The sequence below is a fragment of the Cytobacillus sp. Hm23 genome, assembly GCF_051842895.1.
Classification (GTDB): Bacteria; Bacillota; Bacilli; order Bacillales; family SM2101; genus Nanhaiella.
Genome location: NZ_JBPXRQ010000004.1, coordinates 115,343 through 173,013, shown reverse-complemented (window position 1 = coordinate 173,013; position 57,671 = coordinate 115,343). Strand labels below are relative to the sequence as shown.

48 protein-coding genes, 1 pseudogene and 1 riboswitch (1 of these 50 cut by a window edge) are annotated in these 57,671 nt (G+C 31.8%); of the genes and pseudogenes, 32 read left to right on the top strand and 17 right to left on the bottom strand.

What is annotated here, in order from left to right:
- Positions 1–121: 121 nt before the first annotated feature.
- The gene (locus tag ACSVDA_RS04330; protein WP_485881141.1) at positions 122–544 is read left to right on the top strand and encodes a hypothetical protein; all 423 of its coding nucleotides are present in this window, start codon (positions 122–124) and stop codon (positions 542–544) included.
- 453 nt (positions 545–997) lie between these two features.
- Here ACSVDA_RS04330 and ACSVDA_RS04325 read toward each other — a convergent pair whose 3' ends face one another.
- The gene (locus tag ACSVDA_RS04325; protein ID WP_485881139.1) at positions 998–1,636 is read right to left on the bottom strand and encodes a hypothetical protein; all 639 of its coding nucleotides are present in this window, start codon (positions 1,634–1,636) and stop codon (positions 998–1,000) included.
- Between the two features lie 1,842 nt (positions 1,637–3,478).
- Here ACSVDA_RS04325 and ACSVDA_RS04320 point away from each other — a divergent pair.
- The 4 genes from ACSVDA_RS04320 to ACSVDA_RS04305 all read left to right on the top strand — a co-directional run bounded on the left by ACSVDA_RS04320 (position 3,479) and on the right by ACSVDA_RS04305 (position 8,054).
- Positions 3,479–4,351, top strand: coding sequence for an ABC transporter ATP-binding protein (locus ACSVDA_RS04320; protein WP_485881137.1), 873 nt, complete (start codon positions 3,479–3,481; stop codon positions 4,349–4,351).
- Positions 4,348–5,565, top strand: coding sequence for an ABC transporter permease (locus ACSVDA_RS04315; protein WP_485881136.1), 1,218 nt, complete (start codon positions 4,348–4,350; stop codon positions 5,563–5,565). Before ACSVDA_RS04320 ends, ACSVDA_RS04315 begins: the two co-directional genes overlap by 4 nt.
- 386 nt (positions 5,566–5,951) lie before the next feature.
- Positions 5,952–6,482, top strand: a complete 531-nt coding sequence (locus ACSVDA_RS04310) for a GNAT family N-acetyltransferase (RefSeq protein ID WP_485881134.1) — start codon at positions 5,952–5,954, stop codon at positions 6,480–6,482.
- 750 nt (positions 6,483–7,232) lie between these two features.
- Positions 7,233–8,054 carry an aminoglycoside phosphotransferase family protein gene (locus ACSVDA_RS04305; RefSeq protein ID WP_485881132.1) on the top strand — a complete coding sequence of 274 codons (822 nt, stop codon included), beginning with the start codon at positions 7,233–7,235 and terminating at the stop codon, positions 8,052–8,054.
- Between the two features lie 471 nt (positions 8,055–8,525).
- Here the strand turns inward: ACSVDA_RS04305 and ACSVDA_RS04300 are convergent, their stop codons facing one another.
- From ACSVDA_RS04300 to ACSVDA_RS04290, 3 genes are all read right to left on the bottom strand, one after another.
- The gene (locus ACSVDA_RS04300; protein WP_485881130.1) at positions 8,526–11,561 is read right to left on the bottom strand and encodes an efflux RND transporter permease subunit; all 3,036 of its coding nucleotides are present in this window, start codon (positions 11,559–11,561) and stop codon (positions 8,526–8,528) included.
- 340 nt (positions 11,562–11,901) lie between these two features.
- A complete protein-coding gene (locus ACSVDA_RS04295) occupies positions 11,902–12,606 on the bottom strand; it encodes a hypothetical protein (RefSeq protein WP_485881128.1) in 705 nt (234 codons plus the stop codon).
- On the bottom strand, positions 12,603–12,929 hold the full coding sequence (locus ACSVDA_RS04290) for a PadR family transcriptional regulator (protein WP_320209182.1): 327 nt from the start codon (positions 12,927–12,929) through the stop codon (positions 12,603–12,605). Before ACSVDA_RS04290 ends, ACSVDA_RS04295 begins: the two co-directional genes overlap by 4 nt.
- A 349-nt stretch (positions 12,930–13,278) precedes the next feature.
- Between ACSVDA_RS04290 and ACSVDA_RS04285 the strand changes: the two are divergent.
- Both ACSVDA_RS04285 and ACSVDA_RS04280 read left to right on the top strand, forming a co-directional pair.
- Positions 13,279–13,634: pseudogene (locus tag ACSVDA_RS04285) on the top strand (YunG family protein).
- A gap of 621 nt (positions 13,635–14,255) precedes the next feature.
- The gene (locus tag ACSVDA_RS04280; protein ID WP_485881126.1) at positions 14,256–14,813 is read left to right on the top strand and encodes a nucleoside/nucleotide kinase family protein; all 558 of its coding nucleotides are present in this window, start codon (positions 14,256–14,258) and stop codon (positions 14,811–14,813) included.
- 471 nt (positions 14,814–15,284) lie between these two features.
- Here the strand turns inward: ACSVDA_RS04280 and ACSVDA_RS04275 are convergent, their stop codons facing one another.
- Positions 15,285–15,623, bottom strand: coding sequence for a hypothetical protein (locus ACSVDA_RS04275; RefSeq protein ID WP_485881124.1), 339 nt, complete (start codon positions 15,621–15,623; stop codon positions 15,285–15,287).
- 538 nt (positions 15,624–16,161) lie between these two features.
- On the opposite strand from ACSVDA_RS04275, the gene ACSVDA_RS04270 reads away from it, so the two are divergent.
- Positions 16,162–16,629, top strand: a complete 468-nt coding sequence (locus ACSVDA_RS04270) for a DinB family protein (RefSeq protein ID WP_485881122.1) — start codon at positions 16,162–16,164, stop codon at positions 16,627–16,629.
- Positions 16,630–17,073: 444 nt separating this feature from the next.
- Here the strand turns inward: ACSVDA_RS04270 and ACSVDA_RS04265 are convergent, their stop codons facing one another.
- The 3 genes from ACSVDA_RS04265 to ACSVDA_RS04255 form a co-directional block, all read right to left on the bottom strand.
- Positions 17,074–18,108, bottom strand: coding sequence for an acyltransferase family protein (locus ACSVDA_RS04265; RefSeq protein WP_485881120.1), 1,035 nt, complete (start codon positions 18,106–18,108; stop codon positions 17,074–17,076).
- A gap of 646 nt (positions 18,109–18,754) precedes the next feature.
- Positions 18,755–19,429 (bottom strand): SOS response-associated peptidase, encoded by a 675-nt coding sequence (locus ACSVDA_RS04260; RefSeq protein WP_485881118.1) that lies wholly within the window; start codon positions 19,427–19,429, stop codon positions 18,755–18,757.
- Between the two features lie 224 nt (positions 19,430–19,653).
- Positions 19,654–19,836 carry an aspartyl-phosphate phosphatase Spo0E family protein gene (locus ACSVDA_RS04255; protein WP_485881116.1) on the bottom strand — a complete coding sequence of 61 codons (183 nt, stop codon included), beginning with the start codon at positions 19,834–19,836 and terminating at the stop codon, positions 19,654–19,656.
- A gap of 295 nt (positions 19,837–20,131) precedes the next feature.
- On the opposite strand from ACSVDA_RS04255, the gene ACSVDA_RS04250 reads away from it, so the two are divergent.
- From ACSVDA_RS04250 to ACSVDA_RS04195, 12 genes are all read left to right on the top strand, one after another.
- The gene (locus tag ACSVDA_RS04250) at positions 20,132–21,163 is read left to right on the top strand and encodes a cytochrome D1 domain-containing protein (protein WP_485881114.1); all 1,032 of its coding nucleotides are present in this window, start codon (positions 20,132–20,134) and stop codon (positions 21,161–21,163) included.
- A 395-nt stretch (positions 21,164–21,558) separates the two neighbouring features.
- Complete coding sequence (locus ACSVDA_RS04245; protein WP_485881113.1) at positions 21,559–22,080, top strand: hypothetical protein; 522 nt, start codon at positions 21,559–21,561, stop codon at positions 22,078–22,080.
- 823 nt (positions 22,081–22,903) lie between these two features.
- Positions 22,904–23,554 carry a type A chloramphenicol O-acetyltransferase gene (catA, locus tag ACSVDA_RS04240; RefSeq protein ID WP_485881111.1) on the top strand — a complete coding sequence of 217 codons (651 nt, stop codon included), beginning with the start codon at positions 22,904–22,906 and terminating at the stop codon, positions 23,552–23,554.
- Between the two features lie 467 nt (positions 23,555–24,021).
- Positions 24,022–24,213: a hypothetical protein gene (locus tag ACSVDA_RS04235; protein ID WP_485881109.1), complete on the top strand. Its 192-nt coding sequence runs from the start codon at positions 24,022–24,024 to the stop codon at positions 24,211–24,213.
- A gap of 288 nt (positions 24,214–24,501) precedes the next feature.
- Positions 24,502–25,314, top strand: a complete 813-nt coding sequence (locus ACSVDA_RS04230) for a hypothetical protein (RefSeq protein ID WP_485881107.1) — start codon at positions 24,502–24,504, stop codon at positions 25,312–25,314.
- 764 nt (positions 25,315–26,078) lie between these two features.
- Positions 26,079–27,245 (top strand): HesA/MoeB/ThiF family protein, encoded by a 1,167-nt coding sequence (locus ACSVDA_RS04225; RefSeq protein ID WP_485881105.1) that lies wholly within the window; start codon positions 26,079–26,081, stop codon positions 27,243–27,245.
- A 12-nt stretch (positions 27,246–27,257) separates the two neighbouring features.
- Entirely contained in the window at positions 27,258–28,511 is a 1,254-nt protein-coding gene (locus ACSVDA_RS04220) for a PqqD family protein (protein ID WP_485881103.1), read from the top strand.
- Positions 28,512–29,441: 930 nt separating this feature from the next.
- A complete protein-coding gene (locus tag ACSVDA_RS04215; protein WP_485881101.1) occupies positions 29,442–31,391 on the top strand; it encodes a phospholipase D-like domain-containing protein in 1,950 nt (649 codons plus the stop codon).
- A 424-nt stretch (positions 31,392–31,815) separates the two neighbouring features.
- Entirely contained in the window at positions 31,816–32,508 is a 693-nt protein-coding gene (locus tag ACSVDA_RS04210) for an aspartate/glutamate racemase family protein (protein ID WP_485881100.1), read from the top strand.
- A gap of 294 nt (positions 32,509–32,802) precedes the next feature.
- A complete protein-coding gene (locus tag ACSVDA_RS04205) occupies positions 32,803–33,348 on the top strand; it encodes a GNAT family N-acetyltransferase (RefSeq protein ID WP_485881098.1) in 546 nt (181 codons plus the stop codon).
- A 426-nt stretch (positions 33,349–33,774) separates the two neighbouring features.
- Positions 33,775–34,287, top strand: coding sequence for a sigma-70 family RNA polymerase sigma factor (locus tag ACSVDA_RS04200; RefSeq protein ID WP_485881096.1), 513 nt, complete (start codon positions 33,775–33,777; stop codon positions 34,285–34,287).
- A gap of 5 nt (positions 34,288–34,292) precedes the next feature.
- Entirely contained in the window at positions 34,293–35,225 is a 933-nt protein-coding gene (locus ACSVDA_RS04195) for a DUF4179 domain-containing protein (protein ID WP_485881094.1), read from the top strand.
- Between the two features lie 464 nt (positions 35,226–35,689).
- Here the strand turns inward: ACSVDA_RS04195 and ACSVDA_RS04190 are convergent, their stop codons facing one another.
- From ACSVDA_RS04190 to ACSVDA_RS04175, 4 genes are all read right to left on the bottom strand, one after another.
- Entirely contained in the window at positions 35,690–36,067 is a 378-nt protein-coding gene (locus ACSVDA_RS04190; RefSeq protein ID WP_485881092.1) for a hypothetical protein, read from the bottom strand.
- 687 nt (positions 36,068–36,754) lie between these two features.
- A complete protein-coding gene (locus ACSVDA_RS04185) occupies positions 36,755–37,600 on the bottom strand; it encodes an alpha/beta fold hydrolase (protein ID WP_485881090.1) in 846 nt (281 codons plus the stop codon).
- Positions 37,601–38,175: 575 nt separating this feature from the next.
- The gene (locus tag ACSVDA_RS04180; protein WP_485881088.1) at positions 38,176–38,688 is read right to left on the bottom strand and encodes a hypothetical protein; all 513 of its coding nucleotides are present in this window, start codon (positions 38,686–38,688) and stop codon (positions 38,176–38,178) included.
- Positions 38,689–39,026: 338 nt separating this feature from the next.
- Positions 39,027–39,338, bottom strand: a complete 312-nt coding sequence (locus ACSVDA_RS04175; RefSeq protein WP_214483169.1) for a winged helix-turn-helix transcriptional regulator — start codon at positions 39,336–39,338, stop codon at positions 39,027–39,029.
- Positions 39,339–39,604: 266 nt separating this feature from the next.
- Between ACSVDA_RS04175 and ACSVDA_RS04170 the strand changes: the two genes are divergently transcribed.
- From ACSVDA_RS04170 to ACSVDA_RS04155, 4 genes are all read left to right on the top strand, one after another.
- Positions 39,605–40,216: an NAD(P)H-dependent oxidoreductase gene (locus tag ACSVDA_RS04170; protein ID WP_485881086.1), complete on the top strand. Its 612-nt coding sequence runs from the start codon at positions 39,605–39,607 to the stop codon at positions 40,214–40,216.
- An 845-nt stretch (positions 40,217–41,061) separates the two neighbouring features.
- Complete coding sequence (locus ACSVDA_RS04165) at positions 41,062–41,250, top strand: hypothetical protein (RefSeq protein ID WP_214483171.1); 189 nt, start codon at positions 41,062–41,064, stop codon at positions 41,248–41,250.
- A gap of 767 nt (positions 41,251–42,017) precedes the next feature.
- Positions 42,018–42,971: a sphingomyelin phosphodiesterase gene (gene sph / locus ACSVDA_RS04160; RefSeq protein ID WP_485881084.1), complete on the top strand. Its 954-nt coding sequence runs from the start codon at positions 42,018–42,020 to the stop codon at positions 42,969–42,971.
- A gap of 458 nt (positions 42,972–43,429) precedes the next feature.
- Positions 43,430–43,840: a GNAT family N-acetyltransferase gene (locus ACSVDA_RS04155; protein ID WP_485881083.1), complete on the top strand. Its 411-nt coding sequence runs from the start codon at positions 43,430–43,432 to the stop codon at positions 43,838–43,840.
- Between the two features lie 334 nt (positions 43,841–44,174).
- Here ACSVDA_RS04155 and ACSVDA_RS04150 read toward each other — a convergent pair whose 3' ends face one another.
- The gene (locus tag ACSVDA_RS04150; protein WP_485881081.1) at positions 44,175–45,080 is read right to left on the bottom strand and encodes a hypothetical protein; all 906 of its coding nucleotides are present in this window, start codon (positions 45,078–45,080) and stop codon (positions 44,175–44,177) included.
- Positions 45,073–45,579 (bottom strand): RNA polymerase sigma factor, encoded by a 507-nt coding sequence (locus tag ACSVDA_RS04145; protein ID WP_485881200.1) that lies wholly within the window; start codon positions 45,577–45,579, stop codon positions 45,073–45,075. The genes ACSVDA_RS04150 and ACSVDA_RS04145 overlap by 8 nt, the downstream gene beginning before the upstream one ends.
- 624 nt (positions 45,580–46,203) lie before the next feature.
- Here ACSVDA_RS04145 and ACSVDA_RS04140 point away from each other — a divergent pair.
- From ACSVDA_RS04140 to ACSVDA_RS04125, 4 genes are all read left to right on the top strand, one after another.
- A complete protein-coding gene (locus ACSVDA_RS04140) occupies positions 46,204–46,677 on the top strand; it encodes a hypothetical protein (protein WP_485881079.1) in 474 nt (157 codons plus the stop codon).
- Between the two features lie 63 nt (positions 46,678–46,740).
- On the top strand, positions 46,741–47,079 hold the full coding sequence (locus ACSVDA_RS04135) for a hypothetical protein (RefSeq protein WP_485881078.1): 339 nt from the start codon (positions 46,741–46,743) through the stop codon (positions 47,077–47,079).
- A gap of 329 nt (positions 47,080–47,408) precedes the next feature.
- Positions 47,409–47,954 carry a GNAT family N-acetyltransferase gene (locus tag ACSVDA_RS04130; RefSeq protein ID WP_485881076.1) on the top strand — a complete coding sequence of 182 codons (546 nt, stop codon included), beginning with the start codon at positions 47,409–47,411 and terminating at the stop codon, positions 47,952–47,954.
- A gap of 319 nt (positions 47,955–48,273) precedes the next feature.
- A complete protein-coding gene (locus ACSVDA_RS04125) occupies positions 48,274–48,828 on the top strand; it encodes a GNAT family N-acetyltransferase (protein ID WP_485881074.1) in 555 nt (184 codons plus the stop codon).
- A gap of 366 nt (positions 48,829–49,194) precedes the next feature.
- On the opposite strand, the gene ACSVDA_RS04120 is transcribed toward ACSVDA_RS04125, so the two are convergent.
- Positions 49,195–49,716, bottom strand: a complete 522-nt coding sequence (locus ACSVDA_RS04120) for a DinB family protein (RefSeq protein ID WP_485881072.1) — start codon at positions 49,714–49,716, stop codon at positions 49,195–49,197.
- 437 nt (positions 49,717–50,153) lie between these two features.
- On the opposite strand from ACSVDA_RS04120, the gene ACSVDA_RS04115 reads away from it, so the two are divergent.
- Both ACSVDA_RS04115 and ACSVDA_RS04110 read left to right on the top strand, forming a co-directional pair.
- Positions 50,154–50,861: a nitroreductase family protein gene (locus ACSVDA_RS04115; protein WP_485881070.1), complete on the top strand. Its 708-nt coding sequence runs from the start codon at positions 50,154–50,156 to the stop codon at positions 50,859–50,861.
- Between the two features lie 190 nt (positions 50,862–51,051).
- Positions 51,052–53,592, top strand: coding sequence for a beta-1,3-glucanase family protein (locus ACSVDA_RS04110; protein ID WP_485881068.1), 2,541 nt, complete (start codon positions 51,052–51,054; stop codon positions 53,590–53,592).
- 50 nt (positions 53,593–53,642) lie between these two features.
- Here ACSVDA_RS04110 and mtnA read toward each other — a convergent pair whose 3' ends face one another.
- Complete coding sequence (gene mtnA, locus ACSVDA_RS04105) at positions 53,643–54,650, bottom strand: S-methyl-5-thioribose-1-phosphate isomerase (RefSeq protein ID WP_485881066.1); 1,008 nt, start codon at positions 54,648–54,650, stop codon at positions 53,643–53,645.
- A complete protein-coding gene (mtnK, locus tag ACSVDA_RS04100; protein ID WP_485881064.1) occupies positions 54,647–55,846 on the bottom strand; it encodes an S-methyl-5-thioribose kinase in 1,200 nt (399 codons plus the stop codon). Before mtnK ends, mtnA begins: the two co-directional genes overlap by 4 nt.
- 92 nt (positions 55,847–55,938) lie before the next feature.
- A riboswitch (SAM riboswitch) is annotated at positions 55,939–56,101 on the bottom strand.
- A gap of 294 nt (positions 56,102–56,395) precedes the next feature.
- On the opposite strand from mtnK, the gene ACSVDA_RS04095 reads away from it, so the two are divergent.
- A complete protein-coding gene (locus ACSVDA_RS04095; RefSeq protein WP_485881062.1) occupies positions 56,396–57,028 on the top strand; it encodes a methylthioribulose 1-phosphate dehydratase in 633 nt (210 codons plus the stop codon).
- 523 nt (positions 57,029–57,551) lie between these two features.
- Positions 57,552–57,671: the beginning of a hemolysin family protein gene (locus tag ACSVDA_RS04090; protein ID WP_485881198.1), read on the top strand. The gene runs 1,173 nt beyond the window's last position; the window shows 120 of its 1,293 coding nt (coding positions 1–120); it begins with the start codon at positions 57,552–57,554; the stop codon falls past the right edge of the window.

The window sequence follows — 57,671 nt, the reverse complement described above, 5'->3', positions numbered from 1 at the left end:
TAAAGCCTAGTCCTTTTATGGTAACAATTGCAACTAATCTGACGAAAAGAGCTTCGTTTTTTATTCGATAAGAGTTTAACATGAAACAACCTCTTTCGAAAATTCTAATGGAGGAATGAGCATGTTACATAAAACCTTAGTATCAGTTATTTCTGCGATTGTAATAAGTTTAATTCTAGCAATCTATAGTTATACTCCACAATTAGAACGGTTTTCAAATTCAAGTTACACTTCTTTTTCAGGTTTAGTGAGTCTTTACCTGATTGTCGTAACTCCGGTGTTGGTAGTCATTGGAGTTCCAGTATCTATCTTTATTGAAAAAATGGCTGAAATAAAATTAATTAGGTCTACAGTAGATAATTACCTTTATAATATGGGGCTATATACGTTAGCGGGAGGTTTAGTTGGGAATATAATCTTTTTATTTATTTCAGTTACCGACATGATAAACTATGTGCCATTTATTTTCTTCTGCGTTGTTTCATCAATTGTCTTTTATCACATCTCTTTGTTTATACGTAAATTACTTAGTCCAAAATACTAATTAGTATGGTTTTTTCTATCTTCAAATATAGGTTAATAAATACCAAGGTCTATATAGTTTTAAAACTCTCAGAATATGTATGTCTATATTTTGCATTATTCTTTACAATTAATAAGTTAGTTAAATCATGTAATAACTTTATTTTCCTGTTGAATATAGAGTAGAACAATTAATAACGTTACAAAGCCAAATCTATAGAATTTTCCAATTCCCACATGATAAACATATCCTTCAATACCATTATTAAACAAGTATGCTATTTAACTCTTAGATGTAGCTCGTGTCCAGTGAAGGCTTGATTTATTAGAAATGGGGATATAAATATGTCTGTATAGTAGAAACGTTTGTTAGTAGAGGAAAGCTAGGAGAAGAAGGGAGTTAACAACAGAATTTTAATCATGTCGATTAAAAGAGATCGAGAAAACAATAACTCGATCTCTATTTAACATTTAATTATTTCGAGTCATATTGAAACCCAAGTATTTGATAGGTGAAGCTGAAGTCTTCTACAGCTCGAAGGTCATCAAATTCCATCATCCAAGAGCCATTACTTGTATGCTTCATGTATTCATCATATTGTTGACCATTTATTGTATAGTGAATGATTACATAATCAGAAATAAACTCTTGATTTAACCATATAGCTCCAGCATTCGGGTTAGTTCTACTCCAACGAATATCTTCATATCCGTAATCAGTATAATCATCAGCAATAATTGATTCCATATTTGATAATGACAATTCATTTCCATATTCATCTACTGCTGTCACATAATAATATTTAGTTTCATTAGCATAAATGCCATTTGAGTCAATGAAATCAGTTGCTGACGAAACTTCTGCGAGGAGTGTGCCATCGTCACCTGGTTTGAAGTCCGAGTTAGCACTTGAATATATATTGTAGTGATCAATATCTAACGTATTACTTTCCCAGCTTAGTACGATTTCTGATGGGTCTTCTTTTAAAGAGGTTGATAAGTCAATATGAGTTTCACGTGTTGTTGATTCTGCAAAGGAATGGTGTATTACAAGATTAGAAAATAAAAGAATTACTGCTGCTAGAATACTTGTTTTCTTAATATTAGATTTCAACATAAGCCCTCCTAAAGTTTTTAACTACTACCGGTATTGTAGTTTACATATTTTAACTTAGATTATTTTGGAATAAATGTAAAATTACATAAAACATTATATTTTTTGGATGAAACGTTTACATCACCTATTTGCTCAATCGTTCTATTATTATCTTAGAATTGCATTTTAATTGTAAATATAGAGGGCTAGATAAGATCTCAGAATGTTTTAGTAGTCGAAGGGTGCATGAGCAAATGCTTGACTCTTAGGAGTATGTGAGTGTGACGTGAGGTAATTCTATAACATAAAGAGTGGCCCTACAGAGATATCTATTATTAGTGTATTTTGATTCTTCACATAGCAACACTAGGTTAATGGTGTAGAGTTTTAGAACTGGACTTGATATTAAACCATACATTTTATAAAACTAACCATTTAAGTAGATCATTTATAAAAAGTAATAGTAGAGTGGTCTATTTCTATTCCATTCAGATTATTATATGAGCCTCTTTTTGTGTTAAAAAATCCACAGTTAGATCAAACCTTTTTAATAGTAAAGGATTTAGTATAAGAAATGAGCTCCTATCATGCCAAATGTCCTTCTAGTTAGTTATTCCATTAAATAAATATATTTATATATAATGTTAAAATAGGGAGTATTCAACAGAATTTAGTATGGTAATCTCTTAAAGCCGCTTCAGAAGCTGAAATCACAATAATCATTATTTTGGTACAATGATATCAGGAATTCAATTCCTAGAGTTGGATCTCATATACATCTCTTTTTGGAAAACGCTCTTGGCGAATAGCGTTTTCCTTTTTTTTTTGATACATAAGAATGAGGTAGCCCTTAATCATCTCTCAAGCCAACATCATACTTCATATTATTTTCTCATAAGCATCCAAATTGCTTTGTTATATTTTGAGATATGAAATCTTTCATAAGAAAGACATCTCTTTCTTGTAGCGTTTTTTTATTCCTTCGAGACAGTGATGGTAATACGATTGGCAATGAAATGTAACGCCACTCCTTTTATGAGGGAAGGAAAATCGAAAGAATTATAATGTTTATCAAGTATGTAGCTAGTTCTTAATAAAAAAATATAACTTACACGAAAACCACAAATTATCTCAAGTCATTTTAATAGATAAAACCCTGTACATAGAAACAAACAGTGTATAAAGATCAAATATATAACACCTTATTAAACTTCAACGTTTTTTCATGTATTTTAGTAAAGGCTTAACGGATCAAATAATCTCGCTCGGTTAAGCTTTTTTGTAATGGTGTGCTTTATTACTAACTTGATGATGTTATCAGCAAACTCCTGTTCCTTCTATGGTTTTTTCTTCATTTAGTCATCCGTCCCGTCTCCTATTTTAACAATTATTGAAAAACATTATCAGTTGTTACATGTCAAATAATTTTATTGAATCATCCTAAATGACTAAATCATTATAACTAATCCCAGGGAGATCCTTATTTAAAGTGTGGAAATAGAACGCAACTGATTAAGTTTAGCTAACAAATTGTAAAACCATGTTAGCTTATATGACTAAATTGTCATTTTAGAGTCACTGGAAAGTCATTTTAGATAAGTATATTTAAGTTGTACCACATGTTAAGAGTAATTTTGTAAAAGGACTAAATATAGCAAAGGTGAAAGGGTGGTTGAGACGATTACAAAAGATGTGAGGAGATATGGAGTCCAAAAATCAACAACCTTTTGATTAAATACGATATTGATTCTTGCATGAGTTATAGATATAAATTAGCCTACCATTTTTTATATACTTGCTATTTTTATAATAAATTCTTTGTTTATTAAACAAATTGAAAAAATAAAAGAGGTGGTTTTGTTGAATTTAATAATTGAAAATGTGACGAAACAGTTTGGAGATAAACTGGCAGTAAATGATGTATCATTCGAATTAACAGCAGGTGTTTACGGATTTTTAGGTGCAAATGGTGCGGGTAAAACGACATTAATGAGGATGCTCGTAACATTGATAAATCCAACTTCTGGGCGTATTTTATTTGATGGAAAAGATGTTGAAGATTTGGGTGATGAGTATCGAGATATTCTCGGTTATTTACCACAAGACATTGGCTTATATAAAAACTTCTCTGCTGAAAAATATTTAATGTATATCTCAGCAATTAAAGGAATTGAACAACAAGCTGCAAAGAAAAAAATTGATGAATTGTTAGAGGTTGTAAACTTATCTGAACATAAGAAGAGAAAAATCGGGAAGTTTTCTGGCGGGATGAAGCAAAGGCTAGGAATTGCCCAAGCATTATTAAATGATCCAAAGGTGTTAGTCGTTGATGAACCAACGGCTGGACTCGATCCGAAGGAACGTATTAGATTTCGCAATCTATTGTCTTCTATTTCAAAAGAGCGAATCGTTCTGTTATCTACACACATCGTTTCAGATATTGAATTTATCGCTAAAGAAATTATAGTGTTTAAAGCTGGTCAGCTCATTCAAAAGGATAAGCCTGAAGAACTGCTAGAGAACATAAGAGGATTTATTTGGACGGTTAATGTATCAGAGCAAGAAGTAATAGGTTTTCAAAATAAGTATAAGGTGAGCAATATAATTAGTAATCAAAATAAAGTAGCCCTTAGAATTATTTCTGAAAGCAAGCCTGATGAAAGAGCCATTGAAGCATCACCTAACTTAGAGGATCTATATTTATACTATTTTGATCAGGAGGTCGCACAATGAAGCAATTAGTGAAATTAGAGTTATTTAAAATATTTAGGCAAAAGAGTGTATGGTTCGCACTGTTACTTGTAACAGCTCTTCTAACTGCTAGAATCGTAATAAGCGAAGTTATTATCCCTTTTCCAGCGCAAGGGTATCAAGTAGCTGACCTCCAAGGTGAAATGGATCCTGTTTTAGAAAAATGGGAGGGAGAGTTAACGGAAGAAAAAGTGGAGAAGGCTCAAGATTTAAGGAGATCTATATATGAGAAATATGAAAAAGTATGGAATGGTAATCAAGAAATATGGGACGATGAAAAAATAGATCCAATGAATGAACTAGGCATATATCCTGCAGAAGCTGCTGAGTACTATATAGTAGATCAAATAGCAGGTACTAAAAGGTTTGTTGATGATATTGAGGACAATAGCAATGGACTAGATAGGCCCTTGAAATCTTTAGACGAGAATGATGCGTCTTATAAAAATGCCTCACTTGAAAAGAAAATGATAGATAAGTTGAATGTTGGTATTTTTGAGTATGCTGACGGAGCTAGAAGCACTATTTCGACTTTTAAACTGTTCCTTCCTATTATGTTAGGTATCACCATTTTAATAGGCTTATCCTCTATTTTTGTGAATGAAAGCTCTACAAGAATGGATCAACTCATTTATAGTTCAAGATATGGGCGCCGAACTGGTGTTACAGCAAAAATATTAGCTTCTATAATTTATGTATCGATCGTAACGGTAGGCTTGTCTACACTTAGCATATTACTAAATATGTATATGTATGGCATTAATGGTTGGGATTTACCTATACAGTTGCTTGGAACTTTCTTCTCCGAAGGGTACGCTTTATCACCTTATCATCTAACTGGATTAAGTTACATCATTATACACTTGGTTGTAATGTTTCTAGTAGCATTAATTTTTATGGCTTTCGTACTAATCGTTTCAGCCTTGTCTAAAAATACATTAGTTTCATTCATCATTAGCGCGACAATCTTTTCGTTACCAGTCGCTCCGTTAAATATAGAATTTTGGAAGCTAGTGCAGCAGTATAGCTTTATAAACTTTCTTTCGGTTCCTGAACTCACAAGTGAGTTTCATGCGTACAATTTATTTGGTGTACCAGTTCTAGATCCGTATGTACATTATCCAACCATTGTGCTACTAGGTGTTGCTCTTATCCTAGCAATATACAAAGCGATTAAAAAGAAACAGGTCTTATAATAATACAAGAAAGAATGATTCGAAAAATTACAATGAATAAAGTATAATAATAGGCTTGATATATAAACTGACCTATTAATTCGAAACAATTGAAGAATCTTACGCTACCTGCTCTCAATAAAAAAAGGGCAGGTAGTTTTATATTTCTAAAGTTGAATTATATTAATTACTACATGAAACCTTCAACATCACTACATTTATTTATACTAATTATAAAAGTTATTTACACATAGTTTATTGTATTATAACCTTGTGCCGCCGTATTATTAAGATATAGTTTTGTTAAAATTGAAGTGTCTGAATATTAAAAACAAAAATTTTGAATGTCTTATTTTAGATTTGATATAATTGATACTACAATAGTGTATAGAAATAGAGGTGTGCTAGTGAGAACTAATTTCATCAAGTTAACTGAACCTAATAATAGCCTAGTAGAAGTGTTGAATCGATGGGAAAACGATCCTACTTTAGTTCCATTGACTCGCCCTAATCAAAACAAGTCAGAATTAGATTGTCAGAAAAGTATATCGGTAGAAAACTTAATTCAACGGTTAGAACACGAACAAATCTACCTGATATATCAGGATGATCTGTTAATCGGCGAAATGAACTACATGGTCGATCCAGGCCATCTGTACAAAAAAGAGTCAGGAACTGCTTGGATAGGAATTACAATAGGTGAATCTGAAGGACGTGGTAAAGGGATTGGGTTTAAAGCGATAAGGTTTTTAGAGGATAAAATTAGAGAGGAAGGACTTAGACGTATTGAATTAGGAGTATTTGAATTTAATAATCAGGCACTGAAGTTATATCAGAAGCTTGGCTACAATGAAATCGGTCGTATTAAAGATTTCACCTATTTTCAAGGTAAAATGTGGAATGATATACGCATGGAAAAATGGATAAATCAATTATAATTAATACTTCAGTATGCGTCTCAACGTGGTTAGAATTTTTTGTAAGAAATATTAAAGAAGGCTAGTAGAAAAGTAGAACAAAGTAAATTCATACCTGTTGCAGGGGTAACAGCACATATTTATATGGATATATATCTACCGAATAAAATTGTCGGTAAATATAGAAACTATGGCAATTCAATTTTAATTGAATATGTCCGACAACCAATATATTATGTTGAAGATCATTTCATAAATAAATGCTATATTGGATTAACACATATTTGATTAACTTGATTATGATATTTCACAGCATAGTGAAGAAGCTTACTCTTAAAATGATACAACTATTTTTGACCCCGTTTCATAATATAGCGGGGTTATAAGTATTTAGCAGGTGAGAATTGGCAGGCTATGTTATTTGTGTTTTATTTACTAACAATGCAAATTTTGGTTGCTGCAAACTTTAGAGAGGAAACGATATATTAAATAGAGAATTAAAGTTAAGTGTTCAATGTTTCAAAGGAAGCTGTGTTAAAACAATAATTTACTATAATTATTTTCGATTGTTTTGTGATCCTTTACTGGGTCTGTAGCAGAAAAAATTGTAAAATAGGTGATTTATCAAATTTAATCTATTCTTAGGTATTTTATTAATACAAACCAGTTAACAAAAAAACAATAATATTTTATTGTAACAATTTTAGAAAATCAACCAATTTAGTAAAGTCAGTAGTAAGCAAATTTTAGAATGATAATGGGGTAGATTGGATGATTAAAGGCAAACTTATTGGGCAAGGAAACACTGCTGATATATATTCTCTAGGAGACAACCAAGTTATAAAGCTGTTTAAGGATGATATTCCGCTTGAAATGATTGAACGAGAGTTTACAATGAATCGTATCATACAAACTACAAAGTTATCTATTCCAAAAGTATTTAAAATTATTCAAATCGACAATCTTTATGGAATTGTGTATGAATATATAGAGGGTCCTTCATTACTTGATCAAGTCTTATCCAATCCTTCATTGGTTAAAGAAGCTGCCCAAACTATTAGCGATCTACATGTTGACATACATAAAACAATAATTTCTGAAGAAGCTCCCTCGCAAAAGGTGATATATGAGCGAAACATTCAACAATCAAACATATTGTCAAATATAATGAAAGAGCAAATAATAGATTATTTACACACACTTCCTGAAGATAATTTCCTTTGCCATGGTGACTTTCATCCTGGCAATGTCATCACTTCTTCAAATGGACTAGTAATTATTGATTGGATGACTGCTATGAGAGGAAATCAGGCAGCCGATGTAGCTCGCACTATATTAATTCTTAAATTTGGCATTATACCAGACAGTATACCCATTAGAATTAGAGAAAGTTTTAACAGAATTCGTTTTACATTATTAGATGAATACACAAACCGTTATCTTCACAAGTCAAATATGACCATAGAGCAAATTGAACAGTGGTTTCTTCCAGTAGCAGCAGCTCGATTAGTAGAAAGGCTTCCTATGGAGGAGAAAAATGCATTATTAATATATATAAATAACCTACTTAAAAGTAGTTATCTGATGAAATGAGGAAGGTAAGGACTTAGTCTTATGGGTATGGTTATAAAATTCACTAATGCTAATTTAAATAGTAGTTGTTAAGATAAAGAAGAGTGCTATGAACAGAGAGTCATTATATAATTGCACCTTCCTCGAAGCGTTTTTCTTTATTGAAAGGGCCATATGGTGGCATAATCGCTAGTAGTGAACATAAAGGAAAGTGAAGATGTAAAGTGTGATTGAAGCAGCTAAAGAAAATGAATTAAATTAATGCTTTGTTATTTATCATCTTTTTAAATTGTCGCAGATAGATCAAATTCCTGTCAGTCTTAAGGAGGAGATTAAGGTCATTTAGGTAATCAGGTTAAAATCCAATGCGATGGTTGCAGTGTTAGCGCGAGAATAACACACAAAAGTTGGCTCTATCTCTATTCATGATATAGAGGTAGGGGATTAAATGCCGCCCCCTACCTTGACAAATCTTATTGTTGTTTGTAACGCTTAAATATAATTTTTTTCCATAGTTTCATTCATTGTACGTTTATTACGTTTAAGTTTCTTGGTTAAATGTTCGATTATATATAGCAAAATCGGTATTATAATTAATGTTATCAAAGTTGAAAAGAGTAGACCGAATGAAATAACAGTTGCTAAAGGAGATTGAAAATTACTACCTATACCACTGTCGAAAACTAATGGAAGCATACCACCTATCGTTGTAAATGTCGTCATAAAGATAGGACGAAGTCTTTGGCTACCAGATAATGCTACACTGTCTTTTATGCTCATATTTCCCTCTTTGCGAATTTGAATAAATTGATCAATTAACAATATAGCGTTATTTACCACAATTCCAATTAAAATAATAACCCCAATAGATGATAATGCATTTAACTCATTGCCTGTTACGGCAAGACCAATAATTACTCCTATTGATGTAAATGGAATAATGGACATGACCAGAATAGGTTTAGCCAAGCTATTAAACTGAAGAGCCAATACTCCGTAGACAAGAAATAAGGAAAGAACTAAGACAAAGATTAATTCATTATATGTTGTAGCTTGATCTTTCAATTTTCCGGACAATTGTACAGTGTAACCAATTGGTAAATCAAGATCATCAATCATCAATTCCACATCATCTAGAATAGATCCCATGTCTCTATCACTGACATTTCCAAAAATTTTGATTAGGCGTTCTCCTTCATAATGTTGAAAATCAATTGGAGATGAAACTCTTGAAACTTGAGCTACATTCTTTAATGGAATTGACCCACCTTGAACATTAATCAATATATTTTCGATACTAGTTATATCTTTAAAATCTTCTTGATTTTTGAGGCGGATTTTATATTCCTCATTCGATGATGTCCAACTTCCAATTGGTATATTTACTAAGGCTTGTTGCAATTGTAAATTAACTTCTTGTTCTGTAATGTTATGTTGATTTAGTAATGATTTATTGTAAATCACTTCATGGTCATCCGATTGCCTTTGTAAATCTGAATTAACACTTGTAATTCCATCGATTTTTTTCAGTGAGTTTATTACATTGTTTGAGATATTCTCTAATTCTTTATAGTCATTTCCTGTTACTAACAGTGAAACAGGTGAACTTCCATTACTATTTACACCACTTACAACTGTAATATATTCGCGTTCAACTAATGGATCCATTATTCCTTGAATTTCATTATTTATTTCTTTTTGAGTTCGTTTAGATTCTTCTATTGGTGTCATGTTTACTAGTAACCAAAAGAGGTCAGGGGCAACTTCCACCAATGAATAGTCTTCTATTTCATTCACGTTATTTAATTCGTTTTGAATATAATTCTGTACTGATTCCTTATCTTCGAACTTTGTGCCTGTCTCAAATAATATGGTAGCCTCTGCTTGTCTGTGGTGTATATCTGGCATTAATCCAAAGGGTATTGTTGGTAGAAGAGCAATAGAACTACCAAATAAAATAATAAATGCAATTAAAGCTGATGCAATTCTTCTCTTTTTCAATAATATCCAATGAATTGTTTTTGTGTAAGTAATGTGAAACCAATTAGATCTAATATTATCTTTCACGACGACATTCTTAATAAAAATATTTGCTAAGGAAGGTATTGCTAAAAATGCAATTACTACAGAACTTAAGATAGATACAATCATAACCATAGCCAATACTTTTATATAAGTACCTATCTCATCACTTAACATAAATGTTGGTAAAAAGACGATAAGTGTTGTTGACATTGAAGCAATAATTGGACTTGCCACATCACGTGTTCCTTTAATAACTGCCTTTATTGGTGCAAGACCATCTTGATACTTTTTATAGATAGACTCTAACAGAACAATTGTAGAGTCAACCATCATACCAATGGAAAGACCTAAACCGATTAAAGTTAACAAATTAAAAGAAAAGCCAAAGAAATACATTGTGGAAATTGTTAATAGTACACTAAAAACAATGGATGTTCCAGCAATTAAAGTTGCTCTTATATTTCGTAAGAAAACAAGAAGTATAATTAAGGAAAGAATTCCTCCAAGTAAAATGTTCTGCTGAACACCGTTTAATGCCATATTCATAAAATTAGCATTAGACGTGAGGATATTTAATTCAAACCCATTAATTGTTCCTTCATCTTTAAGTGCTTTAATTTCTTTTTCTACAGCATTTGTCAGGTCTATTTCGGAATATTCATCATGGCGACCGACTCTTATCATTAAATAATTGTTATTCCCTGTTTTTGAAGTAATAGCGGGATTCCCACTTGACTGAATATATACATTGCTTACTTCATCTAATGTTACGTTACCATTTTGAGTTGGCAGTAAAATTGATTTTAAATTGGTTATACTCGATTGTGTTGGTTCCCAACGTATAGTTATATTATCAGAATCATTAGCTATATTTCCTATGTTTTGTCCTTTTAAAAAGTTTGTAATTGTTCCTTGAAGCTGTTGTAATGAAATATTGTGTTCTTTAAGCTTTTCATGATTAAAAGAAATAATCATCTCTTTATCTACCATGCCAGTAACTTTCATTGCCTTTACCTCTGGTAGTGCCATGAAGCGAGGTTCTAATGTTTGTTTTACAAAATTTGATAGCTCTTCTTTATCTTTACCGTATATATCTATCCATAAATCATATTGATATACAGTAGAATCTTGTCTAGATTTAACAATAATATTTTCTAAAGTTGACTGAGTATCATTAGCTAGCCTTTCGATTTTTGGGTAAATTTGATCTCCTTTTCCTTCTTCCATTTCAATATTGATTTGTGCTTGGTTATCTCTTGTTGTAGATGAGTAAGATAAGATTCCATCAATACCATCTAATTCAGCTTCAACTCGGTTTGTAACTTCTTTTTCAAGTTCAACTGAGTTTAGATTTTCACCATAAATATCAATTGTAGCACTGCTAAAATTAATGACTGGCAATAACTCAAGTTTCATTTTTGGGAATGTAAATATTCCAAGAGAAATAATAAGAATTAAACTTATTGAGACGAGTATTTTTTGTTTTAATATCCAATTTATCATTAAATATACCTACCTTTTTTAAAATATATCGTTATACGATGGTTTAACATAAAAATTAATGCTCCATAAAGAGCACGGTTTATTAATGTAAATTAAAATTTGTAGCAGCTATACAGCTAAAAATAATTTAATAAAATATATCGTTATACGATGGTTTAGCTGAAAAATATATGCTCCATAAAGAGCACGGTTTATTATTGTTTAAATTATTATTTATAGCAGCTATATAGCAAATATTATTTTAATAAAATATATCGTTATACGATGGTTTAGTTCAAAAATTAAAGCTCCATGAAGAGCAAGGATTCATCACTATTTTTAATTTCTATGTAGTAGTTATTTAGTTTTTACTAGTTTTTTTAAAATTTGAGATATATGATCTAAGCAAAGTGATTGAAATAATGAATATTGTTATTGTAAGTAACAATTGAAAAATAATATCAAATAATGTAGGTGAATCAAAGGGAACCCACCAAATGCTACATTGTAAAACTAATATTGCACAATAAAATGGTAGTCCTAGTGTCATAAAAAGTTTGTTTTGTTTAATATATCCTACAATTAACATGACTATAACACTGCCATAAATTATGCTAGGAATCAATTTATAATATGGTGAAGTAAACCATTCATAAAATTGATGATTGGCAGCCCTATCTATAAGTGGTGAAGAAAATAATATGCCCCACTCCGCTAACAAATAACTAACGAATAAGAGAAGCTGTACAAAGATACTTACAAGCCACCATTTTTTTAATTTTAAGTTATCAATTTGAAATTTGGAAGTAGTAGTTTTTATTACAGTATTAATTGTTGCATTCGACGACGAAATAGCTTTATTGATTTGCTTCCCAATGTATTGCTCTTTTCCAAAATCATGAATTGATTGTTGAACAGCTTCTTTATCTGAGTAACCTTTTACTAAATAATCTCTTTTTAAGAGCGATAGGTGATCAATTAATTCATCTCTAATATCTTCTTTATCTTCAATTGGACAATCTACTTCATTTAAAAGCGTGTTCACATATTGTTTCAGTTCACTCAATTTAATCCCTCCGTGCTTAAATTAATTAAATCGTTGGCTTCTTTCCAATCGGCAATTTTTTTTGAAAGTTCTGTTCTGCCATCATCAGTTAATTTGTAATATTTTCTTCTACCAGCAGAATCGGATTCCCCCCAATATGAACTAATGAAATTCTTTTTTTCAAGCCTTTTTAATGCTGGGTATAGAGTGCCTTCTCCAATTACATAACTATTGCTGCTGTTTGCTTTTATTTTTTTTGCAATTTGATAACCATAAGTATCATGTTTCGCAATAATTGATAGGATAAGGATGTCTATACTACCTTTTAAAATTTCCTTATTCATGTCATCAATCTCCTTTTAATTTTAATCTTATTTCATATTATAACGAAAAATACATCGTAATACAACATACTTTTAAAAATGAAATTTATTATGTTAATCGAATTAGGTGGAAAGAAGTATGGAGCGTTAGAAAGAGATGCAGTAATGGCAAAAATGAATTGTGATATTTTCCATCAGATACTCTTTAATCAGGTGCAAAACAAAAAAAAGATATTCCTTTTTTTCATTTTAGGGCAAGATTGTCGAGCAAAGGGTTGCATAAAAATTTGAAATAATTGGTATTAAGTTAAAGGGCAGGTTAACTTTTAACCTTTGGTTTGAATTAATGCATTAAGAAAAGAGAATTTAAATGGAAGGAAAAACGATAGAAGTAGAGGAAATAAAGAAAGTGTTGTTAGAATCCTGGTCTTTAGAATCAAGTTCAAAATGGAGTAAGTACAACCCTGCCAAGGGACAATGTGGTGGAACCGCGTTAGTAGTAAAAATAATATTTTGGGTGGAGAAATAAGGAAAACCAAGCTACCTGACGGGTGGCATTTTTATAACTTTATTAATATGAAACGATACGATTTAACAGTTTCTCAATTTAAAGAGATCATCACGTATAAGGATTTACTTTCAAATAGGGAAGAAGCATTTACAGATACTAATGTTAAACAGTATAACTACTTAAAACAAAAAGTATTTACTGTGTTGCTAAGATAAAAGGGACATATTGGAATAATGGCATTTTTATCAAATAACAACTTATGTTTATTTAATTTGCAAGCCATACTTATAACCAAAAGTTATCAATAAGTTAGAAAATCTGTTGGATATTTTACCAAATTATTAAGTTGTGATTTGTATTGCTGATTATAATGTTGTTTTAAAAAAAAGAGTGCGAATTGCACTTTTTTTACTGCTATTTTTTTTATTTCTTCATCAACAAAACCCATTATATTTATATCAGGGTGTGGATTAGCTAAGTTGGAATACCTATCTGAATATCGAATAAGATAACGGAGTTCTCTTAATAATTTTAGAGAGGAAGTCTATTATACGGTGAAGGGGGATTACTTATCAGTTTAATAAGAACTCAGGTTAATACGTGAGACATTATAAAAATTGAAAGTAGCATTAAGCAAGTAGATGTGCGGTGATTTTGTGTGTTTTTATTAATTAAAGACCTCTATCTATATGATATAAAAAAATGAATTATAGTCTATTTTTTTATTAATTACTCTTGGAAAATAAAGTAGAACCTTAGATACCAAGTTATACATAACGTAATAGAGTAACTTCAAATATGTTATGTGCTATCAAAAATTTAATAGGGAGAGGATTATGTTGAAACGAAAGACGAGAGTAATTTCTATTGCTGCTGTTTCTGGAGGTGGGAAGACTACAGTAACGAAACAACTAACGAAAAAATTAAATAACTCAAAGGCTTTATATTTTGATGACTTTGAATTTAAAGAGTACCCAAAAGATATATGTAAATGGGTGGATGAAGGCGCTGATTATAATAAATGGAATCTAACCCCACTAATAGATGAAATTAGGTTGCTAATAAATAATAAAAATGATACTCTTGATTATTTATTGCTTGACTATCCATTTGCTTACTTACATAGTGAAATGCGTGATTATATAGATCTTACAGTTTATGTTGATACTCCTCTAGATATCGCAATGGCCAGGAGATTATTAAGAGATTTTATTGATAATCTAGTAGAGGATATACATGAAGATTTAAATAACTATCTATCGCATGGAAGATTAGCTTATCTAGAAATGATCAGGACTGTTAAACCATACTCAGATGTTGTGATTGATGGTGCATTACAAACCCACTTTATTGTTGATAGCATAATTGATGTAATTAAAAATAGAAGTTTGTAATCATTATGTGCTAGTTTGTATGAACGTATTATCAATTATTATATTATTATGTTTTTAAGTCTGAAATTAAATGCTCTTTCAGCTTAACAGAAGTGTAAAGATTAACCTTCCAATCTCTAGGGGAGTAGTGCCAAAGTTAAGAGAGGTTATATTATTAAGCTATGTTAAAGAATGATGATGATTTTATTTAATAGGAAGAGAGCTCCGTACAATCAGACATAAATATTCATCCTTCCCCAATTTGACATCCTTATAAATAGTAGATACAAGGGGGCACGTTCTTATGAAACTGGCAAGTGTCTGCTTCTTCAAAATTAGGAAACCATTGATTATTTGAGGTTATTAAAGGATGGAAACAATCATATGCCTTTCATGTAATTTACACGGGGGAGTATAAAAGTACATTATAAAGAAGAAAACCTCTCAATTTATCACTGAGAGGTATCATTTATTAACCATGGAAATAGATTATTATTCAACTCTAGTATTTGGATCACCGATGGATAATCCATATTCTAACCTACAAGGTTCATTATCAGGAGAATTTATACATGTGGCAGAAATTTCACGCACATGATTACCAGCTAAAACAGTAGCATCAATGCCATTAAGTGTTACCGAAGTTGAGTCGATAAGACCTGTCATCGTAATTTCTACTTCACAACCTTCTGAAAGGGCTTCTACATATATAGAAACTGGTTGAGCGAAATCCATTGTTTTAAACAACGTGGATGTCGGATTTGTGTTTTTATCTAGACTTAACAATTTAAAATTATATGCTATATTTACAGGATTTCTGAAAATTGTCAAATATATCACCTCCTTTTCATTAATAGAATATGAAAGTAAATTCAAGATGCTTGTACAAATGACTTGATTAATTCAATTGTTTTATCCAATATAAGTGAGGTGCTAAGAATCTATGTTGAAGCAAAGGCTGAATTTAAAGTTGAAAAAATATGAAGGATGCAAAATATTTGTTTTCGCATATTACAAATTAGAACCAATTAGTAAATGAAAAATAAGATAGTAGGTGTTTTTTACACATAAGAAATGCCTTTTTGAGCAGAAGTGATACGCATAGAATTCCATGTAAGTTGAAGAATAAATATTTATATTTAATGGATTTGACTGGAGAAATAAAATACGAGTCAAAATGACTTTCTTAGCAGTCGTTTTCTTTAACAGAAAATTCCCATACTCATAGAATCGAATGATAGAATCAACCTGATAAAGTGTAAATAAAGGTTTTCATAGAATTTTCTTATCATATAATTGGAATATTATGTTATTATTAGAACGTATAATAATTTTACAAGTATGAGGAGAATGAAGGAGAGGGGAAGCGATGAGAGAAGATCAATTATTTGAACAAATGAAAATGTGGCGTAAATGGACTGTTCAACTACTTCGTACAATTCCCGATGAAGTTGCTGACGAAATTCCGCAAGGTCATAATAACAGCGTCCGCTGGAATGCTGGTCATATTTTAGTAGGTTGGGATCATACGATGTTTCCTGCTGTCAATGAGAAGAGACAATTGCCTCGTACATATCACCAAATGTTCCCAAGAGGTAGTAAACCACAAAGTTGGGCAGAACAACCCCCGTCGATGGAAGAAATCATTAACAAACTGGAGGAACAACCAGATCTTATTGTAAGATCATGTAAGGGACATCTTGATGACCCACTTCATGAATCTTTTTTAGGCATGAAAACATTAGGAGATATGCTTGTTTTTCATATGAACCATGAAAATCTACACATAGGGATTATTAAAAGTATGAAAAGCTTACTTGAAGTAAAGTTGACATAGTTAGCAGGTTTTCTAAATAAAATGACTTTTGAGATTGCTAAGGGCTGAAAAAACCAGTCCTTTTTGTTTTGAGACAATAGGAAAACTTATTTGAGTTTGATCAAATGGTACACTTCGTTCTAACAAAAATGCTTAAAATGATGCGTATGACAGAGTTCAAATCACTTATATTAAGTATTAGAAGTAAGCAGTCAACAAGTTATGTTTTCTTCTCATGAAGATTTTATTAACAATACATACCTTCCTCGGAATGATAGATTTTCCATAATTGTTGGTATTGTCTGTTGATGCTACATTAGAATAGGTGTCATGATCTCTTTTGAAGTTAAACTCCAGAATGTTATTCTTCATTTTGGCTTGTATTTAGTACAATTATCATTCCCAATTACATAAATTCATCCTTCTTTGATGTTGAGGAAGAGTGATATTCATCCCTTGGCATACCTACCCTTTAATATTGGTTTTTATTGTTTCCAATGGTGAAGTTAAGAATCTGGAGTTTGATGTAAAAAAGTTTGAGCCTAGGAAGGCAGTGACTATTAAAGCAATCGTAAGGTTAACGATAAACTGTGTATCCAAATTCCAGCCGTTCATAAAGTTATTTTGTTTCCACATAAATACGAAGACTGGATGAAATAGGTAGATTCCTAGTGAATGGTCGCCCCATTTAGTAAGGAAGCTTTTTTTGCCATTCATCACAATAAGTATTAGTATAGAAAGCCATGTAGATAATAGAAAGTGTGATAGTATTTTTGTTACATAGGTCTCATTGTCTGACAAAAAACGTGATGTGCTATAACTTCCTTTATAAAGCCATTCCAAGTTAGGCGTAAATTCAATAAAAAGAAATACACCCATCGCTGATAGTAGCAATAAACCTTTTGCTTTATTTGGAGATAGGCTACAATAAAGTTTTTTTAACGCATTGTTAGACATAAAAAAACCAGCAAAGAAAAACGGTGCAAATGTAATCGTACGCTGATAACTAAGTGTATAAGAAGAAAAACTAGGATAAAACTCTCTCGTAAAATTCACGAGGGGATCTGTGTATAGACGTGAAAAAAAGCTTATCAATAGTATTAGAGAAAATAGAATTAGTTTACCAATATTGTTTGGATTCAACTTTGCAATAATTACCGCTAAGACATACCAAAAAGATATACTAACGATATACCAAAGATGAAATCTTGGCTTCTCATAGTTAAACTCCATCGTCTCGTACTCTCCAGTGAAGTAGAAAAATAAGGTATATAATGTCTGAAAAATAATATATAACATAAAGAGATTGACAACTTTCTTCATTTGTATTCTTTTTGCTAAAAACCCACTTATAAAAACAAAAAGTGGCATGTGAAACGCATAAATAAAAATAAAAGTTTGAAGATAGTGCTCTTTATTCAATTCTAAGAAATGTCCAAATACCACAAGGAAAATTAGTATACCTTTCGTATTACTTAACTTTAAATCCTTATCAAACAAGTCAACCTCCCCCTAATTGCCGTGTATGTTATGGCTTTAAATATACTTATCTACAATGACTTTCCAGTGACTCTTATATGACAATTTAGTCACTAATACTGAATCTGATATATTGTTTATAAAATATCAGAAACGTGTTCTTCTTTTTCCTTACTCTAAACGATGAAATATAAGCAATAGCGAGATCTTTACCGCAGCTTTAAAGTGTGACTGACGGTTTTAATAAATTTTGGTGACTAGTGAGGTTGTTCAGTTGAACGATACAAGGATAAGGGAACTGCTTAACAGTAACCATTTACTAAGCTAAGAGACATCTCGACATACTGAGGAGTTTAAGTTGTCTTATTTCTTAAGTCGTTTTGTATAAAAAAGAACTTAGAGAAGATATTGACTGTTAGAGGAGGACAGTAGTGAATGAAAGAATGTAGTTAAAGATTATTAAAAAAAGGATTGGATTGGAAGTTCAATTGTATTATTGTTGAAAGGTAACATTGAAAACTAATCGAATATTTACACAGTTAGTGTAAAAATGTAAAATTTCCATTCAATTCGACAATAAACAAGAAATAGGGGAAGCTCCACAAATCGGAGTTTCCCCTAAATCCATTTATAATTATCATTATGATGACTATTTAGCAAAGCCTTCCTAACATACTTGCTCTATTAAGTTAGGAGAGTTGTTCTTTGGAGAATTTACATCTGATGACACTTCAAAAGCTTCCATAAGTTCCTGGTCAAAAGGTATTAAAAACTCCTGGAGATAAGCTGTATCATTTATAGATGGATCTAACCAAATTTCTTCATCATCTGGTTTTAGAATAACAGGCATCCGGTTATGAATTGTAGACATTAAATCGTTAGGTTCAGTTGTTATGACTGTGCACGAATAAATAGTATGCCCATTTGGGGATTGCCAAGATTCCCACAATCCAGCCATTCCAAATGGTTTATCTGATTTAAGCTTAATACGCATAGGAATTTTGCGCTCTTGCGTCTTCTTCCATTCATAGAAAGAATCAGCAATGACTAAACAACGCTTCTTTTTATAAGCATTTCGAAAACTAGTTTTTTCAGCAAGTGTCTCAGCTCTAGCATTAATCATTTTATAACCTATTTTCATATCCTTTGCCCAACGAGGTATGAAGCCCCATCTAAGATATCCAAGTCGGTTCTTTTCACCGTCGTTTATTACAGTTACGACAGAATGTGAAGGAGCAACGTTATAATTAAAGCGGTATTCATCTTCTGCAAAAGCTGCTTTAATGTCAAAGCGGTCGATAATCTGATCAAATTGAGTGAAAAGAGTAAACCTACCACACATCATATCACCTACAAATAATTATTACGACGATTGTAGCAAATGTTGTAATAATAGGCAAATAAATCAAATGATGGAAAATTTAATTAAATAGGAATTTTTTTTATTCATTGATGTTAAAAATACAAATGAGTCAATAATTTTGGATCACTTTGTATGAAATACGCTTTAGGAGCTCTATAAAGATGAAATAGACTATTTGGAAAAAATCATCATAAAATACTAAATTACCTACGATTCTTATATTTATTCGTTATCATAAGCTGATATTTATAAAGCAAATCATCTAGACGTTGACTGAGGTATTTTGTCTCACAGTGATTCAACCCTTTTTGAAGGCCTGATGTAATCATTTCAGTTCTTAGTTCTTCGATTTGTTGTAATAGCTGTGATTCGCGTTGATTGTTCATCATTGTATAAAAACACCTCAATAACTAAAATATGGATAAAGTTTAGTAGACAATAATTATATAGATTAATAGATAACATTTAAATAGATGTAACAAAATTGTAACGTGGTAAATGTTTACATTCAGGTGGACAATCAATGCGAAATCAGCATACCCGAACAATATGATTTGACATACTTTTTCCTATTTTAATCCTTAGATTGCTTACTACCCGAATTATAAGAAAAAACAAATGATTTATACGTACAATTCATAGTATTTATTAACAACAATTTATTTGAAGGTGGTATCGTATATGTCTTTTGCATATGTAGCGAATTTAGGAAGACAAGGAACAGTTTCTGTGATTGACACGAAATCTCATAGTGTGATTACTACTGTTAGCGTAGGTGCTGATCCAAGAGTAATCCAATTTACTCCGGATGGAAAGTTAGCTTATGTTATGAATGATACATCTCCAGGATCGGTTTCCATTATAGATACGAAAACGCACAGTGTAATTGCTACAGCTTTAGTTGGTGATAATTCGTCAGATTTACAAATTACACCAGATGGAAAGTTTGCATATGTAGCAAGTGTTATGGAAGAGTTTGTTTGTGTTATAGATACAAAAACTCATTCAATGATCGCGACTGTAGATATAGTAAATACTCCAATAGTGTTATTAATAACTCCTGATGGAAGTGTAGCTTATGTTCTAAGTACAAGAGGACGACAAAGATTGACTGCGATTGATACAAAAACACATAACATAATTGCTACTAATTTTATCATGGGCGATAGTCTTAATAATATGGTAATTACTCCAAACGGCAAATTATTATATGTTGCTACTGAACAAAGGAATGTGATGGTCATCGATACAAAAACTCAATCAATAATTACAACAATTGGAATTGGAGGGCAGTTTGTGAATATCGGGATGGTTGTGGCACCAGATGGAAAGTTTGTTTACGTAGGAAGCGGGGTGGACAGAACTGTTTCAGTGATTGACACCAAATCACAAAATATCATCGCAACTGTAGGAGTTGGTGAAAGACCTGATAACATGGTCATTACACCAGATGGAAAATTACTATATGTTGCAAACGTAAGTGATAATACAATTTCTGTTATAGATACGAAGACACATTCAGTTATAGCAACAATATCCGTTAATGATATAGGTAATAATGTAGGAATAGCCATATCTTTAGACGGGAAATTTCTATATGTGGCAAATATGGGGAGTGGAAATGTATCAGTTATTGATACAAAAACTCATTCGGTAATCGCTACAGTTACAGTTGGCATTAACCCAGTAAGTGTTGTGTTCTCACCTGTATAATCGAATACAGTAACTAGGATTGTTAAAAATGTATTTGGAACAAAGCTTGTCAAAGTCCTGTCTACATCTTAGCAAGATTTATGCTTCTCTATTACTCGGATGAATGCTGCTGTTAAGCAATGAAAAATAGTCAGCCTTTTAGAAGAGGGTTGTGAGTTAGATGCCTTAATGGTAGCTGTGTAAATGTATATGTAGAGCTGATTCAGATATAAATTGAGAAAGGTGATTTGCTTTAAATACGGGAAGAAATGATGAAGTTATTTTTTCCATTATTTTATCTATTGAACAACTATAACACCTCCATTATAGTCGAATTATCAGATTAAATATGAGGTGGAATCCAACAGGGGAATCAGACAAGATATAAATCATTTAAGGCTTTAATGAGTAACAATATGAAAGATTATGTCCAAAAACTACTTATATGTTTATTAGTGATCTCTGTAATAATTAACTACATCCAATACAATAAGAATCAGAATCAAGATGATTTATTACGTGATTTTTACATGGAATATATCTCTGATATTTTTTTTATAAGTGAAAGTTTTTCTTATCTTGTAAATTTAAATATAGAAGAATTGAAAGATGCTGAACGTTCATATTCTCAAATGTTATGGTACACTTCTAAATTGGGAGCAAGTCATGAAATAAATGCAGCATTTGAAACAGAACTACTAATAGATAATGCTTACGGTCTAGTAAAAAAGTTATATTCAAAAACTCAATCAGGAATACCCTTCACTGAAGAAGATTTGTTAGAAATTAAAGAAATAAACAAATATTTAGAACTCTTCTCTAAAGGAACCAACTATGACATTAGGAATAAGTCCTTTAAGGAGATAAAAAAAGAGCTATACAATAGAAATCACAGATTAATAGATGTAAGGTATGGTAAACCCCCAGCCAAAAATTAAAGCTTGCTTAGTACATATTAACACACTGCCTAAATGCACCCCGTCATAATGTTCTGACGGGGTGCATTTTTGAAGGAACCTTTTTCAATATTCATTGTATGAAGTTATGTTTATGATTAAAGCACTAGTGAAAATCGATCCTGTCTAGAATATCGCTCTGCTCTTACTATTGTTAAAATTATACTTGACTGATTCTGAATGACACGAAAAATGAGCTATAATACTGCAGAGGTATAGTTTGTGTATTAAAATCTCCATAAATTCCAAATTGTTGTTAAACAATGGGTGATTGTCTTAATAGCATTACTGGAGTTTTGAACCTTTCAATAATTATTTATGTTGCCACCGTAAAGTTATATACTTACTACTATGCGGACTTATAATAGAGAGTTGTGTTTTTTAACGAATGGAGGGTAGATAGATGAGGGTTAATCCGCCCTCACTTTTTTGGCTATGTGCATTAGTAATGTTGATAATGTTAAGGAAGATTACACGTTCCTGTATGATTGCACATTGGTGGTTCACTAGTACGAACACTGTCACGAAGACCAATAGTTATTGAACAAGAGCTCGCAGGGGACATACTGGATCCAATTACAATTAAAGTTATTACAGAACCCAAAAACATTAACGGTTTTTTAAAACACATAAAATTCAATGGTCAAATAGTTTGCTTGATGTAAATTAAGTGGAATATTGTTTAAGAACGGTTGTATTTTAACATACCTTATGCAACGATGAATAAATAGAGGTGAGTAATTTGTTGAAAACAGATAAATTAGCTTCCAAAAAATAAGAATTAAAATTTTAGGAGGCTGATCAAATGAAGTTTAATTTAATTAACAGAGAAAATTGGGATAGAGCTCTATATTTCAATCATTATTTAAGTCAAAAATGCACCTTTAGCCTAACAGTAAATATAGACATTACAAAGTTATTAGAACAGCTTTGTAACAAGGAAATCAATCTATATCCTGCTTTTATCTATATCATTAGTAAAGTAGTAAATTCCCATGAAGAATTTCGAACATGCTTTAACGTCGAGGGAGATTTTGGTTATTGGGAAAAAGCATTACCAAAATATACAATCTTCCATAGTGATAACAAATCATTCTCCTGCATTTGGACTGAGTTTTCAAATGACTTTCGTGTATTTCATAAAAACTACAACGAAGATATAAAGAAGTATCATGATGTTAAGGGGCTATTTTCAAAACCCAATGAACCTAAAAATTCATTTCCTATATCAAGTATCCCATGGGTTAGTTTTACTGGCTTTAGCCTTAATATAAATGATGATAACGACTTTTTATTACCCATAATTACAAGTGGAAAATACTTTAATCAAGAAAATAAAATATTGTTACCTGTTTCAATACAAATGCATCATGCTGTATGCGATGGATATCACGCTTCCATGTTTATAGACGAGTTACAACAATTAGCAAATAACTGTTATGATTGGCTTTCTTAAAATTCTATGCTTTTTTGCGGAATTAGAATTGAACTTGAACAACCACAAGCTAATAACTGTGATCTATCTTTGAAAGAGGAATTTGCAATGTTATTGGTAAATATAGCTTTTAAGAATTTTGAAATATCTGAAAAGTCACTTTGCTTTATGGAACATTGATATGCTTTGACGGCATTTGTTTACGACTTGATTTTTTCAAAATTAAGAGACTGTTAAGGTAGGAGATAGATGTCATCATCCAGCAGAAGTAATTGAGTTAATGGTTATAGGGTTATGTTTTACAACAATCGTAATTGTCTCATTCCTTTTAACATGTACATGGAGAAAAATTTGCTGGTTATTAGCGTTAGTTATACTGGTTTCATATTGTATATTTTTTTAGTACGTCGATTTTGGATTGATGCCCAAATTGACAAGAAAGTAACATTATTAAGACCATTCTTAGAACAACATTATCCAAATGAAGAATGGGTGATTTCAAAGTACCTCATCGTGAAGACGGTTTTAAACACCTAAACCCATACTATATTGATGTTGTTATTGAGAGTGAATCAGATGTTACCTATTATTATTGGGTAGAAAGTAATGGTAATAACTGCCGAATTAGGTTTGCAACAGACACTGTGTTAGATGAATTAGAGCATTTAGAAAAAAGATAAATAATCTTGAGTAATAGATTATATAATGATCTTCCAGCAAAATGGGGCAAGAAAGTATTAAAGGCTATCCGACATCACTGGCTTTACAATAGCTGAAAACTTAGTTGCAAAAATGGAATTAAGTACTCTATATACTGAAGCAAGTTATAATGACGCAACGTACAAGTGTTTTTCCGTTACGACATATAGGCAGTTCAAGAAGGGACAACATACCTCAAAGTATGTTGTTTTTCTTCTTTTGACTTATAATAAGTGTAAAAGATAACGAGATAGAGGACGTGTTGGAACGTGAAAAAGATTAATAATTTCAAATTATTCCTAATTGGAATCAGTTGTTTTATTTTTCTTACTGGTTGTGAATTTCAGGTAGAAAATATTAATCAACCAAAATTTGTAGAGCCAATTTCCGAAGAAATTAAAGAATCGGAATCTAACTCAATCCACACGATTATTAACAAACTAGAAGGTGAAAATGCAAAGGAAGAAAATTTCCTGTTTTACAATGAAGCTGTTGAATCTAAGATGGTTACATTAACTTTTTATGATAATTATAAAGAAGAGCCCATTACCAATGCTTCTTTATATCAAGATGGCAACCTTGTTTCTAAAAATGTTCGTATTATAGATACTTCTATCCATGATGGTGGACAGTTCACAATACAATTACAAGAGTACATACCGAGTTTTAACGAAATTAAATTAGAGACTAATAAAAGAAAAATACTTTTAATAAAAACAGGTCAATATAGTTTTGAAAAATTAAATATAGTAGATACAATACCTGACAAAGAACGTTGGTCCATAGAAAGTTATAATACGGGTGAAAAAGGTACATCTTTTACATTTAATGGTATGTATGTTCGTTCTGAAAAGGATTCTAGTGAGTTTGAAATCCTTTTACCAAAATCAAGTGAGAAGTTCGAAATAGTAGAAAGCCATACAGAGAACGAAAAAGAAAAGAATCTAGAATTAACCATACAAACAGATAGTCAAAGGAAATTTACTCATCAAGCATCTTATGAAATGTTGATAATTCAAAAAAACCAAATGAATCAGCAATATATTCTGAATACGATATTAGTGGCTATAGAGCCAAATTAAATATTTATTGAACCAAAGTCAGCAAACAAAAGGAGATACTTATTAAGCTACTATTTCTAGGTTTGATAAAATTTAGATATGAAGCGAAGCATCTTTTTGCAATCTCAAAAGCATTAGGTGCAACCATTGAAGAATTGTTCGAAGTAATAGAACAATAATATTTGTATTTAGTTTTCGTCAATGCCTTATTACTTGAACTCTCCATAACTTATCTATGCTTAAAGTTGGAGAGAATAGTAATCACTATTGAACATGCAAGAGGTAGTGACGACTCCAGTGAAAGCGATGCAGTAAATTGAGATAAAGTAATTGGGTGGACCGTAGAAGATGTTTTTGTGGAATATCAAAGTATGGAAAATTTTATGATTTCCTTTAAATAAGTTTATTCTATAAAAATACTCCCTTCATTTGTTTTTATAGAATAAATATAATTAATTTAGTTCATGAATACCAACAGCATTATTTAAAGCACAGAAAATACATTTTAAGTTTTTGTAATATTTAAACTAGACTAAAAATTACAATAATATTATAATCAAATAGACAAGAACCTACATCTTTGGTAGTTTTTGTCCCTTTAAAATATTACTCTCGTGATGAAAATTAACAGACAAAAAAGGGGGGATATAGATGAAACTTAAGGCTAAAAAAGTTGAGAAAGTTACAGCAACTGCAGATGCATGCGTGTGGCCACCGTGTTAAGTACTTTTATGGAACGGGACTCAGTCCCGTTCTAATCTATTTTTCGGGAGGTGCGTTAATAAGTGAAGCCAATTTTTAAGCCACTACACCCCATTATTAAAATGAATAATAATGAAATTAGAATAGGTAGTACTCCAGAGACTTCCTTTGATTTAGAAGATCCTGATGGTGCGATCTATACACTATTAAGTGAACTTGATGGTCAGAAAGAAGTTAGTCATATAAGGGATATATTACATGAGAAAGGGTATACATCTGTAACATATGAGGAAATAGTTGACACAATTCAAGAGTTAGAAAAACTGGGGTTTATAACAGATACAAATCACCGAAATCATACAAATCTATCTGATTGGGAAATTGAAAGATTTAGAGGTAATTTAAACTTTTTCAGTCAGTATTCTGATTTAACAACTAGTACATATAAATATCAAGAAAAAATTTGCGACGCGAAAGTAACAATTTTGGGCATGGGTGCTTTTGGTTCTAGTGTTTTAATTCAACTTGCAGGATTAGGAGTAAAGAACGTAAGGATAGTAGATTTTGATCATGTAAGCTTAAGTAATTTAAACAGGCAGATTTTATTTAATGAATCTACACTAGGAAAACAAAAAATCGATGTTGCAAAAAATCATATAAATAATTTTTATAGTGATATGAACATTGAAATCTATGAGAGGGTGTTATCTAAAAAGGAAGATATAAGTCCTCTAATAAGTGGAAGTGACATGGTAGTATTAGCTGCTGATCAGCCATATATTCTCCTTCCAAGAGAAGTAAATAAGGCTTGTGTAGAACAAAATATACCATTTGTAGCAGGTGGCATTACGATTAACAAAGGTCAATTCTTTACGATAATTCCAAATGAATCGGGTTGTTTAGACTGTATGCATATCCGAAATTTAAATAAATCGGAAACGTATTATCAGTCTGTTTTAAAAGTTATCCAAAATAACTTTATCCCACCTAATGCTGCAACAGCGCCTTCATTAATGATTACCACAGGCATGTTGGTTGCAGATATTATGAAGCAACTAACTAAAGTTGAAAATGTTAATTCTGCTGGTGCAATGCAGACAATAAACATATTAAATTTTCAAACTGAAACAAGTTTCGACTGGGAAAGAGAGGCTGGTTGTCCAACCTGTGGAGACGGTTCTTTTGAAACTAACTTTTTTGATGAAATTGAAAAAGAAAAGTTTTTCAATCGTGAAGTTGTTCAACGGTAAGGAGGGAGAACAATGAAAGAATTAGATTATGAGAGTATTGTCAAGATGCATAAATTATCTCATCGCCCTGAAGGTGAAGATGAAATATTAATAGGAAGACCAGATGTAAGTGACTTTATTATTTTGCCATCAGTAGCTTTAGATATTATTGAATCACTGGATTCTGGTCTAACGATTGGGCAAGTAAAAAAAGAAATAGAGGATCGATTAGGCGAAGAAGTTGATGTTCTTGACTTCGTAAATGATTTAATACACGAATACAAATTTGTATACACATTAAATGGTAACGTTGTAAATGAACCAGTAGAACACAAGATATTATTCCCTTGGCTAAATAAAAGGCTATCGAAATTACTATTTAATAATTGGAGTTTTGTTCTATATTTTGTATTAAGTCTTTTGGGCATAGTAGCAATTATATTGAATCCAACTCTTTTCCCAGTATATTCTGATATGTTTTTTTCCGAATCTTATACAGTATCGATAATAGTAACTACACTGGTTGCATGGGTATTCGTACTTGTTCATGAGTTAGCTCATCTAATGGCAGCAAGGTCTTCGGGGGTAGAAAGTCAAATATCAATTAGCCATAGACTTGTTTTTTTGGTGGTTGAAACAGATATGTCAAATATTGTTTTATTAGAAAAGAAGGAAAGATACAAAGCATTGTTAGCTGGTTTAGCCTGGGATGGTTCTTTCTTTGGAATAGGAACCTTTATGCTTTATCTTAATAACAGTGGGTTATTGAATTTAACTGTAGCAACCTCTTCTATAATTAAAATGATTACCTTAGTACTTATTCTGAAAATTGCATTCCAATTTTTATTCTTCATGAAAACAGATATTTACTATATATTCACTAATCGATTTAATTGTAAGAACTTACTTCACCACACAGGTCTATATCTATATCGCTTGGTAAAGTCATTTAATGAACAACAGAAGCATGAATGGGAGATGGTTGAAGAACACGAGCGTAAGATTATCAAATGGTATGCATGGTTTTATGTAGCTGGATATATCTGGGCAGTATCATTGTTTATAGTCTATGCTCTTCCACAAACGTACACAATTGTAACTGGTACTGTGAATAATATATCAAATCTTTCATTCCGTTCATCTGATTTCTGGGATGGAATAATCTTATTAGTCATAACATTAGTTCCTCTGTCTTTATTAATAAGATCTTGGTTAAAAGAATTAAAGCAACGCCGGAGTAATAATGTGAGTAATGTTACAGAGGTGAATAATGTTAATGTTGATTAGTTGCTAATATATGCTGATAGTGCTATCAGCGGGATTATTATGGTTCTATACTTCGACTAGGTATTTAATATTGTCTAATTTCACTATTTATCATAAATTATAATCATTTTATTAAAAATCCTGTAGGTATATTGTCAGGATTTTTTCTTATTCAGCAAACGGTTCATATATAAGAATATGAGTTTAATAATAGTGAGATTACTTTCTTCTTTATCATCGGTGAGTTTATCCATATTTATTATAATAACAAATTACATTTGTTAACCAAATCGATCTTCAGTAATCAATTTCTAAATGTTTAATTGACTGACTGTATAATACGAATGATACCTTCTAAAAGGTGGGTGTCTTTATTTATATTTAGGAGAATTATTCAAAAATTCAAATATATGGCATTATAGTAGAGGTTATAACTAAAGTAGTAAAAAGGATAGATATAATTTACGGGGCAATTCATTTTACAAAATGTTAACCTCGACTATAAGAGGATAATCAAATTACTCTCTTTGGTAATAAAATACGCTATCACCTGTAAATTTGTTTTTTACTAGTTTGGGGGTAAGGGTTATGAACAATGCTAAATTGATTGATAATGTTGTATTTTATTAAAAACTAGGACTGAAAGATGATTTTATCTCACTACCAATATTACCGTGATTATTCCCTAGTGTTGAGAAAATAATAATAATAGAAAAATGTGAAAAACTGAAAGCCTAAATTTCTTATTTTCTATTGTAAGAAATTAGGCTTTTTATTTTTATCATCATCTCAATAAGATAACTACTGACCATAATTAATACAGAGGATTAGTTAATATAGTGTTTATAGGAGATTTAAAATATACTTTTCGTGGTTAACACCATAAAAATCGTGGTAATATTAATATGTGAGTGTAATGTATTCTAACATCCAGAAAGGACGATGAGGGGAATGGATAGACTAATAAAGAAATTATTAATTGTTACATTAATCTTCGCAATAGTTTCACCTTCTTTTCAAACAGGGTTTGCAGCTACACAAGGGGAAGTAGTAATAAACGAAATAGCTTGGATGGGCACCAATGTAAGTAGTAATGACGAATGGGTTGAATTATACAATAACACAAACAAAACAATATCAATTGACGGTTGGACATTAAGTTCGACTGATGGTACACCTACAATACATTTAAATGGGGATATTTCACCTAATGGATATTTCCTTTTAGAGAGAACAGATGATAGTACAGTTTCAAATGTAGTAGCTGATATTGTTTATACAGGAGCTTTAAGCAATACAAGTGAAATTTTAGAGTTAAGAGATGACCAAAATAACTTAATAGACCTAGTAGATAATTGGTATGCTGGTGATAGTAGTACAAAGGCTACGATGGAAAGAGTTGATTCAACAGTTAGTTCAATTGCTTCAAATTGGAAGAGCTCTACTACGGCTTATAATGAAGGTTTTGGAACACCAAAGCAAAAGAACTCTATTGTAACAACTGAACCATCAGGTTGCAATGCTACTGATGAGCAATTAAACAATGTTTCTAATGAGATAGGTGCTATTAATGTTTATTTCAATAAATGTGTAAATATAGAAGATGCAATTACTGGGAATCTAGCAAACTACAATGTTAATTTAGAAAACAGATTGATTCAACGCTTAAATGAGGCTACAACGAGCATAGATATGGCAGCATATGAAATTAATTTACCTAGAATCGTAGATACTTTGATTGGAAAAGCTGCTGAAGGAGTAGATATTAGGTTTATTGCAGACTCTAAAGATAGTGACGATCCTAACAACCTAGAACGTTTCCAAACAATGAGGTTGTATGTAGAGAAAATGGTTAGAGGACTAGATGGAGTAATTGGTACACCAGATGATATACGTGTATTCTCAGATTCACCAATGTTTGTTGTTGAGGATCTAGTCAGGAGAGGTGAATTTGGTTTACCTTCTGATTTTAGCGACTTTCCGCAAGTAACAGTTCAAGTTGGAAATACAAATGAAACTGGCTATTTATTCGTAGAAGCTGAACAAAAAGATATTAATTCATACTACTCTCCTAATACTCAAATGCACAACAAATTTGCAGTGGTGGATGATAGTTGGGTGTTTACAGGCAGTTGGAATTATACTGTTACCGGTTTATATGGGACAGAGGAAAATATGCAAAATGGTATTTTAGATGGAAATCAACAACATGTAGTTGAAGTGAATAGTCCAGAACTGGCAAGTATTTATGAAGTTGAATTTAATGAAATGTGGGGGAGTACTTCACTTAACCCAGACCCAGTGAATGCTAATTTTAATACTCGGAAAGCGGATAATACTGCTCATAGTGTGAATATAAATGGAAAAACGATAGAAGTCTATTTTTCATCTGGTGATAATGCATTAGGACGCGTTCAAAATATTATTAAGAACGAGGCAGATCACAGTGCCTACTTTACAATTTTTGCTTGGAGTGATCAATCTATTCTAGATGAACTGAAATATAAATGGGAAGGTTCTTATGCTGATTTAGTCGGTTCAATAACTGGATTTGATGTTAAAGGCGTCTTTGATTCGAGTTATTGGAACCAGTGGTGGTCAGCAAGTGTAGATATGACAGGTAGAACTGCAACACAGTCAAGTGTAGGAAATCCAAATACTCGTTGGGCAAACCCTGCACCAGTTTATCAAGACAATGAATCTAGAAAACTACACAGTAAAACAATGTTGATTGATGCTAATTCTACAAGTGACCCTACTGTGATTATTGGTTCAACCAACTGGAGTGAGAACGGTAACAATGTGAATGATGAGAATATGCTTATTATTCACGACGAAGCGATTGTAAATCAATTTCTTCAAGAATTCAATGCGCGCTACGAAAATGCGAGTGGATTTTAACGTATAAGGCTTGTTTCTTAAACGATTTTACTACTGTAATTAAATTAGATTATCAAGATAAAGTTATTTAAGACTTTCATCGTTTTACAGAAGAAAAGTTGAGTATCTAAGTAGCTAAAACAATTAATGGATAAAGTTTAATTGCCCTTGTAGAAGATAAGAAATTTTTATCTACTATAAGGGTATTCGATTATATATGATCATAGGGAACAAAAAGTTATCATATGATTGTCATTATATTATTTACTATTACATGTAATCTACATAACTTTACGTGTTGGGTTGGCTATCTAATTAAAAAGTACGATCTTTTGAGAACTACTCGTAAAAATTCGGTTAACATATATGCATCATGCTATACTTTATTCAAAATTCAAACACTTTTATATGACTTAACAAACAATTTAATTAGGAGGACATCGCTATGATAGGTATTTTAGGAGGGATGGGACCGAAATCTACTGCTCCCTTCATTGATAATGTGGTTGAACAGTGTCAAAAAATATATGGGGCGACATACGATATTGATTTTCCTCACATGATGATCTATTCGTGTCCAACCCCATTCTATATTGATAGACCTATTAATCATGAGGAAATGGCAAAAACTATTATTAATGGTGCAAGAAAACTAGAAACTACTGGTGTGGATTTTATTGCAATGCCTTGTAATACAGCACACCTTTATTTTAGCAAGTTGAAAGAATCTATTTCAGTACCCATACTTAACATGGTTGATGAGACTATTAAAGAAATACCTATTAACACGAGGAAAGTAACACTGTTAGCTACAGATCCCACAATTCAATCTGGTTTATATCAGCAGACTTTTTCTCTAAATGATGTTGAGTATGTTCACAAAAACAGTTGGCAAACTTGTGTAAATCAAATTATATCAGCTGTGAAATCAGGTGAAATTAGTGATGGAGCTCAATTGTGGAGTAAGTTATGTTGCGAATTAAATGAGGCTGTTGATACAGCTATCCTAGCATGTACAGACTTAAACATAGTGTCACACCATATACCAGACAATAACAGTATTACTATTGTTGATTCATCAGATTGTCTGGCTCGTGCTGTTGTAAACAAATACTTATCACTTTCAAAGGATACGTAAAAAATACCTATTTATAATAAAGAAAAAAGCTTTGTTTCTAGACCTAATTAAATGAGGTAGAGTTTATTATTTACTATGTAAGTAATTTATTAATTGCAAAGGCTCTCTTCGAAAACTATGTTGATATTTTTATCTAATTAATTCCAAAAAGTGGTTTTACATGTTAGTCATTTGTTTTACACAAAGAAAGATGCCACGAATTCAAGTTGGTTATGTGTTTGGCTCTTAGTACGAAATCAAAAATTAACGCGAAAACAGCCAAATGAAAATAAACATAAATAATTGAGGTAATATATGATTTTAAATACGGTAGATGAAAGAGTATATTTGAAGTTAATAGAAATGAAGGATGCTGAAAAGATTTTTGAGTTAACTCATAACTCAAGAAGCTATTTACGAAAGTGGCTACCTTGGGTTGAGACTACTACGGGAATTGAGGACACAAAAGCATTTATTCGGTCATGCATAAGTAAATACAATGAAGATAAACATATGATAATGATGGTTATATTGTATAAAGAAGATGTCGTTGGAGTAGCTGGTTATAATCAAATGGATTGGCTAAATAAAACAGCATATATCGGTTATTGGTTAGACGAAGAATGCCAGGGGTTCGGCATAATGACAAAGGTAGTTAAAGCATTAACAAATTACGCTTTTACAGAAGCTGGATTAAAAAAGGTTGCAATTAGACCAGCTGAAAATAACGAAAAAAGTAGAGCAATTCCAGAAAGATTAGGGTTTATAGAGGAGTGTAGAGTTAGGGATGCAGATTGGATTTATGATCATCCTATAGATCATATAGTTTATAGTATAACGGAAAAAAGCTGGAATAATTAAACTATTGTAGACTAAATGCTGTCTGACGTAATTAATGAACAAAGGAGTTCAACTGGAGAAATTGTGTATATTTATAAATTCTTGAAGCAAAATACAAAGTAACAGGAGTTCCACCTATGATACTCCTGCAGGTACTCCCTGGCCATGGAGTGCCTATTTTAGTTTGAGGAACAATCCATTAGAAAACTGGTTGTCTTATTATACATTTTTGGTCAAATAACGTTTTTTCCTAATTACTTATTTAATGTATTTTGTTTTGTATAGAGCAATTACTTTTTATAGTAATTTAAAATGATCAATTTCTATCCTTCATATAGAATATAAGCAAAGTGTAATGACAATTATTGGTTAATAAAAAAATGAGACTTTTTACTAAAGTTGGCAGTCTAATTAGTACGATTGAAATTTCATTAAGGAAGTGAGAGTATGGCCATTGGTTTTAGAAATAAAAAATCAAATAAGGAGATGGAGGATAGATTTCTTTATTTGATTAACAACAACCAAGAAAAAATGTATAAAATTGCATATAGCTATGTCAAAAATAAAGATGATGCTTTAGATATCGTTCAAGAGACTGTTTATAAAGCTTATATTTCATATGATAAAGTCAAAAAAGAACAATATGAAAACACTTGGTTAACGAGAATCTTAATAAATGTATCTATTGATTTTATAAAAAAGAATAAAAGAGTCGTATCAATAGATACGAATTTTATTGAAAATTTAAGTGATGAAAGGAAAGACCTTGTTCACGAACAAATAGTTGTAAGAGAAGCTTTAGAAAAATTAAATGAAAAACAAAAAACCGTAATAATATTAAGGTATTTTGAAGATATGAAACTGGAGGAAATTGCTAAAATATTAAACTTACCAGTTAGTACGATAAAATCCACTCTTTATAGAGCTTTAAAAGAAATGAATATTAATTTAAAGGAGTAGAGGATATGGATAAAAAAATGTTGTCTGATTTACAAAAAGAATATCAAGAAATCCAAATTCCAACAGAGCTTAATCATATAGTGCAAATGGGTATAGAAAGAGGCAGAACAAAAAAGACAAAAAATAACACAAAGATAATCTTTAAAATTTGTGCTAGTTTTTCTGTAGCTTTAATATTATTTATCGCTGCTGTTAATGCATCACCAACGTTCGCAAATATATTAAAAGATATTCCTTATGCAGGAAAATTAGTTAAGATCCTTCAATTTAATAATGGTAAGTCCGGCGGTGGTTTTATTACTGATGGAACAGATATAAGTACAATAGATTCCTTTGAAACAGATGGGTATGAGAATATTTTTATAAACTTCTCACAAGGTGATGAATTACAGGAAAATGTAGGAGCTTTTAAAGTTAGGTATGATGAAAACCCATATACTATGACCTTTGAGATAGGTGGCGCTAGAAGATTTTCAGCTGCTGAAAACTTTGAAAAGATATTAAAAAATAAGTATGTGAAAGATATTTATACAATTATTACTTTAGATGATTCTACCATTAGATTTGTTATTGAATTTGAAAAGCCTGTTGAATATATAGTAGAAGAAAGAGAAGCCCCTGCAAGCATAGTAATAATGTTTAAAGAAGATAAAAACTTTGAGGAAAAGAAGACTTATTCATTAAGAACAGAGTCTTACCCTAATGGACCAACTATTGGTACCTTAGAAGAGGAGTTTTTCGTTAAAGATGAAACACGCATTCTTAAAGATGTGGATGGTCTGTTTTTTGTAGAAATCCAGTCGTTTGATTCTAAAGAAGAAGCAGAAAAGAAATTAGAAGCATTAACTAAATTAACAGATAAAGCGATACTTATTGAAGAAAAAATAGGTGGAACGGATTCACAAAGCTATCCAGTAGAAATAAATAATAAAAACTAAATAAAATAAGATTAAATGTGAAAGTTCATCTGACGAAAAATCAATACCGTAATTGTCTTAATAGATGTAAAGGGTACAAAAGTAATACGAAAATTGTTGACGTACGGTTAAATATATAAATTTGACTTTTACCTACTAAATTCTTAACAAGGATATATCATACATTATTAACCATGCAAGATTTCAGGGTATCTTAATCATAATGAAAGAGCGATTGTTACAGGGATGTGTGAATGCAAATTTTTGTAATAATAATCAACGGAAAGTCTTCTCATGTATTTTATTTCTTCAAACTTCATTTAAAGGTAAACTAACCTCTTCTTGTTTATATCTTAAGATGATAGAATCAATGTGATAATAGCAGCATAAGAAGAAGCTAGCCTAGGTTTTAGGCTAGCTTCTTAAATAGTCACTTATTAATAACGATAACTTTGTAATAATAGCTTAACAACAGGTGGAATTATTTAATCACAAACATTTACATAAACAAACTCTTGAGCAACAGGTTGACCGGTTTCTTTTAAAGTTACGAGAATTTGAAATCTATATTGCCCTTTTTCAGTAAATTTAATTTTAAATTCGCTACAAGAAACAACAGATAGAGTTGTTTCAAGTATTGCTACACCGTCGGTGAATGTTATTGGAACGAACATTCCTGGATCATTTGGTACGAAAATAAAAGACTCAAAATTATCTGCTTGATCCATATCTCCAACTGAAACAAAAACATCAATATCTGCACCATCTAGAGCTGGATCAGTATTAACAAAACAGACAGAGAATATCTCTTGTACATTTTCTATAACAGTATCAGCCAAAGTGTTAAAAATACAGACTGTCAAATCAACTACACCTCCTATTTGATTAGTTTGCTTTGCTTTTCATATTAGAAGAGCATTATATTTTATTCTATAAACTATAATTAAGCTTGGACTAATCATGTGATACAAAAGAGGATTTTTTAGGAGAATAAAACAACAATACTATATCCAATGATGACAAGGTTAGCATATTAAATTTAGAGTGAGTGATTTGGATATGATGATAGGAAATTGGGCGCTTACCTAATGAGTTCACGGGAAAATGAAATGAGTTTAACGTTAATTTCAAACAAGGATCGCTAAAATGCAGGAAAGAAAAACAACTATTGAATGGTTTTTAGTCAAGGCTGACACTGTATCGGGGATAGGATCAAAAACAAAAGAAACCCCTCCAAATTATTCATGAAAGGAGGAATAAATGAGGAGGGTAGGGTGAAAATGGTTGTAATTTATAGTATGCAATATATTGGTTGCAAGGATGTACTAATGTACTAAGTCATTTACATTAATTTTGTAAAAAAATACGATGACAGTCACAGTTAAAGCAAAAAAAATACGATGAAGTATCTATTTTACTCCACTAATATAAGTGAAAATTGCCATCATGAGTATGGACATTGAGATAATCAGCATGAAAATTAACTATACTTGTTAAATTAAAGGATGTTTTTTCTTATCCTGTTAAGTAACCAGTCATTTCTTTATTTACTATGTCCCATTGATCTTGGTTGATTGAATGTCCAGCATCTTTTTGTAGTTAAAATGATGGGCTTTAAAAAAGTCAATATAGGCAGGATGATAAGCAATGCTGTCTGAATCTCCAATTAGAAAAAGTGCTTTTTCTTTGAAGGTTGATAAGGCTTCCATTTCATACGAAGTAAATTTTCTTCTCTCTGGTTTACTGTATTTAAGAATATAAAGGAAATGTTTTAAGAGTTCGTTATTCATAGTATGAGTGTCTGATATGGGACTACCTAGTTTGCGAAGAAGCTTCAAAGCATTTTTTTCTGATGGCTTTAATACTTCAGGAAAGAAAACCATGACGCTTTTTATTCCTAATAATGTGTATTTTAGACCTAAGCCTTTAATAGGGATAAAGCTTGCCATGCAGATAATTTTATCTACCCGATGAGGATTTCTAATTTCATAAGAAAGTGCTAAATATACTCCATAAGATACTCCAGCCATATGTGCTTTACTAATGTTATACGTATCTAATATATCATCTATCCATGAATGGGGTTGAAAATTGTTGTAATATTCATCGTTAGGTTCACTCTTACCAGCGCCACCTAGAGTGTCTACTGCAATCACATAGAACTGTTGTGCTAATTCTTGAATATTGTAGATCCACATAATTGCAGAGTTATCGCCTGTGCCATGAAAAAGTATTAGAGGAGGGTTTTTCTTATTTCCTGTAACTATTACATGTGTTTTCCCAAACCTTGTGTCAATATCTTGCTCCTTAATATCAACACCCCATAATTTCAACAAGCGGTCATATGATTCGTAAAGTAATTGTTTGCCTTCTAAGCTTCTAAACCTACTTTTCATAATAAAAACCTCTTTTCTTGAAGAAATTTCAGGATAAACACTATTATTATAGTGTTTATCTAATTATACTATCATTTGAAAATATTAATAATAAAGGATTTTACAAATTAATGACAATAAAGGAAAAATTCTATCTACTGGCAAACAGATGTTATAGACAAAGGGAATCAATGTAGAAACCTAACGTCAAATGACCTTTACAACAAGTTTTTTTCTTAAATTGTGATGCTATAGCTCCTAAACTAGAAGGCAAAGATATCGTTTTATAGAAGAGAAGATGCCACGAAAACTAGTTAATTTAGCGTATAATTATTCGTAATAAAAACAGCCTTATTAATATAAAATAATCCCCTAACAAATTTGTTAGGGGATTCATAAAAGGAGAAAAAAACATACTTACATAGAATTATATTGGTCAGGTCATCAACCTTAGTAGTTGGTCATTGGTAAATGGTAAATTTGTAATTGGTCATTGGTAATTGGTTTACTATAGCCATTACAAGTTTGATTTAGAATTAACGAATAACAAAATTTCCCCTTTTATGCCCTGAAGTGGAGTCTCACCTCTTCAAGGATTAAAAATATTTTTCACTATCAAATGCTAACTCTATTTCATAGTTTTTGGCGTTTATCAAATTAGATAGCCTATTAGCTTGACGTTCAATATCGATTGATTTTAATCGATATTCCTCTGGGTTAAACATAGCTAATTTAACTATCATTACATTCTCCCCGTAGGAATAAGGGTATTCAACTTTTGAAGCTCCATACTTTTTATATGTACGTGCTTTTGCACGTAACTGGGTCGCGAGCTCTATAGCTTCGACAATAGTTAAAGCTTCATCATTAAAAACAATTTCATTTTGAATATTTGCTTGATACATGAGTTTATCTAGTAATCGTAAATCTTTTCTAACCTCGTCTAGTTCTCTTTCAACTGTAGCGAGTGTACGAGTTTGAGCAGGAACTTCACTACCTTTTTCAATTTCTACAAACGCTACACGCTCCATCTCATTTTCTAACTCTCGAACTCTATTAGAAAGAACACTTTTTAACTTAACAGCCTCTGCAAGTGAAATATTAGGCATGATGTTAAACCCCTTTAATTAAAATATTATTTGTAAATAATACTATATCATCTTTTTTTTAGCAAATGCTATTATCACATAAATTATTGTTTTTCGTATTAATAAATATATACGAAAACAACAGTCTCATTTAAATTCAAATAACTAATGCATAAAACAAATGAACAATATCCGATTTCTATAAAGTAAATGGATTGTGAGTGTAGATTTCCCTTCGCCCTTACACTGTTTGTGTTAACCTCCCACTCAACAATTGTTTAGGTGTTAAGCTGTTTGGTTTATGAAAGAACAAAGGCTCTCACATAGAGGAACTTTGTTGTAGTCATCATACGACAATCCTATATGATCTCTGACATTTGCAATAAGATTCCTCGGATTTTTTTACCTTTTTCTGTCAATCCATATTCAATATGTTGTGGGGCAGATTCTTTAATAACGTCTTTGAAGACAATTTCGTATTTCATCAGTTGTTTTAACGTCGTTGACAAGCTTTGTTTATTAGCATCAGGTAGCCGTCTCAGTAAATCGCTAAACCTATGATTTTTTTCAAGAGCCAATATTAAAAGTGGGGAATATCTACCGTCTATTGAAATAAGAATTTTTTCTAACTTGCTGAGCTGCGCACATGGTTTTTTCCTTGATAATGCCACAGTTTTAGCCCCCTTATATGGTCAAAAAAATTTGACTTATTTACTATGCAAACTTTTATATTTACAATTTACCGTAGAAGGATTAAAAAAACAAATCTTTCACGTAATAGAGAATTGGTACCCAGCTCTCTTTTGATGTATTCTAGTTCAATTGCATGCATGAACATTGTCTAAATATTACAGATGATCACTGTAGGAACTTGTTTAAGCAACATTGATGAAATCTTATACTTTATTACATTATTAATGAGAGGGGACTATAATATATGCAAAACTTTTCAGAAGCGTTAAATTTTCGCCATGCGACTCGTCACTTCCAATTAGATAAAATGATTCCTGAGAAAGATTTAAAGTTTGTCTTAAATAGTGCAATAAAAGCTCCATCTTCTTTAAATCTTGAGCATTGGGAGTACGTAGTTTTACAAGATAAAGATACAAAATCAAAACTTAAAGATGTATGTTATAGCCAACAGCAAGTTGAAGATGCTAGCGCAGTTGTTGTGATTTTAGCTAAAAAAGAAAAATTACTAGATCCTAACTCTCCGGAAGTAAATAAATTAATCCGTGAAAGGATTCCCGAAAATGGAATTCCAATTGCAGTCAATTTCTTGCAGTCGTTTCCTAATAGTGATGCATTTACAGCTTGGTCTAAATCCCAATGCTATATTACTGCAGCTTTCTTAATGATGGCGGCTGCCACACTAAAAATCGATTCATGTCCAATGGAAGGGTTTGTAAACGATGATGTTTTAAAATTACTAAACTACTCGTCAGAAGAATATGAAGCAGCTTTAGTAATTCCATTAGGATACCGAAGAGAACCGAGTACACCTACCAAGGTAAGAGCGGCTTTGGAAGATAAAGTTACATTTATTTAATACTCAATGGTTGATGGGTATACACAATTTAGCTTGATATTTTTCATTCAAATTGTTAACGAAGAGGTATTTGGAAAGTCAGTGAAAGCTGGCTTTCTCGTAACCTCTTTTGCCAATAAGACTTGAACAAATGAACAAATCTTTAAGTTTTAACTAATTATTCTACAATTTTCATAAATCCAACGAAGCAACCTCGCTCTTAGTATCGTTCAAGGTTATATGTATTTAGCTAAACAATTCTAAATTTCCTATAAAACCGTATTCAAATATTTTGTATACGTACGTGGAAGGGCAGTCAAAAAAGAAAACCCAATCATTCATTATGATTTACTAATGATATATTGGCAAAATATTATCACAAAAGGCTGATTTCGTATTAATTGTTGCTTTTCGTACTAAGAACCAAACATGTACTCAACTAGAGTTCGTGGCATTTTTTCTTCTGTACAACAATGACTAACCATGTAAAATCACTTTTTTTAGTACTAATTGGATAACAATAGTAACCAAGTTTACGAAAAGAGCATCACAAAAAAATAGTTGTTATTTATCGGTAAACTTATATCGTGCTTTTATTGTACAAAATACACGTTGAAAAAATAAATATATTAATAAGGCCTACAAAAATATATAGAAATTTGAAGAAAAATGCTAAAATCTCTCTCTAAATCGACTCTCAAGCCAAAATCATCTCTTTAATAACTTTGGTAGAATGATAATAACACCACCTTGCACTTTAGGAGGAAAATCACTGTAAAGTGCTCTTCCTATTTTTCGGAGTTTAGGTGGCTAAGGTATGAGAAGGGAGAGGAATAAAGATTAGAGATATAAAAAAGTACGAAAAAATGTCTGGAGAACTATTAAAAACCATTGGCTATGTAGATGGAGTTCTTGATAATAGGGCAAGCAAATCTATCGATGAAATAAGAAAAGCAGAATATCTTTTGGACAGAATTCATCAAGATTTATCGCTAATGCAATTATTTATTAATAGAAGAAAGAAGATCACTAATCGAAGTAGGATTGCTAAATGAGGTGAGATGGTTGTCAAAAAATATAGAAAAACTAAAACTTAAAAGCTCCGTAGTAAAGGATATAGCTATTGTTCTCATGCTTTTAGGTTCATTAAATTGGTAAAGCCTTGATTAGTATATTGACACAGGGTTTTACCTATTTTTATTTTAGCTTTACATTAACGTATTTGTTGCTCAATTTTCGTTTTAACTCTCCAATTTTTACTATAACCTCGATTCAAATTTCTCTCAAAATGGTATTACTCTTTAGTTTCGTAGAGAATCATTTCTTAATCTTAACTTGAAGAAAATGTAGAAATAAAGAAAAATCCTGCAGTGTGTTTCTAGATTAAATGAAGTGTAATCGACAGTCCTAAATTGTGCTAATTACTTACAGATTGTGATTAGATGGAAGAGCAAAAAATGTCCATCAATGAAGAATGGGATAAAAACGGTAAAAGTGGTGCTACAGGTCATGCCCATGATTAACTATAGTTTGTACAGTTATTGTCGAATATATATTTTTCGATCTCAGTCGAATAAATTAGCAGTAGTTAGTAGAAAGAGTCATATTGGTACTATTTACATAAATTTTTCTAAGAGTATTTAAGTTCAATATATGCATATTTAACTATTTTGAATATTATTTATTGTCTAATAATACAAAAAATTGTAGGATAAAAATCTAGCTTTGAATAATTCTTATATTCGATCCTAGGCATTGAATCAATGGCATTGGAGAGGAGAAGAATTTGAAAAGTGACAATTCTTAATAAGGAGTGAAACATATGAAGAGACAGATTTTGGCTTTAAGTTTGATACTTGCAATTGTTAGTATTTTTCCAATCAGTGTGCCAAATGCAACCGACAATTATCCAAATGATTTTAAACTGTTACAACATAACGTCTTTCTATTACCAACGTATATAACTAGCTGGGGACAAGCAGACCGTGCAAAAATGATCGGTGAAGCTGACTATATGAAAAATCAAGATGCAATTATTCTTAATGAATTATTTGATAATTCAGCGTCTGAGACTTTACTTTCAAAGCTTGAAGAAGAGTACCCTTTCCAAACTCCTGTATCTGGTCGAAGTAAGGATGGTTGGGATGAAACGTTAGGTTTTTATTCTAATTTTGTCCCTGAAGATGGTGGAGTTTCAATTGTTAGCAAGTGGCCGATAGTGGAGCAGATCCAATATGTTTATGAAATGGGGTGCGGTGCGGATTACTTTGCAAACAAAGGCTTTGTATATGCAAAAATTCAAAAAAATGATCACTTCTATCATATCATCGGAACGCATGCACAAGCAGATGATACAGGTTGTGGCGATGGTGAGGATGCATCTATCCGTCAAACACAATTTCAAGAAATTAGTAATTTCGTAAAAGAAAAAAATATTCCAATTGAGGAAGTTGTATTTTTTGGTGGTGATTTCAACGTTATAATGGAAAATGAGGATGAATACACAGAGATGCTAGAAACGTTAAATGTTGATCCACCAGGTGAATATACAGGTCATTCATCAACATGGGACCCTGAGACAAATAGTATTCTTGCATATGAATACCCTGATTTCGGCCCTCAACACTTAGACTATATTTTTGTAGAAAAAGATCATGCAAAACCATCTTTATGGGTAAATGAAGTGTTGAATGTAAAGTCCCCAGTATGGACAGCGGTTTTAAACGAATACAATGAGTACTCTGATCACTATCCTGTTGCAGGCTATTCGAGATAACATTTATGTGAATGGCACAATGAAACGATTAAAGCTTTTATAACCTTAAGTATTGTAATTACATTGTGACGACGTTGTGCAATCGAAGGGTCCACATAGATAGTTAATGCATCTTTTATAAAAACGTTAAGTACTTTATTTTACCCCCACCTTAAACTGATGGGGGTATTTGTTTTTAGTTGGTCAATGATGAAAAATGAAACTATAAACTAATGATTAAAGGTACAAAAATTATAACAACATATGAAAATCAATCAATATTTATACTTTAGGATTTTGAGGAATAACTTATTGTACAAATTAGGGGAGCTTTGAAATAACTATTAATTGATTAGCCTGTTTTCAAAATATTGTAGTTTCAATATATAATTAAAAGGGGATGTGGAATTTTACGTTAATATATAGGTGAAGAGGTTGTTTTAAAAAAAGTCAGATTATGCAAGAAAAGGAGGGTTCTTATGAAGGAAATTAATTCAAATATAATTCAACCTAGTATAAGAGAACTTTTATCCTACGCAACTTCGATAGAGAATGTAGATCGAGAATATGAATTATATTTCCTATCGCCAGTTAGAAGGTTGTATGGATATGACTTTGAAGATAATGTTATTGGTTGTATAGGAATAGAATTTCTAGGTTCAAAAAGTGGTGAAATAAAGCATATCGCTGTATCTACAAAACATAGGGGAGAAGGTATAGGTAGTAAAATGATTAGTTTTATCAGAGATAAGCATTCATTATCTGTTATATATGCTGAGACAGATAAAGATGCTGTTAATTTTTATAAAAATTATGGATTTAACATCATTAGTTTGGGGGAAAAGTACCCAGGTGTAGAGAGGTTTCAATGTATTTTAGAAAATAAATAGTCCTATTCCTCTTAAACTATTTGGCACCTTTCTCCAAGAAGAGAGTCTTCCCCTAGTAAAAAAAACATCTTGTTGAATACATCTTCAGGTCGATCATTAGTAAGCTAAGCAACTCATTAATGGGTTAGTATCAGCGTCGCGGTCATTTCCGGCAAAGTAAGCTGATACTTTTGTATTCAATAAAAAAGTATTCTATTCCTTGATTAATTCTTAACCCAAAGCAACATGTTATTAAAAACAAGTAGAAAAAGCGACTGCTTGTATTGGCAATCGCCTCATAAAAACAATATGAGGATGTCATAATTATGAGAACCCCATACCGAACAATTATTTACTATTTAACCATCGATAATAGTATTTTTTCCATTTCTTCTTTTAATAAAATATCTGCACTCATAGTAATTTCATATCCTTCTTCTGGAATAGTTATTCGCATTCCTTGAATATTGCTGTCATCATAAGTTGCAAACTCAAATTTAAAACCATTCAACGTATATGAGTCGATATGGTCATAATTCAATGACTCTAATTTACCTTTCTTGTTTTGATCTATTTTCTGTGTAGTAGTACTAAAACCAAGACCCCTTGAATCATCAAGATAATGAAATTCTACAATGGGGTCTATCCCTATATTCATTTCCTCTGTACTTGCTTCTACTGACTTCAATTCATGTCTTTTTGGTACATATGATGGTGGATTAATGGGGTAATCTACCATCCTTTGTGCTTCTTCTAATGTATGCGTTGTAAGTGCTGCTACTCTTTTTTCATACTTTTTAAGGCCTGTTCGTAATTCTTCTAACCTTTTTTCTTCTTCAATATTAGGGGTTTGCCTATTTTCTAGACCCATTTTATTTAGGATTTCTGCTTTCTCTTTAATCAATTTTTTGTAATCAGTAAATTCTGCTTCTGTAAGCTGTTCTTTCACTAATTCTAAGTGCCGTTCTATTTCTGGTAAGTTTTCACCCTCATTAGAAAATGGTTCAAGAAGTTCTTTAAGTTCTTCCTTTGAACCAAAAATTTGTCCGATTAATGTATCGGTAGCATCTGCAATATAAGAACCACCAAAAGTGAAACCCGCACCAATAACCATGATTGAAGCGACTGAACCAAGTATCCACTTTGGGTATCTTCTCTTTTTCTTTCCTTCTATTTTTGCTTGCTTAACCCCTAAAGCAACTCTGTTATTTAGTTCTTTTGGAATTTCAATCTTTTCCAATTCTTGTTTTATGTTATTCACAAATCTGAGCCTCCTTAAACTTTTTTCGAAGCTTATGTAATGCACGATAAAAGACTGATTTTGCTGTACCTAAAGGCATTTTCAATAAATCTGCAATTTCCTTTAATGAATAACCTTGGTAGAATTTTAAAATAATGATGCTTTTTTCATCTTCATTTAATTGATTGAGCAATTCTTCAAGGGTAACCGATAGGGAAACATCTCCATCTTCAGACCCCATGAACTTTTCATGCTCTGTTTCTAATTGAATTACTTTGTTATTTTTTCTAGTTAAGTCAATTGCACAATTTATAGTAATTTTAAGTAACCATGTTTTGAAGTATTTTGGATTTTTCAATGTATGTATCTTTTTAAATGATCGGTATGCTACCTCCTGAACTACATCTAATGCATCACTTTGATTTTTTACATAAACATATGCGATACGGTATTTATCTTCTTGGTAGTGTTCAAAAAGTGTTAGGAACGCTTGGTCATCCCTTTTTTGAGCTTTCTTTATTAAACGTATAATCGTTATTCATCCTCTCAATGTATGCCTTATATCTATTAGACAAATGAAAGCCTATTTTGGCTTAAAAAATTTTCACAAAATAAAAATTATCTTCCATTTAAGTTACAATTTGTTAATAGTTTCTTATTATACAAACCTACCATGTTAGTTCAATTGTAATCTTTACAATCTGTTCAAAAATTTTATTGAGCGTCAGCTTTCATTTTGATCCATTTTTCTGAAGGCCATAACAATTTGTAAGTTATTAGCATGATTTTGTAACCTCAATGGACATAATGGTTACTAGTGATCAATTATAATTATTGTTTTGTTGAAAAGGAAAATTATAGTATAGTAGTAAATGGATATTTTTCCAAATGCTAATTTATATTAGTAGAGGTTATCGAAAAGAAATTTTTTAAGAAAAGACAAATTACAGGGTTTTTATTTCTGATTGCATTTTTATTCCTTATTGCGATAGTTAAGCTTTCAACCGTGAAAGAAGTAAATATTAGAGCATTCGCAGGAGTTATTGCACCATTCTTGGTCGGAATTAATTTAAGTATCTTAGCTTGGCAGATTAATAAGAATGGAGAAAAAATCGTTAAATAAAGTGATCTGGAGTTTTCTAAGATGATAGAAACAAAAATTATAGTTAAGAGGTGGGATTGTTTAAAAAAATCTATCCATGTGCTTCTGTTTTGCCTTCTTATTTTTATAATTGGTGGATGTGAAGCAGATAATAAAACAGCAAATAATTTTGAACCAGAAATGAATGTTTTATACTTTGGTGAAGGTAAAAAGTGGTTTGCAACTTTTTCAGTAGCTAAAGTTAGAAATTCTTATTTTGAGTCGATTTATATACAATACATCCAAGATCGTAACCCATACGAAGATCAGTCGCCCACAGAAATTGAATATGTGTTAGACACTGGTTTAAGTAGTTTTAAGAGTAATTCACCTGTACCTTTAAAAGGTATAAAGAATTTTCATATAGCATTTGAAACAAGCTCTGAAGGGTACGATCTTACATTACCTGAAGAAGTTTCATTAGAAATAACTTGGGGAGAGAAAACGGAGACTGTTTTGTTAAAAAAATCCAATTAAAAATACTACGAGACATAATAGAAATTGTGTTAGTTTTAATTGAAGGAAACAGGAGTAGTTAATGTGAAGAAACATAGGAAAGAATTGAGAATTGGAAATAAAAATGAAAAGAGGAAGTGGCATTTTATTCTTAAATATGCTGCTATATACGCAGTTTGTGCTGCTATTATGACCCTTTTTGTTGATGGAGAATTGAAGCTTGACTCTAAAGATTTAACAATAAGCATTATTAAAAACATTATAGGTGTTCTATCTGTAAGTTTATTTTTTGTTCCTATTGGAATTGTTTTGATGATACTATTTTGGAGGTCAAATGAAAAAAAGAGGTATACTAAAAAGCTTCATTTTTTAACTCGAAAGGGCTGTTCGGGTATCGAAAATTCAAGTGAATTCAATGATTAATGAGTCGATGAGTGCCAGCAATCTACTAGTTCCCATGATTTAAATCCACCAAAAACCGACTATAACCGTTAAGATTCTCTTACAATATTGGAACATATTCTTTGTTAGATGATGGGAGGCTATTAATGCTGATTATGTATCCCCTTCTCAACTGATAAAAAGAAGTAAATGAAGTTAAGAATGAAGAAACCGATGCTATTTATTTTATATTTAAACCTACTTTAATTGAAGTAGGAATATGGGATAACGATTCTTATAGGGAGTTCTTCTGGGGAGTTGAGGAGAACAAAAGTTGTTTAAGAAATCATGTGTGAGGAGGAATGTATAGAATGATTATCTTCAATCCTTTTCCTTTAATAAGAACGAACAGATTATTACTAAGAAAACTTGAATTAAGTGATTCAGATTTAATTTATAAATTTCAGTCAAATAAAGATAACTTTAAGTATGTGGATCTGCCAATATACACAACCCTAAAAGAAGCCCAAAATTATATTCATCGTATGAATAAAGGTGTTGAGAACAATAAGTGGATTATTTGGGCTATTGCAGATGAATCTACAAATAAAATCCTAGGTACCATTACTATCTGGAACATTTCAATGGATCAAACAAAAGCAGAAGTAGGGTATGTATTATTTTCTGGCAACGTAGGAAAAGGAATTATGACTGAGGCACTAAAAAAAGTTATTGAATTTGGCTTTAATGATATGAAACTTAAATCTATAGAGGCGTTTACGAGTTCATTAAACAGTAAATCAATAGCATTATTAGAAAAAAATAAATTTAATAAGATTACGTCATTTAGGGAAGAAACAACAAATGGAGAATCTGTAGAGATGGATATATATACCCTGAAGTCTACAGATGTATGATAATAGTTTAATTATAGTAACTAAAGAAGTAGCAATCTATTAAATATATAAGTATGAAGGTGTTGTTACAAGTACAAAATTTCAGCTAGATTAGAAAATAAATTCACTATTGACTGTTAGTAAATATGGAGGGTTTTTATGCCTATACCTAATTAATAATCTTTAAAAAATTTAAATATTACACTTTTTACATATACAAACTAGGAGAGTGCATGTAGTAAAAAGTCATAAAGTAGCAATCCAAAATGTGATGTTCACTCGTGTATTAGACATATAAAAAATTGCTATGTGTGCTCCTTTACATCAAGGAGGAAGAACTATGGAACAGCGAAATATCGAATTTATGATAGACTGTGGGGATATTTATTTACGAGAATTGAGAATTGAAGATTTAGATGAATATTTCGAAATAACTACCCACCCTGGTGTTGATGAATTTTTACCAGATTGGAAGTCAACAAAAGAACAAAGATTAGATTGGTTAGTAAACTGGGAAATTCCTGGAGGGAGAGAGTTCTTGCAGTCCGTCCCTCGTATTGGAACAAAGAGTTTAAAATTAGGGATAATTTTAAAAGAAACTGAAGAATTTATTGGCTGTATAACGACTTCTATGAGGGATGAATTGCCATCTCCTAATAGAGAACTTGGTTTTGTTTTATCAATGCACCATAGAAATAAAGGCTATACAACTAAAGCTGTGATGGCATTTACTAAATTTTTATTTGACAAAACGAACCTGGAATCTCTCAATGCAATTGCTTTAACAAATAATGTAAGTTCAAATAGAGTAATAGTAAAAAGTAATTTTACTTTTATTAATACTGTAGTAATTGAGAACAAAAAATACTATCACTATATTCTTAATAACAAATAAATAATAACAACAACTAATTTTTAGTAGGTAAGATAACAACTTAAAACATAAGTTGTTAACTTGCCTGCTAAGTCACGAGATACTATAAAATGAATGACCTCCGACTGATGGGGTTTGTTTAACAGTTATAGTTGACTTCTTTATATTGATTCAAGCAATTAATTCGTCCTTCGGCATTAGGTAAGGTAAAGGCATATAGGTGAAGAGGTTGTGACGTTAACTATCATTTATAGCGCAAAAAATAAACACACGTAGCAACGTGTGTTTAAATAAGAGAGGGGAAAACAATATGAAAAATTGCTATAACCCTATTAAATAATAAAGTTGTGTAATTTCTGTGTGTCTAATATGTGATTTTGTGGGAGTTTAATTAGCTACTGGTACATAAAAGCTATCAATGATTATTTCATTTAGCTGTTCCCAATGCCTTAATTCATGTAAGCCGATAAACTCCACAGATTGAGCTAAATTTAAATATTTGAATACCGGATTTGGAATTCCTTTCGTATAGTTTTCTTCGTTATCATCCATCTCATTGAGTACTTTTAATAATCCTTCTCTTGATTCTGATAAACATTGTAATAATTTTTCTTTAGTCATAAAGACATCTGTAGGGGCAAGTTCATCAGGAACTTTTACTTTTTGAGATCTGTCTAGCATTAATAGTAGAGGTCTCTTTTTTGCTTCTTTACTTTCAGGGTTTTCTAAGCCAGCTTTTATTAAAGATGTAAACCCTTGTTCACTCGTGTATAAATGATTAAGTAGTTGAGCAACGCTCCAACGGTCTTCAGAAACTTTTTTATTCAATTGTTCATCAGATAGACCATCGACTGTAGTCAGAACCTTATTTCTGATCATTTCAATACTCTTTAATTCAAAGTCTAACATTTACCTCACTCCTTAAAAAAATTTACCAACATTAACCTATTCTATGTGTAAATATATTATTCCTCTCTATTTAAGGAGTGATTTTATTAAAGTTATATATTAGTGATGTTAAAATTAGTTCTAGTTGAAAGAGAAGTCATTTTTATTAAAAGATTCATTGATAAATGATTCTATGGCATAGTCGGTCTAGTTTTTGATCCCAGTCTTTTTTATCGCTTAGGAGAAGTCAAAAAGCAAAAGGTAAATTAATACTAATCCATTCTTATAAATGATTAAAAATTTTCTTCATATAATAAATAGAAAGATTGATTTAGAATTTGTTAAATATGAGAAATAGTATAAGGTATCTTTCGTTAAACTGTACTTGACAAAATTACAGTTAAAACATTATACTGTAATAGAAATAAATACAGTTTAAAATAAAAGGAGATTTAACAATGGCACAAAGTAGAAATGCAAGTGAGGAATATTTAAATAAAATAAAAGAAATAAAAATGAGCGGTGAAAAACCGAAGGAATTAACTGACCAAAATTTCTTCACAGTTGCACAAGAAAGAAGCTCAATTCGTCATTATGATCCAGAATATAAAATGAGTGAAAGTGAAATTAATGAAATTTTAGAGACTGCAATTTTGGCTCCTTCTTCTAGTAACTTACAACCTTGGAGATTTCTTGTTATTCATGATCAAGAATCAAAAGAGCAATTACTACCTATAGCAAATAATCAACAACAAATCGTTGATGCATCAGTTGTTATCGCAGTGCTTGGAGACTTAGAAGCATATAAAAACGCAGAAAGAATATATGGTGAGTTAGTAACAAAAGGTGCGATGACAGAAGAAATTAAAAAATTCTATGTAGATCAAATTAATGGTCATTATGGAAATCTATCGTATGAAGATGCAACGAGAGTAGCGATGATTGACGGTGGTATTGTATCTATGCAATTAATGCTTGCAGCAAAGGCAAAAGGCCTTGATACAGTACCAATGGGGGGGTTTAATCCTGATCAATTTATTAAAGAATTTAATGTCCCAGAAAATTTCTCTCCTGTTATGTTGATTTCTGTTGGTAAGGCTAAACAAGTAGGTTTTGCAAAATCTCGTTTATCACTTGAAGAAGTTACAACTTGGAATAAATTCTAATCCAAGCTCATATTAATAAAAAAACCTAGCGCAAAAAGCAAAAAAAAAGCGCTAGGTTTTTTTATTTTTGACCCCCACTTAAATGACATACGGTACGAAATATATACGTGGAAGGAGGTTACTGTACAAAACTTCATATCAACAAATCTAGTAAACTAACGATTATTAATAATTGTACGGAGGTAACTATATGTTTAAAAAAGTGCTTACGGTGATGATGGCACTATCATTAATTATATCACCATTCTTTAATAATAATATTGCAGCAGCAGCTGATTATGAACATGATGTTAACACAATAACCTCATCAAAATCTCAAATTACATTTACGTCTTTTGTGAATACTAGCTGGGTAGATGTTCATTACAAAATTAACTCTGGTATCCAACAAAACGTAAGAATGAATAAATCAGGAGCTACTTTTACACATGAAGTAGATGGTTTGAAATCGGGAGACGTTATTAGTTATTCATTCACATATAACAATGGCACTCCTGCATATAACACACCAGAATATAATGGTACGCATGGATCAACGTCAGAGCCAGCGCCAGAACCAACTCCGGAACCAACACCAGAGCCGGAACCACAACCAACCCCAGAGCCAACGCCTGAGCCAAATCCAAACGTTGAGCCACTAGTAATTGACGATTTTAACTCTTCAACACAGTGGAACTCAAATACAAATGATTTGGGAGAATCTATTGTACGTAACGGAGGAGTTTACAATCTAGAAGGTAATTCAAATTTATATTTCTTCTTTAATGGTGGGACAAGTGCAGAATTATTTGATCAGCACTTAAATAGAGATATTTCTGCTTATGATACACTGGAGCTTACTTTAAAAGGAGCAAACGGTGGCGAAGAGAATTATATTAACATCGTATTAAATGATGGAGCAAATCGCTCACTAAAATTATCTGATTACGGTAGCGTAACAAGCATTTATCAAACAATTTCTATCCCTTTAGCTGATTTTCAAGCGGATTTGACAAATGCGAAATTTTTACGCTTTGAAGGAGTAGGGACTGCAAAAATTGTTCGTATCGATGACATGGTACTTACTTCAACTGGAGTTGTGACAGAACCTTCTGAACCAACGCCAGAGCCAGAACCAACTGAACCAACTGAACCAACTGAACCAACGAATCCAAGTTCTATCAATGCTTTTGAGAAAATACAAGCAGAAGACTTTGATTCAATGCAAGGTATTCAAACAGAAGATACAACTGATTTAGGTAGTGGGAAAAATGTAGGTTGGACAGACAACGGCGATTATATAGCATTTAACAATGTTAATTTTGGTACCGATGGCGCAAAAGGGATTGAAGCTAGAGTAGCTAGTCAATCAGCAGGTGGAACAATTGAAGTAAGGTTAGATAGCGTAAATGGAACTTTAGTTGGAACAGTAGCTATTCAAAATACTGGCGGATGGCAAAATTGGGTTACAAACACTGCCACTATCAATAATGTCACAGGTACACATGATGTATATTTTGTATTTAAAGGTGCTGCTGAAGGTATCGGAAACTTAAATTGGGTTGAATTTACTAAAAACTCAGTTACACCAACAGAACCAACTCCGAATCCAGAGCCAACACCAACACCAGAACCTGGAACTATTCCTACTGGAAATGGTGTGATGACATTCCAATTACAAAATAATACTGGTGGACAGTATTCTGATGATGAAATTTACTGGGCTATTCTTGGATACAATAAAGCTACTGGGCAGCTTAGTCATGTAGATAAAGATGGGAATTTGATAGAAAGTAAAATAAGTGACAATGATGCACCAGGTCACTTGACGAAAAACGGTCAAAACTATCCAAACTACTTTTATAAAATGAGCGAAGTAGACTGGACATCAATGCCAGAAATTGACTCTGGAAGGATGTTTATTAGTTTAGGAAGTCCAATGTATATTAAGTTAAATCAAGCGGCGGATGGTAGAGTAGGATTTGCAGGTCCAGATTTAAATAATCCAACAGATCCTAACCAAGATATTTATTTCGAATGGATTGAGTTCACAATTGACCAATGGGGTTATCACGGAAACTCTACTCGAGTAGACCAATTTAGTTTCCCAATTACGAATAGATTACTAGGTTCTGATGGGTATGATAAAATCGTAGGTGAAACATACACGCGTGACGAGTTATTTAGTGCATATAAAAATGAAATGCCAGCGGAATTCCAATCATTAGTTGAAGAACCATATAGAATCGTTGCTCCAGGTAAAGGTCAATTTAAGCCAGGAGGAACATATGAAAACTATTTTGATAACTACGTGAATGAAGTTTGGGACTATTATAGAACGAATGAATTAACCTTTACTGCAGAAGCAGGAACATTTAGTGGACGTGTTGAAGGAGATAACTTCGTCTTTTCGAAAAACGGTGGTCCTTACAATTTATATATTACAGAAAAACCATCGACACTTGAAGTTTTTGAGTGTTCAGGGCCGATGGATACAGGAAGTCCAGATGAGAAAGTAGTGGAAGCTCAAGTTTGTGCCGCATTAAATAGAGGTATTATGTACGACCCTGTTAATTGGGGGAATTCAGATTTCTTCTATCAAAACGATACAGCTAACTTCTATGCTAAATTCTGGCATGATTACAGCATTGACGGTTTAGCATACGGCTTTGCTTATGATGATGTAAGAAATTACAGCACGCTTTTAGAACATCCTAATCCAGAAGCACTAATTATTGGTGTAGGCTGGTAAATTGAAAGGGGTCAGATCTCCACTGTGTAAAGCAGTGGAGATCTGACCCCTTATTTGATGCCTTTTTCGGTAATGAATGCAGTGATAAGATCGTTAGGCGTAATATCAAAAGCAGGGTTGTAGATATTTATGCCGTTCGGTGTGACTTTTTTTCCATCAATATGTGTAACTTCTTCATGATCACGTTCTTCTATTTTTATGTCTATTCCGTTCATTATTGAATCATCAAATGTTGATTGTGGTGCAGCGACGTAAAACGGGATGTTGAAGTGTTTCGCAAAAATTGCCAAACCTAACGTTCCTATCTTATTTGCTGTATCACCGTTTTGAGCAATCCTATCGGCTCCTACGATTATTGCTTCTACTTTTTTTGACAATATAGTATGTGCAGCCATATTATCGGTGATGAGAGTAACATCAATTCCTGTCTGAGTTAATTCCCAAGTTGTTAACCTTGCACCTTGTAAAACAGGTCGAGTTTCCATCACGAACACGGAAAAGTCAATTCCACGCTCCTTGCCTAGATGAAACGGAGCAAGTGCTGTACCGTATCTAGCTGTAGCGATAGAACCTGCATTACAAATTGTTAAGATACGGCGCTTTGCACCTAATAATTTGAGTGCATGCTCACCAATTTCACGACAAGCACTTTCATCTTCGAGCTGAATTTTGATTGCCTCACCAGTTAATATTGTGATTGCTTCATCAACTGTCGTCGCTTGTTTAATGGAATAAATGAGTCGGTCTAAAGCCCAACTTAGATTAACAGCTGTTGGTCTTGAACTTACTAAATAGTCACGATCTTTCCCAAGCCTAGTTCTGAAATCTACTAGGCTATGTACATGATAGCTTTTAGCAGCTAGCACTAATCCAAAAGCTGCCACGATGCCAATTGCAGGTGCACCTCTAACTTTTAGCGAAGCAATAGCATGATAAACGTCTTCTAGTGTAGTTAAATTTATAAAAACTGTATCAAGTGGGAGCTTTTGTTGGTCTAATATTCTGATGAAATGGTCTTTCCATTCTACCGATAAAGGAAGATTTGAGACTTGCTTCATCTTACAAATCTCCTTTCAGTATGTTGAATAACATCTTGAATTTCTGAAGCATGTGTAAGACTGTGGCGATTTACAATAAGTGTTCTACCGACTTGTAGAGCAGTCGACTTAACTTGAATCTTTCTCTCATGAGGAGTAATGCGATCTAAATCCTCCACATGTGCTAAGCCAATCGTACGGCGGATAATTTCACATCCAGCAAAGCCAATTGCGTCTGCATATGCTTGTGTTAAAATGTGCTCAACGAAACCTTCAACCTCCGCGAAGGACTCAATGCTATGATTTTTCCATAGTTTAACAAAGGTAGTGGTGAAAGTGTCCCATGTACCTTCAATACAATTGTATAAGTAGCTTCTTTCATTATCTTTTCGAGATAAAATTTGTAAAATAAGGTTTGCGAAAAATAAGCCAATATCAAACCCCATAGGTCCACAGAAGGCAAATTCAGTATCAATAATCTTCGTCTCTTCTTCATTAGCAATGATACTTCCAGTGTGCAAATCTCCATGAATAATACCATCACCTTGCGTTAAAAATATTTTTTTTAATTTTGCGACTTCAAGCTTTAAGAAAGAGTCATTCCAAATAGTTTGAATATTTTCTTGTAATTCTTTTTCATAGTTGTTTGTGTCATGATTAAAGAAAGGGTCGGTAAAGATGAGATCCTCTGTTATTCTGCACAGCTCGGGATTGACAAACTGTTTCTGTAGTTGCTTTTTCTTTTCCGGTCCTAAAGCATAATCAGAAGTAAAAAATAATGTTGTTGCTAAAAAAGTACCGATATGGGTTGAGAGAGATGGATATAATTTTTTATTGATGACCCCTTTTCTCACGATGTCTAGATGAGATAAATCTTCCATCACAGTAACTGCCAACTTGTCATCGGTATAGTAAACCTTTGGAATATGCTCAGGACAATAGCTTGCAAAGGTAAGTAGCGCATGGCTTTCAATTGTTGCGCGCTTTAGTGTAAGCGGCCAGCTTTCACCAATAACTTTTGCATAGGGTAATGCCTGCTTTATTATGATTCCTTTGTTGTTACGCTCATCGACTATTCGAAAGACAAGGTTTAAGTTTCCATCTCCAATTTCTTTACATGTTAACAATGATTGCTCTTGAAAAAGTGTTAACCTTTGGGCTAAAGAAATTGCACTTGTTTCCGTTAGCGGTTGATAAGTACTTTGATTTGAACTCATAAATACCTCCAAAAAAGCGTTATTTTGTAAATGTTAACTAGAAAAAGCCTCTTTCTTATTAAACGAAAGAGGCTTGAAGAACGAACTTCTACCCCTTATCTTTCAGAAAGTCTTGCTTTCTGTTGGAATTAGCACCGTGCCTTTGAAGAACTTAGAAGTTCTGGCGTTAGCTTACACGCCCCATCCTCATGATGGTATTACGGTCGGTTGCTGGGCTTCATAGGGCCAAATCCCTCAGCCAACTCTTGATAAGAGACTAACTTATAAAATTTACGTGTGTGATTACGATCCATAAATTTGTTTGTATGAAAAGTATCATAACAATACGTGATTTTCTTTGTCAATAACTTTTTCAAATGTTTAAAATATATATGAAACTTAAGTGTAGTTTTAATAAATTGAATTATATTTAAAATTGAACATTTAATTGTCACTAATTGTTAAAGTATTAAACGATGCTATGAGCAGGATTTTACAATAAATAACACGAATGATATGAATGAGAAAAAGAAGTCATAATTTAAATGATAAATATTTCGAGGTGATAAAATGACCGTTTTTCAAGAAAAATGGGATGAATTAGCTAGCTTAAAGGATGAATTAGGTTCGAGAGATTGGTTTTATGCAACGAGTGGCAATCTCTCAATCAAAGCAAGTGATTCACCGTTAACATTTCTCATTTCGGTAAGTGGAAAGGACAAACGGCAGCGTACAAAGGATGATTTTTTATTAGTAGATGAACAAGGACACCCTACGAGTAGTACCAAATTACATCCTTCGGCAGAAACTCCACTTCATCTCACAGTGTATAAACAATCAAATGCAGTCTGTTGTATACACATCCATACGGTAGATAATAATGTTATATCAGAACTATATGGAGATCAAGGACAAGTGAGTTTTCATGGGCAAGAAATGATCAAAGCATTCGATGAATGGGAAGAAGATGCAGAAATTACAATACCGATTATAAGAAATTATGCATATATCCAGTTGTTAGCAGATTCATTTAGTACTTACGTTACATCTGACAAAGGTGCTGTACTCATAAGAAATCATGGTATTACTGTGTGGGGAAGAAGCGTATTTGAAGCAAAAAAATTACTAGAAGCCTACGAATTTTTGTTTAGTTACCATCTAAAACTACTGCAATTAAAAAGAGATGTAAAAATATTATCATAAGTATATTAAATTTGTTGAAACCTTTCACGTATATGTTCGTATAGATAGTAAAGGCTATTTTCATAAACTTTGTTGTTATAGTTCCTATACTAGAAGAGAAAGATGGTTTTACTCAAATGTAAACCTTTTATAAAGGCTTTGTAAACTTTACTGTTATTGATAACAAATTAGTACCAATAAAAAAGTGTTTTTATATGTTAGGCATCATTGTTCTGAAGAAATGATGTTTAAATTTATTCGTACGAAAAAACAACTATCTTTGCGAAAACATCCGTAGTAAAAGATTTAATGGAAGGTTTTTATCTTACAATTTGCTAGTTTTTTCTTTAAAAGATGTGTTTTATATGTTGTGTTTCTTGTCGTAATTTAGACTATCATATATAATAATTGCATTAGCATATATGCATGTTCAAAATACAGGACAAAAAAGCACAGAAACAGGAACTAATTTCTAGATATTTATATTTTTATTCAGGAGGTGACACCTTACTTCATTGTAAGTAAGGTAATTTTATTGGACAGTATTGACTTATTGTATTTATTCTTAATTGTTATTTTAATTGGACTAACAGGTTTCTTTGTAGCGGCGGAATTTGCAATCGTGAAAGTGAGAGTGAGTCGCATTGATCAATTAGTTCAAGTA

Bases quoted from the DNA above. Each gene is read 5' to 3' on its own strand.
- ACSVDA_RS04110 (WP_485881068.1), top strand. From the start codon at position 51,052: ATGTTTAAAAAAGTGCTTACGGTGATGATGGCACTATCATTAATTATA.
- ACSVDA_RS04250 (WP_485881114.1), top strand. From the start codon at position 20,132: ATGTCTTTTGCATATGTAGCGAATTTAGGAAGACAAGGAACAGTTTCT.
- mtnA (WP_485881066.1), bottom strand. From the start codon at position 54,650: ATGAAGCAAGTCTCAAATCTTCCTTTATCGGTAGAATGGAAAGACCAT.
- mtnK (WP_485881064.1), bottom strand. From the start codon at position 55,846: ATGAGTTCAAATCAAAGTACTTATCAACCGCTAACGGAAACAAGTGCA.
- ACSVDA_RS04220 (WP_485881103.1), top strand. From the start codon at position 27,258: ATGAAAGAATTAGATTATGAGAGTATTGTCAAGATGCATAAATTATCT.
- catA (WP_485881111.1), top strand. From the start codon at position 22,904: ATGAAGTTTAATTTAATTAACAGAGAAAATTGGGATAGAGCTCTATAT.
- ACSVDA_RS04195 (WP_485881094.1), top strand. From the start codon at position 34,293: ATGGATAAAAAAATGTTGTCTGATTTACAAAAAGAATATCAAGAAATC.
- ACSVDA_RS04315 (WP_485881136.1), top strand. From the start codon at position 4,348: ATGAAGCAATTAGTGAAATTAGAGTTATTTAAAATATTTAGGCAAAAG.
- ACSVDA_RS04270 (WP_485881122.1), top strand. From the start codon at position 16,162: ATGAGAGAAGATCAATTATTTGAACAAATGAAAATGTGGCGTAAATGG.
- ACSVDA_RS04300 (WP_485881130.1), bottom strand. From the start codon at position 11,561: ATGATAAATTGGATATTAAAACAAAAAATACTCGTCTCAATAAGTTTA.
- ACSVDA_RS04215 (WP_485881101.1), top strand. From the start codon at position 29,442: ATGGATAGACTAATAAAGAAATTATTAATTGTTACATTAATCTTCGCA.
- ACSVDA_RS04165 (WP_214483171.1), top strand. From the start codon at position 41,062: ATGTCTGGAGAACTATTAAAAACCATTGGCTATGTAGATGGAGTTCTT.
- ACSVDA_RS04180 (WP_485881088.1), bottom strand. From the start codon at position 38,688: ATGCCTAATATTTCACTTGCAGAGGCTGTTAAGTTAAAAAGTGTTCTT.
- ACSVDA_RS04245 (WP_485881113.1), top strand. From the start codon at position 21,559: ATGAAAGATTATGTCCAAAAACTACTTATATGTTTATTAGTGATCTCT.
- ACSVDA_RS04155 (WP_485881083.1), top strand. From the start codon at position 43,430: ATGAAGGAAATTAATTCAAATATAATTCAACCTAGTATAAGAGAACTT.
- ACSVDA_RS04280 (WP_485881126.1), top strand. From the start codon at position 14,256: ATGTTGAAACGAAAGACGAGAGTAATTTCTATTGCTGCTGTTTCTGGA.
- ACSVDA_RS04290 (WP_320209182.1), bottom strand. From the start codon at position 12,929: ATGAATAAGGAAATTTTAAAAGGTAGTATAGACATCCTTATCCTATCA.
- sph (WP_485881084.1), top strand. From the start codon at position 42,018: ATGAAGAGACAGATTTTGGCTTTAAGTTTGATACTTGCAATTGTTAGT.
- ACSVDA_RS04210 (WP_485881100.1), top strand. From the start codon at position 31,816: ATGATAGGTATTTTAGGAGGGATGGGACCGAAATCTACTGCTCCCTTC.
- ACSVDA_RS04235 (WP_485881109.1), top strand. From the start codon at position 24,022: ATGGGTGATTTCAAAGTACCTCATCGTGAAGACGGTTTTAAACACCTA.
- ACSVDA_RS04255 (WP_485881116.1), bottom strand. From the start codon at position 19,836: ATGAACAATCAACGCGAATCACAGCTATTACAACAAATCGAAGAACTA.
- ACSVDA_RS04140 (WP_485881079.1), top strand. From the start codon at position 46,204: ATGATAGAAACAAAAATTATAGTTAAGAGGTGGGATTGTTTAAAAAAA.
- ACSVDA_RS04130 (WP_485881076.1), top strand. From the start codon at position 47,409: ATGATTATCTTCAATCCTTTTCCTTTAATAAGAACGAACAGATTATTA.
- ACSVDA_RS04200 (WP_485881096.1), top strand. From the start codon at position 33,775: ATGGCCATTGGTTTTAGAAATAAAAAATCAAATAAGGAGATGGAGGAT.
- ACSVDA_RS04095 (WP_485881062.1), top strand. From the start codon at position 56,396: ATGACCGTTTTTCAAGAAAAATGGGATGAATTAGCTAGCTTAAAGGAT.
- ACSVDA_RS04170 (WP_485881086.1), top strand. From the start codon at position 39,605: ATGCAAAACTTTTCAGAAGCGTTAAATTTTCGCCATGCGACTCGTCAC.
- ACSVDA_RS04125 (WP_485881074.1), top strand. From the start codon at position 48,274: ATGGAACAGCGAAATATCGAATTTATGATAGACTGTGGGGATATTTAT.
- ACSVDA_RS04330 (WP_485881141.1), top strand. From the start codon at position 122: ATGTTACATAAAACCTTAGTATCAGTTATTTCTGCGATTGTAATAAGT.
- ACSVDA_RS04120 (WP_485881072.1), bottom strand. From the start codon at position 49,716: ATGTTAGACTTTGAATTAAAGAGTATTGAAATGATCAGAAATAAGGTT.
- ACSVDA_RS04185 (WP_485881090.1), bottom strand. From the start codon at position 37,600: ATGAAAAGTAGGTTTAGAAGCTTAGAAGGCAAACAATTACTTTACGAA.
- ACSVDA_RS04260 (WP_485881118.1), bottom strand. From the start codon at position 19,429: ATGTGTGGTAGGTTTACTCTTTTCACTCAATTTGATCAGATTATCGAC.
- ACSVDA_RS04115 (WP_485881070.1), top strand. From the start codon at position 50,154: ATGGCACAAAGTAGAAATGCAAGTGAGGAATATTTAAATAAAATAAAA.
- ACSVDA_RS04305 (WP_485881132.1), top strand. From the start codon at position 7,233: ATGATTAAAGGCAAACTTATTGGGCAAGGAAACACTGCTGATATATAT.
- ACSVDA_RS04205 (WP_485881098.1), top strand. From the start codon at position 32,803: ATGATTTTAAATACGGTAGATGAAAGAGTATATTTGAAGTTAATAGAA.